Annotated in this window: 57 protein-coding genes and 1 pseudogene (1 of these 58 cut by a window edge); 41 read left to right on the top strand and 17 right to left on the bottom strand. The window is 67.6% G+C overall.

The annotated features are described in order from the left end of the window. The 10 genes from QZ546_RS14520 to QZ546_RS14475 all read left to right on the top strand — a co-directional run. Positions 1-965, top strand: partial view of a putative peptidoglycan glycosyltransferase FtsW gene (locus QZ546_RS14520; protein ID WP_294238985.1) — the 3' portion only. Its footprint begins 268 nt before the window's first position; only the last 965 of its 1,233 coding nucleotides appear in the window; its start codon lies beyond the left edge, outside the window; its stop codon occupies positions 963-965. Next, the gene (gene murG, locus QZ546_RS14515) at positions 962-2,113 is read left to right on the top strand and encodes an undecaprenyldiphospho-muramoylpentapeptide beta-N-acetylglucosaminyltransferase (protein WP_294238982.1); all 1,152 of its coding nucleotides are present in this window, start codon (positions 962-964) and stop codon (positions 2,111-2,113) included. Before QZ546_RS14520 ends, murG begins: the two co-directional genes overlap by 4 nt. Beyond that, the gene (murC, locus tag QZ546_RS14510; RefSeq protein WP_294238979.1) at positions 2,110-3,525 is read left to right on the top strand and encodes a UDP-N-acetylmuramate--L-alanine ligase; all 1,416 of its coding nucleotides are present in this window, start codon (positions 2,110-2,112) and stop codon (positions 3,523-3,525) included. The genes murG and murC overlap by 4 nt, the downstream gene beginning before the upstream one ends. Further along, positions 3,522-4,409, top strand: a complete 888-nt coding sequence (gene murB, locus QZ546_RS14505; RefSeq protein ID WP_294238977.1) for a UDP-N-acetylmuramate dehydrogenase — start codon at positions 3,522-3,524, stop codon at positions 4,407-4,409. Before murC ends, murB begins: the two co-directional genes overlap by 4 nt. 178 nt (positions 4,410-4,587) lie before the next feature. Further along, a complete protein-coding gene (locus QZ546_RS14500) occupies positions 4,588-5,538 on the top strand; it encodes a D-alanine--D-alanine ligase (protein ID WP_294239026.1) in 951 nt (316 codons plus the stop codon). Then, entirely contained in the window at positions 5,535-6,479 is a 945-nt protein-coding gene (locus QZ546_RS14495; RefSeq protein ID WP_294238974.1) for a cell division protein FtsQ/DivIB, read from the top strand. Before QZ546_RS14500 ends, QZ546_RS14495 begins: the two co-directional genes overlap by 4 nt. Before the next feature lie 7 nt (positions 6,480-6,486). Beyond that, positions 6,487-7,746 (top strand): cell division protein FtsA, encoded by a 1,260-nt coding sequence (ftsA, locus tag QZ546_RS14490; protein WP_294238971.1) that lies wholly within the window; start codon positions 6,487-6,489, stop codon positions 7,744-7,746. 118 nt (positions 7,747-7,864) lie between these two features. Further along, positions 7,865-9,397 carry a cell division protein FtsZ gene (gene ftsZ / locus QZ546_RS14485; RefSeq protein WP_294238968.1) on the top strand — a complete coding sequence of 511 codons (1,533 nt, stop codon included), beginning with the start codon at positions 7,865-7,867 and terminating at the stop codon, positions 9,395-9,397. 549 nt (positions 9,398-9,946) lie between these two features. Continuing rightward, positions 9,947-12,004, top strand: coding sequence for an SPOR domain-containing protein (locus tag QZ546_RS14480; RefSeq protein WP_294238965.1), 2,058 nt, complete (start codon positions 9,947-9,949; stop codon positions 12,002-12,004). Beyond that, positions 12,001-13,167: a deoxyguanosinetriphosphate triphosphohydrolase gene (locus QZ546_RS14475; RefSeq protein WP_294238962.1), complete on the top strand. Its 1,167-nt coding sequence runs from the start codon at positions 12,001-12,003 to the stop codon at positions 13,165-13,167. The genes QZ546_RS14480 and QZ546_RS14475 overlap by 4 nt, the downstream gene beginning before the upstream one ends. A gap of 25 nt (positions 13,168-13,192) precedes the next feature. Here QZ546_RS14475 and QZ546_RS14470 read toward each other — a convergent pair whose 3' ends face one another. Further along, complete coding sequence (locus QZ546_RS14470; protein ID WP_294238959.1) at positions 13,193-13,768, bottom strand: DUF4142 domain-containing protein; 576 nt, start codon at positions 13,766-13,768, stop codon at positions 13,193-13,195. 167 nt (positions 13,769-13,935) lie between these two features. Here QZ546_RS14470 and QZ546_RS14465 point away from each other — a divergent pair, with 167 nt between their 5' ends. After that, on the top strand, positions 13,936-14,358 hold the full coding sequence (locus tag QZ546_RS14465) for a DUF3597 family protein (RefSeq protein WP_294238956.1): 423 nt from the start codon (positions 13,936-13,938) through the stop codon (positions 14,356-14,358). A gap of 81 nt (positions 14,359-14,439) precedes the next feature. Here the strand turns inward: QZ546_RS14465 and QZ546_RS14460 are convergent, their stop codons facing one another. Then, the gene (locus QZ546_RS14460) at positions 14,440-14,739 is read right to left on the bottom strand and encodes a hypothetical protein (protein WP_294238951.1); all 300 of its coding nucleotides are present in this window, start codon (positions 14,737-14,739) and stop codon (positions 14,440-14,442) included. Between the two features lie 233 nt (positions 14,740-14,972). Here QZ546_RS14460 and argS point away from each other — a divergent pair, with 233 nt between their 5' ends. From argS to tatC, 8 genes are all read left to right on the top strand, one after another. After that, the gene (gene argS / locus QZ546_RS14455) at positions 14,973-16,703 is read left to right on the top strand and encodes an arginine--tRNA ligase (protein WP_294238949.1); all 1,731 of its coding nucleotides are present in this window, start codon (positions 14,973-14,975) and stop codon (positions 16,701-16,703) included. Continuing rightward, positions 16,703-17,446, top strand: coding sequence for an SPOR domain-containing protein (locus tag QZ546_RS14450; RefSeq protein WP_294238947.1), 744 nt, complete (start codon positions 16,703-16,705; stop codon positions 17,444-17,446). Before argS ends, QZ546_RS14450 begins: the two co-directional genes overlap by 1 nt. A 55-nt stretch (positions 17,447-17,501) precedes the next feature. Continuing rightward, positions 17,502-18,506 (top strand): glycoside hydrolase family 3 N-terminal domain-containing protein, encoded by a 1,005-nt coding sequence (locus QZ546_RS14445; protein ID WP_294238945.1) that lies wholly within the window; start codon positions 17,502-17,504, stop codon positions 18,504-18,506. Positions 18,507-18,850: 344 nt separating this feature from the next. Beyond that, entirely contained in the window at positions 18,851-19,573 is a 723-nt protein-coding gene (locus QZ546_RS14440) for a ScpA family protein (protein WP_294238943.1), read from the top strand. Next, positions 19,570-20,184, top strand: coding sequence for an SMC-Scp complex subunit ScpB (gene scpB / locus QZ546_RS14435; RefSeq protein WP_294238940.1), 615 nt, complete (start codon positions 19,570-19,572; stop codon positions 20,182-20,184). The genes QZ546_RS14440 and scpB overlap by 4 nt, the downstream gene beginning before the upstream one ends. 143 nt (positions 20,185-20,327) lie before the next feature. Beyond that, on the top strand, positions 20,328-20,564 hold the full coding sequence (locus tag QZ546_RS14430; protein WP_058715864.1) for a Sec-independent protein translocase subunit TatA: 237 nt from the start codon (positions 20,328-20,330) through the stop codon (positions 20,562-20,564). Between the two features lie 32 nt (positions 20,565-20,596). Beyond that, positions 20,597-21,058 carry a Sec-independent protein translocase protein TatB gene (gene tatB / locus QZ546_RS14425; RefSeq protein ID WP_294238939.1) on the top strand — a complete coding sequence of 154 codons (462 nt, stop codon included), beginning with the start codon at positions 20,597-20,599 and terminating at the stop codon, positions 21,056-21,058. Next, entirely contained in the window at positions 21,055-21,849 is a 795-nt protein-coding gene (gene tatC / locus QZ546_RS14420) for a twin-arginine translocase subunit TatC (protein ID WP_294238936.1), read from the top strand. Before tatB ends, tatC begins: the two co-directional genes overlap by 4 nt. Positions 21,850-22,141: 292 nt before the next feature. Here tatC and QZ546_RS14415 read toward each other — a convergent pair whose 3' ends face one another. The 3 genes from QZ546_RS14415 to QZ546_RS14405 all read right to left on the bottom strand — a co-directional run bounded on the left by QZ546_RS14415 (position 22,142) and on the right by QZ546_RS14405 (position 24,319). Next, positions 22,142-22,276, bottom strand: a complete 135-nt coding sequence (locus tag QZ546_RS14415) for an entericidin A/B family lipoprotein (protein WP_294238933.1) — start codon at positions 22,274-22,276, stop codon at positions 22,142-22,144. A gap of 292 nt (positions 22,277-22,568) precedes the next feature. Further along, the gene (locus tag QZ546_RS14410) at positions 22,569-24,158 is read right to left on the bottom strand and encodes a histidine kinase dimerization/phosphoacceptor domain -containing protein (protein WP_294238931.1); all 1,590 of its coding nucleotides are present in this window, start codon (positions 24,156-24,158) and stop codon (positions 22,569-22,571) included. Positions 24,159-24,169: 11 nt separating this feature from the next. Further along, the gene (locus QZ546_RS14405) at positions 24,170-24,319 is read right to left on the bottom strand and encodes a NepR family anti-sigma factor (protein ID WP_294238927.1); all 150 of its coding nucleotides are present in this window, start codon (positions 24,317-24,319) and stop codon (positions 24,170-24,172) included. A gap of 270 nt (positions 24,320-24,589) precedes the next feature. Here QZ546_RS14405 and QZ546_RS14400 point away from each other — a divergent pair, with 270 nt between their 5' ends. The 4 genes from QZ546_RS14400 to QZ546_RS14385 all read left to right on the top strand — a co-directional run bounded on the left by QZ546_RS14400 (position 24,590) and on the right by QZ546_RS14385 (position 27,001). Next, positions 24,590-25,390, top strand: coding sequence for a response regulator (locus tag QZ546_RS14400; protein WP_294238924.1), 801 nt, complete (start codon positions 24,590-24,592; stop codon positions 25,388-25,390). Between the two features lie 62 nt (positions 25,391-25,452). Beyond that, on the top strand, positions 25,453-25,590 hold the full coding sequence (locus QZ546_RS14395) for a hypothetical protein (protein WP_294238921.1): 138 nt from the start codon (positions 25,453-25,455) through the stop codon (positions 25,588-25,590). A gap of 106 nt (positions 25,591-25,696) precedes the next feature. Beyond that, a complete protein-coding gene (locus QZ546_RS14390; RefSeq protein WP_294238919.1) occupies positions 25,697-26,344 on the top strand; it encodes a sigma-70 family RNA polymerase sigma factor in 648 nt (215 codons plus the stop codon). 72 nt (positions 26,345-26,416) lie between these two features. After that, positions 26,417-27,001 carry a class I SAM-dependent methyltransferase gene (locus tag QZ546_RS14385; RefSeq protein WP_294238916.1) on the top strand — a complete coding sequence of 195 codons (585 nt, stop codon included), beginning with the start codon at positions 26,417-26,419 and terminating at the stop codon, positions 26,999-27,001. On the opposite strand, the gene QZ546_RS14380 is transcribed toward QZ546_RS14385, so the two are convergent. Next, positions 26,992-27,195 (bottom strand): hypothetical protein, encoded by a 204-nt coding sequence (locus tag QZ546_RS14380; protein WP_294238913.1) that lies wholly within the window; start codon positions 27,193-27,195, stop codon positions 26,992-26,994. The two genes, QZ546_RS14385 and QZ546_RS14380, sit on opposite strands and share 10 nt — an antisense overlap. Positions 27,196-27,305: 110 nt before the next feature. On the opposite strand from QZ546_RS14380, the gene QZ546_RS14375 reads away from it, so the two are divergent. The 7 genes and pseudogenes from QZ546_RS14375 (at position 27,306) to QZ546_RS14345 (ending at position 33,903) form a co-directional block, all read left to right on the top strand. After that, a complete protein-coding gene (locus tag QZ546_RS14375) occupies positions 27,306-29,978 on the top strand; it encodes a bifunctional [glutamine synthetase] adenylyltransferase/[glutamine synthetase]-adenylyl-L-tyrosine phosphorylase (protein WP_294238910.1) in 2,673 nt (890 codons plus the stop codon). Further along, positions 29,965-30,420, top strand: a complete 456-nt coding sequence (locus tag QZ546_RS14370) for a peroxiredoxin (RefSeq protein ID WP_294238907.1) — start codon at positions 29,965-29,967, stop codon at positions 30,418-30,420. Before QZ546_RS14375 ends, QZ546_RS14370 begins: the two co-directional genes overlap by 14 nt. Then, positions 30,417-31,241, top strand: coding sequence for a ferritin-like domain-containing protein (locus QZ546_RS14365; RefSeq protein WP_294238904.1), 825 nt, complete (start codon positions 30,417-30,419; stop codon positions 31,239-31,241). The genes QZ546_RS14370 and QZ546_RS14365 overlap by 4 nt, the downstream gene beginning before the upstream one ends. A gap of 220 nt (positions 31,242-31,461) precedes the next feature. Continuing rightward, a pseudogene (locus QZ546_RS14360) lies at positions 31,462-32,058 on the top strand (M23 family metallopeptidase); the annotation flags it as partial. A 159-nt stretch (positions 32,059-32,217) separates the two neighbouring features. After that, positions 32,218-32,556 carry an iron-sulfur cluster insertion protein ErpA gene (erpA, locus tag QZ546_RS14355; RefSeq protein ID WP_294238901.1) on the top strand — a complete coding sequence of 113 codons (339 nt, stop codon included), beginning with the start codon at positions 32,218-32,220 and terminating at the stop codon, positions 32,554-32,556. A gap of 1 nt (position 32,557) precedes the next feature. Continuing rightward, positions 32,558-33,331, top strand: coding sequence for an exodeoxyribonuclease III (gene xth / locus QZ546_RS14350; protein WP_294238900.1), 774 nt, complete (start codon positions 32,558-32,560; stop codon positions 33,329-33,331). Between the two features lie 155 nt (positions 33,332-33,486). Further along, positions 33,487-33,903: a hypothetical protein gene (locus QZ546_RS14345; protein WP_294238898.1), complete on the top strand. Its 417-nt coding sequence runs from the start codon at positions 33,487-33,489 to the stop codon at positions 33,901-33,903. A 58-nt stretch (positions 33,904-33,961) separates the two neighbouring features. Here the strand turns inward: QZ546_RS14345 and QZ546_RS14340 are convergent, their stop codons facing one another. Continuing rightward, a complete protein-coding gene (locus QZ546_RS14340) occupies positions 33,962-34,222 on the bottom strand; it encodes an SWIB/MDM2 domain-containing protein (protein ID WP_007405135.1) in 261 nt (86 codons plus the stop codon). A gap of 56 nt (positions 34,223-34,278) precedes the next feature. Next, positions 34,279-34,482, bottom strand: a complete 204-nt coding sequence (locus QZ546_RS14335; RefSeq protein WP_294239023.1) for a DUF2945 domain-containing protein — start codon at positions 34,480-34,482, stop codon at positions 34,279-34,281. A gap of 107 nt (positions 34,483-34,589) precedes the next feature. Between QZ546_RS14335 and QZ546_RS14330 the strand changes: the two genes are divergently transcribed. The 9 genes from QZ546_RS14330 to QZ546_RS14290 all read left to right on the top strand — a co-directional run bounded on the left by QZ546_RS14330 (position 34,590) and on the right by QZ546_RS14290 (position 41,799). After that, complete coding sequence (locus QZ546_RS14330; protein WP_294238896.1) at positions 34,590-35,702, top strand: S-(hydroxymethyl)glutathione dehydrogenase/class III alcohol dehydrogenase; 1,113 nt, start codon at positions 34,590-34,592, stop codon at positions 35,700-35,702. Beyond that, positions 35,702-36,088 (top strand): VOC family protein, encoded by a 387-nt coding sequence (locus QZ546_RS14325; protein ID WP_294238894.1) that lies wholly within the window; start codon positions 35,702-35,704, stop codon positions 36,086-36,088. Before QZ546_RS14330 ends, QZ546_RS14325 begins: the two co-directional genes overlap by 1 nt. Then, complete coding sequence (locus QZ546_RS14320; RefSeq protein WP_294238890.1) at positions 36,088-36,477, top strand: VOC family protein; 390 nt, start codon at positions 36,088-36,090, stop codon at positions 36,475-36,477. The genes QZ546_RS14325 and QZ546_RS14320 overlap by 1 nt, the downstream gene beginning before the upstream one ends. Next, a complete protein-coding gene (gene purU, locus QZ546_RS14315; protein WP_294238888.1) occupies positions 36,474-37,331 on the top strand; it encodes a formyltetrahydrofolate deformylase in 858 nt (285 codons plus the stop codon). The genes QZ546_RS14320 and purU overlap by 4 nt, the downstream gene beginning before the upstream one ends. Then, positions 37,328-38,170, top strand: a complete 843-nt coding sequence (gene fghA / locus QZ546_RS14310) for an S-formylglutathione hydrolase (protein WP_294238886.1) — start codon at positions 37,328-37,330, stop codon at positions 38,168-38,170. The genes purU and fghA overlap by 4 nt, the downstream gene beginning before the upstream one ends. A gap of 378 nt (positions 38,171-38,548) precedes the next feature. Next, positions 38,549-39,175 carry a GTP cyclohydrolase I FolE gene (folE, locus tag QZ546_RS14305; RefSeq protein ID WP_294238883.1) on the top strand — a complete coding sequence of 209 codons (627 nt, stop codon included), beginning with the start codon at positions 38,549-38,551 and terminating at the stop codon, positions 39,173-39,175. Next, the gene (locus QZ546_RS14300) at positions 39,172-39,918 is read left to right on the top strand and encodes an SDR family oxidoreductase (RefSeq protein ID WP_294238879.1); all 747 of its coding nucleotides are present in this window, start codon (positions 39,172-39,174) and stop codon (positions 39,916-39,918) included. The genes folE and QZ546_RS14300 overlap by 4 nt, the downstream gene beginning before the upstream one ends. After that, positions 39,915-40,268, top strand: coding sequence for a dihydroneopterin aldolase (locus QZ546_RS14295; protein ID WP_294238876.1), 354 nt, complete (start codon positions 39,915-39,917; stop codon positions 40,266-40,268). The genes QZ546_RS14300 and QZ546_RS14295 overlap by 4 nt, the downstream gene beginning before the upstream one ends. A 157-nt stretch (positions 40,269-40,425) precedes the next feature. Then, complete coding sequence (locus QZ546_RS14290; RefSeq protein ID WP_294238873.1) at positions 40,426-41,799, top strand: porin; 1,374 nt, start codon at positions 40,426-40,428, stop codon at positions 41,797-41,799. Between the two features lie 42 nt (positions 41,800-41,841). On the opposite strand, the gene QZ546_RS14285 is transcribed toward QZ546_RS14290, so the two are convergent. From QZ546_RS14285 to miaA, 7 genes are all read right to left on the bottom strand, one after another. Beyond that, positions 41,842-42,654, bottom strand: a complete 813-nt coding sequence (locus tag QZ546_RS14285; protein ID WP_294238870.1) for a hypothetical protein — start codon at positions 42,652-42,654, stop codon at positions 41,842-41,844. A 38-nt stretch (positions 42,655-42,692) separates the two neighbouring features. Further along, positions 42,693-44,351 carry a 2-isopropylmalate synthase gene (gene leuA, locus QZ546_RS14280; protein ID WP_294238868.1) on the bottom strand — a complete coding sequence of 553 codons (1,659 nt, stop codon included), beginning with the start codon at positions 44,349-44,351 and terminating at the stop codon, positions 42,693-42,695. Positions 44,352-44,649: 298 nt separating this feature from the next. After that, complete coding sequence (locus QZ546_RS14275; RefSeq protein WP_294238866.1) at positions 44,650-45,264, bottom strand: YceI family protein; 615 nt, start codon at positions 45,262-45,264, stop codon at positions 44,650-44,652. 364 nt (positions 45,265-45,628) lie between these two features. Next, a complete protein-coding gene (gene ilvC, locus QZ546_RS14270) occupies positions 45,629-46,648 on the bottom strand; it encodes a ketol-acid reductoisomerase (protein ID WP_294238863.1) in 1,020 nt (339 codons plus the stop codon). A gap of 69 nt (positions 46,649-46,717) precedes the next feature. Beyond that, positions 46,718-47,233: an acetolactate synthase small subunit gene (gene ilvN, locus QZ546_RS14265; protein WP_294238858.1), complete on the bottom strand. Its 516-nt coding sequence runs from the start codon at positions 47,231-47,233 to the stop codon at positions 46,718-46,720. A 149-nt stretch (positions 47,234-47,382) separates the two neighbouring features. Then, positions 47,383-49,128, bottom strand: a complete 1,746-nt coding sequence (locus tag QZ546_RS14260; RefSeq protein ID WP_294238854.1) for an acetolactate synthase 3 large subunit — start codon at positions 49,126-49,128, stop codon at positions 47,383-47,385. An 86-nt stretch (positions 49,129-49,214) separates the two neighbouring features. Next, a complete protein-coding gene (gene miaA, locus QZ546_RS14255; protein ID WP_294238849.1) occupies positions 49,215-50,147 on the bottom strand; it encodes a tRNA (adenosine(37)-N6)-dimethylallyltransferase MiaA in 933 nt (310 codons plus the stop codon). Here miaA and serB point away from each other — a divergent pair. Next, positions 50,146-51,024, top strand: coding sequence for a phosphoserine phosphatase SerB (gene serB, locus QZ546_RS14250; protein ID WP_294238847.1), 879 nt, complete (start codon positions 50,146-50,148; stop codon positions 51,022-51,024). The genes miaA and serB overlap by 2 nt on opposite strands. 25 nt (positions 51,025-51,049) lie before the next feature. Here the strand turns inward: serB and QZ546_RS14245 are convergent, their stop codons facing one another. After that, positions 51,050-52,120, bottom strand: coding sequence for an SPOR domain-containing protein (locus tag QZ546_RS14245; protein WP_294238845.1), 1,071 nt, complete (start codon positions 52,118-52,120; stop codon positions 51,050-51,052). A gap of 269 nt (positions 52,121-52,389) precedes the next feature. On the opposite strand from QZ546_RS14245, the gene QZ546_RS14240 reads away from it, so the two are divergent. Continuing rightward, positions 52,390-53,730 carry an SPOR domain-containing protein gene (locus QZ546_RS14240; protein ID WP_294238843.1) on the top strand — a complete coding sequence of 447 codons (1,341 nt, stop codon included), beginning with the start codon at positions 52,390-52,392 and terminating at the stop codon, positions 53,728-53,730. Between the two features lie 7 nt (positions 53,731-53,737). Here the strand turns inward: QZ546_RS14240 and QZ546_RS14235 are convergent, their stop codons facing one another. Beyond that, positions 53,738-54,925 carry an NAD(P)/FAD-dependent oxidoreductase gene (locus QZ546_RS14235; RefSeq protein WP_294238841.1) on the bottom strand — a complete coding sequence of 396 codons (1,188 nt, stop codon included), beginning with the start codon at positions 54,923-54,925 and terminating at the stop codon, positions 53,738-53,740. Positions 54,926-54,991 lie beyond the last annotated feature (66 nt).

The raw sequence follows: 54,991 nt of genomic DNA, 5'->3' as shown, positions 1-54,991 counted from the left end.
CGCTGCCCGTCTTGTTCATCGTCTCGATGCTGCCGGTCGTCACGGCGCGGCGCATGGCGGTGCTGGGCACGGGCGTGCTGATCGCCATCCTCGCCCTGACTCCCTTTATCGGCGTGTCGATCAACGGCGCGCGGCGCTGGGTGGGTTTCGGCATCGCGCAGTTCCAGCCGTCCGAATTCCTCAAGCCCATGTTCATCGTGACGACCGCGTGGATCCTGTCGCTGCGGGCCAAGGAAAAGGATCTGCCCGCCACGCTCATTACCATGGCGATGACCGCGTTGGTCGCCGGGCTGCTGATGCTGCAACCCGATTTCGGGCAGACCATCGTCTTCTGCCTGGTCTGGATCGCGCTGCTGATGATCTCCGGCACGCCGGTTCGCACGATGCTGGCGATCGGGTCGCTGGCGCCGGTCGGGCTGGTGATGGCCTATATGTTCTACAGCGTGGCGCGGAACCGCATCAACGCCTTCCTCTTTCCCGATGTCGATGGCGAGGGCGCGGCCGACCATTTCCAGGTGAATGCGGCGCACAACACGCTGACCGCGGGCGGTTGGACGGGCACGGGCCCGGGCGGCGGGGCGGCGAAGTTCGGCCTTCCGGAGGCGCATACCGACTATATCTTCTCGGTGATCGGCGAGGAGTTCGGGCTGATCGCCTGCGCCATCATCGCGCTCGTCTTCCTGGCGATCGTGGTTCGCGTATTCGTAAAGCTGCTTGACGAACAGGACGAGTTCAAGCTCTACGCCGCCTCCGGGCTGGCCGTGCAGTTCGGCGCGCAGGCGCTGATCTCGATGGCGGTGAATACGGGGCTCGCACCCTCCAAGGGCATGACCCTGCCGTTCATCAGCTATGGCGGCTCGTCGATGATCGCGCTGTCGATCGGGATGGGGTTGTTGCTGGCATTCACCCGCCGCAATCCGTTCCTGACGCGCAGCCCCTATGTAGTCAGGTGGAGCGGGCAATGAGCCGTAACTTCGTCCTCGCCGCCGGGGGTACCGGCGGCCACATGGTGCCCGCCGCTGCGCTCGCGGCCGAGCTGACCCGGCGCGGCCACCGCGTGGCGCTGGTGTCGGATGCACGCGGCGTGCGCTTTCCGGGGCTGTTCGAGGATATCCAGACCCATGTCCTGCCCGCCGGGCGCTTTGCGGGCGGGCCGGTCGGTTGGGCCAAGGCGCTGCGCGAGATGTGGCGCGGCCGGGCGATGGCGCGCGAGCTCTACAAGCCCTTCCGCCCGGCGGCGGTGATCGGCTTTGGCGGCTATCCGGCGATGCCCGCTTTGCTGGCGGCGTTCGCGGAGGGCATCCCGACCGCGATCCATGAACAGAATGCGGTGCTGGGCCGGGTGAACCGGCTGGTCGCGGGCAAGGTCGACGCGATCGCACTATCTTACGAAGATACGCAGCGGCTGAGCGCCAAGCACGCCGCCAAGACGCGGCTGATCGGCAATCCGGTCCGCGATCAGGTGCTGGCGCTGCGCTCGCGGCCCTATCCGCTGCTGGAGGAGGACGGCATTTTCCGCGTCCTCGTCACCGGCGGTAGCCAGGGGGCGAGCATCCTGTCCCAGGTCGTGCCCGATGGCCTCGCCATGCTGCCCGTCACCTTCCGGCGGCGTTTGCAGGTGACGCATCAGGCGCGGATCGAGGATATCGACGCGGTGCGCGCCAAATACGCCGAGCATGAGATCCCGGCCGACCTCGCCACCTATCTGCCCGACCTGCCCGAGCAGCTCGCCTGGGCGCATCTGGTGATCGCACGGGCTGGGGCCTCGACGCTGGCCGAGCTGACGGTCGCGGGGCGGCCCGCGATCCTGGTGCCGCTGCCCTCCGCGACAGACGACCACCAGACGGTGAATGCGCGCGAGATGACGAAAGCGGGCGGTGCGCGTACCATCGCGCAGGGAGATTTCACGCCGGTCGAGCTGGCCAAGCAGATGCAGAAGCTGGGCCTCGACCCGGCGGCGCTGGAGAATGCGGCCGGTCGTGCGCGGAGCTGCGGACGGCCCGACGCGGCGAGCGACCTCGCCGATCTGGTCGAAAGCCTGGATGCACCGCGCATGGTCCTGCCGGTCGGCAAATCGCAAAGGAACGGGAATTTGGCGGGAGCAGGCGCATGAAGGGCGTCGCCACGGATATCGGCACGATCCATTTCGTCGGCATCGGCGGCATCGGCATGTCGGGCATTGCCGAGGTGATGAAGAATCTCGGCTACCGCGTGCAGGGCTCCGACGTGGCGGAGGGCTATGTCGTGCAGGGCCTGCGTGAAAAGGGCATTGCGGTCGCCATCGGTCATGCCGCCGACAATCTGGGCGATGCGGCGGTGGTCGTTACCTCGACCGCGATCACCCGGTCGAACCCCGAGGTCGAAGCCGCGCTCGAACGCCGCATCCCCGTGGTGCGCCGCGCCGAGATGCTTGCCGAGCTGATGCGGCTGAAATCCACCGTCGCGGTGGCGGGCACGCATGGCAAGACGACGACGACCTCGATGGTCGCCGCGCTGCTGGATGCGGGCGGGGTGGACCCGACCGTCATCAATGGCGGCATCATCAACAGCTACGGCTCGAACGCGCGTCTGGGCGCCAGCGACTGGATGGTGGTCGAGGCCGACGAAAGCGACGGCAGTTTCCTGCGGCTGGACGGCACCATCGCGGTCGTGACCAATATCGACCCCGAACATCTCGACCATTACGGCTCGTTCGACCGGGTGAAGGATGCGTTCGTCGAGTTTGTCGAGAACGTCCCCTTCTACGGCGCGGCGTTGCTCTGCCTCGATCACCCCGAGGTGCAGAACATCCTGCCGCGCGTGCGCGACCGGCGCGTCGTGACCTATGGCTTTTCGGCGCAGGCAGACGTCCGCGGCGTCAACGTCACGCCGATCCCCGGCGGCAATCGGTTCGAGGCGATCATCCGCAACCGCGACGGCTCCAGCCGCTCGATCGAGGGGATCGAGCTGCCCATGCCCGGCCGCCACAATGTCCAGAACGCGCTGGCTGCGATTGGCGTGGCGCTGGAACTGGGCATCGCGGACGCGACCATCCAGCAGGGTTTCGGCCAGTTCGGTGGCGTGAAGCGGCGCTTCACCAAGGTCGGTGAGATCGCGGTGGACGGCGGCACGGCGACGGTCATCGACGATTACGGCCATCATCCAGTCGAGATCCGCGCGGTGCTGGCCGCTGCTCGCGAAGGCGCGCGCGGTCGCGTGATCGCGGTGGTGCAGCCGCACCGCTTCACCCGGCTCGGCAATCTGATGGAGGAGTTCCAGACCGCCTTCAACGACGCCGACCGTGTGCTGGTGACGCCGGTCTATGCGGCCGGTGAACAGCCGATCGAGGGCGTCGACGCCGATGCGCTGGTCGAGGGGCTGAAGCGGCGCGGGCATCGCTCGACCGCGACGGTGGCCGACGCCGATGCGCTGGCCGAGGAACTGGCGGGCTCGATCCAGGCCGACGACATGATCGTCTGTCTGGGGGCGGGCGACATCACGAAATGGGCGGCTGGTCTCGCGAGCGCCATCGAGGCGCGCCGATGAACCTGCCCGACACCGCCGGCCGATTGACCCCCGACGCGCCGCTGGCGCCGCTCGTGTGGTTCAAGGCGGGCGGAGCGGCCGAATATCTGCTGGAGCCCAGGGACGTCGACGACCTGTCGGCGTTCCTGCGCGGGCTCGGGCGCGACGTGCCGGTCATGGCGCTGGGGCTCGGTTCCAACCTGATCGTCCGTGACGGGGGCGTTCCGGGTGTCGTGATCCGTTTGGGCAAGCCGTTCAGCTATGCGCGGGCAGGGGAGGGGCACCGTATCACCTGTGGCGGCGGTACGTCGGGCATCCTCGTTTCGTCCAACGCGCGCGATGCCGGGATTGGCGGGCTGGAGTTCCTGCGCTCGATCCCCGGTACGGTCGGCGGGTTCGTGCGGATGAACGGCGGCGCCTATGGCCGCGAGGTGGCGGACGTGCTGGTCTCCGCCACCGTCGTCCGCCGCGACGGCACGGTCGAGACGCTGGGCGTCGCCGATCTCGAATATACCTATCGCCACTCCAATTTGACTGATGGCACGGTGGTGGTCGAGGCGGTCTTCCAGGGCCATGCCGCCGCGCCGGAGGCGATCCAGGCCGAGATGGACCGCATCGCCGCCGCGCGCGAGGCGTCGCAGCCGCTGCGCTCGAAGACCGGCGGGTCGACCTTCAAGAACCCGGACGGGCACAAGGCCTGGGCGCTGGTCGATGCGGCGGGGTGTCGCGGACTGACGCTGGGCGATGCGCAGGTGTCGGAGAAGCACTGCAATTTCCTCCTGAACCTTGGGAGTGCCACGGCGGCGGAGATCGAGGCGCTGGGCGAGGAGGTCCGGGCCAAGGTCAAGGCTCAGTCGGGCGTAACCCTCGAATGGGAAATCCAGCGCGTCGGGGTGGCGAAGTGAAGACCACCTCCCAAATCCTCCCTGCGCTTTGCGCGGGGAGGGGGGCCATCGCGAAGCGATGGTGGAGGGGCAATGGCGCTTTGCCCCTCCACCACGCCCTGCGGGCGCGGTCCCCCTCCCCAAGCATAGCTTGGGGAGGAATGGAGCGGACCACTGAACAACGAACAAGGATCGCGTGATGCATATCGTCGTACTGATGGGCGGCTGGTCGGCGGAGCGGCCGGTGTCGCTGATGTCGGGCGCGGGCGTCGCCGATGCGCTGGAGCGGAACGGCCACCGCGTCACCCGGATCGACATGGACCGGGATGTCGCGGCGAAACTGGTCGAGGCCAAGCCTGACCTGGTCTTCAACGCGCTGCACGGCTCGCCCGGCGAGGACGGCACGGTGCAGGGGATGCTCGACCTGATGGGCATCCCGTACACCCATTCGGGCCTCGCCACCTCGGTCATTGCGATCGACAAGGTGCTGACCAAGCAGGCGCTCGTGCCCCACGGCATCCCCATGCCGGGCGGCCGTATCGTCAAGTCGGCGGAACTGTTCGCCAGCGATCCGCTGCCGCGCCCCTATGTGCTGAAGCCGGTCAATGAAGGCTCGTCGGTCGGCGTCGCGATCGTCACCGACACCAGCAACCATGGCAACCCGATCGCGCGCGACGCCGCCGGGCCGTGGGGCGAGTTCGAGGAACTGCTCGCCGAGCCCTATATCCGGGGCCGCGAGCTGACCACCGCCGTGCTGGGCGGCCGCGCGCTGGGCGTGACGGAGCTGAAGCCCAAGAACGGCTGGTATGATTTCGACGCGAAATATACCGACGGCCTGACCGAACATGTCTGCCCCGCCCAGATCCCCGACGACATTGCCGAGGCGTGCAAGTCGCTCGCTTTGGAGGCGCACCGCATCCTGGGCTGTCGCGGCGCGTCGCGCTCCGACTTCCGCTGGGACGACGAGCGCGGCGTCGACGGGCTGTTTCTGCTGGAGGTCAACACCCAGCCGGGCATGACCCCGCTCAGCCTGGTGCCCGAACAGGGCCGCCATGTCGGCATGGATTATGACGCGGTGGTCCAGGCGATCGTCGACGAGGCGCTGGCGTGGTACAAGGCCAATCCGATCGAACGGGAACGCGCGGGATGAGCCGAACGATCAAGCGCGGGCCACCGCCGCGCCGCCCGGTGCCGCGCCGCCGCCAGCCGGTGAAGCGCGTGACGCTGACCGAGCGGTTGCTCGCCCGCATTCCCGTCAGCGAAGAGACGATCAAGAAGGCCGTTACCTGGACGATCCTGGGCGGTGCGGGCGCGGCGGCGTTGGCGGTCGCGACTTATATCGGGGTTCCCGGCATGATCGGCACCGCGATCGCCGAACAGGCGGGCCATGCCGGTTTCCGCGTCCAGCAGATCGAAGTGACTGGCCTGAAGCGCATGGACCGGATGACCGTCTATGCCGTCGCGCTCGATCAGCAGAGCCGGGCGATGCCGCTCGTCAATCTGGAGGATGTCCGCGCAAAGCTGCTGCGCTATGGCTGGATCAAGGACGCGCATGTCTCGCGTCGCCTGCCCGACACGCTGCTCGTCGATATCGAGGAGCGGAGCCCGGCGGCGGTGTGGCAAGACAATGGCCAGTTGACCCTGATCGACGCGGGCGGCGTGCTGCTGGAGCCGGTACGGCCCGAGGCGATGCCCGACTTGCCGCTGATCATCGGGCCGGGCGCCAATCTGCAGGAGCCCGCCTATCAGGCGCTGCTCGCCGCCGCGCCCGCGCTGAAACCGCGGGTGAAGGCGGCGACCTGGATCGGCAATCGCCGCTGGGACCTGACCTTCGACAGCGGCGAGACGCTGGCGCTGCCCGAAGAGGGGGCAGGGGCCGCGCTGATGAAATTTGCGGCGATGGACGGCTCGCGGCCGCTGCTGGGGCGCGGCTGGCTGCGGTTCGACATGCGCGACCCCACGAAGCTGGTTGCGCGAAAGCCCGGTTTGAATCAGAATCATGCGTTGGCCGAACCGGCGCAGGCCGGGGGCGCGGCCACGCCGGAGGGCCAGGCAGACACTGCCCCCGGCACCGGGGAAACACAGGGGTAGCAGGACCATGGCGAAAATTGCGCCCGAAGGGCTGATCACCGCCCTGGACATCGGATCGTCCAAGGTCTCCGCGTTGATCGCCCGCAAGGGCGATGGCGGCGAGCTGATCGTGCTGGGCACGGGCCAGCGCGAAAGCCGGGGCGTCAAGCGCGGCTATATCGCCGATATGGGCGCGACCGAGGCGGCGGTGCGCGAGGCGGTCGAACAGGCCGAACGGATCGCGGGGCTGAATATCGAGAATGTCTGGGTCGGCTTTTCGGCCGGTGGCCTGGTGTCCGATGTCGCCGAGGTCGAGTTCGAACTGGGCGGCCACCGGGTCGAGCAGGGCGATATCGACGCGCTGCTGGCGGCGGGGCGCAACTCGATCGACCCGCAGGGGCGCATGGTGCTGCATGCGCAGCCCGCGCTCTACACGCTCGACGGGCTGACCGGGGTGAAGAAGCCGCTGGGGCTCCATGCCGACCGGCTGGGCGTGCATATCCATGTCGTCGCGGCCGACGGCTCGCCGGTCCGCAATCTCGACCTGTGCGTCCGTTCGGCGCATCTGGAGGTGAAGTCGATCATCGCCGCGCCCGTCGCGACCGGGCTGGCCTGCCTGTCCGACGAGGAGCGCGAGCTGGGCGTCGCGCTGGTCGAGATGGGGGCGGGGATCACCAATGTCTCGCTGTTTGCGGGCGGGATGCTGGTCGGGCTCTGCTCGCTGCCGATGGGCGCGGCGGACATTACCGACGATGTCGCCTCGGCCTTCGGCACGCGTCGCCAGATGGCCGAGCGGATGAAGTGCTTCCACGGCTCGGCCAATGCGTCCCCGCGCGACAATCACGACATGATCCAGGTGACGCCCATTTCCGCGGAAGACGGCGGCGACACGATGCAGATCACCAAGGCGCAGCTGATCGGCGTGATCCGCCAGCGGCTGGAGCATCAGATGGGCGAGATCCGCAAGGCGCTCCAGCATCTGAAGTTCGAGGGGCCGGTCGGGCGTCAGGTGGTGCTGACCGGTGGCGGCGCCGAGCTGAAGGGCATTGCCGACTACGCGCAGCAGGCGCTGGGCCGCTCGGTCCGGATCGGGCGACCGCGCGGACTGACCGGCCTGCCCGATGCGCATGGCGGCCCGGCTTTCGCGACGCTCGCCGGTCTGGCTTTCTATGCGGCGACGGACCCCATCGACCTGCGTACGATCGCGCCGACCAACCAGGCGGTACACCGGCCGAGCGGTGTGGGGCTGTTTCGGCGGCTGATTCAGGCCGCCAAGGCAAATTATTAAGCAAATCGGCCCAAGGCTGCGCAGTTTTGGGTTGGCACCGGGCCGGTCGCTGGTGCACTAACAGTCATTCAGGGCCCGGTCTTAGCGTATCGACCGGGAACGGCGGAGTAAAATTGGGATGAGCATCGAATTCATCGCACCCGAGGTCGACGAACTGACGCCGCGCATCGCGGTGATCGGTGTCGGCGGTGCCGGCGGCAACGCGATCGCGAACATGATGCGCGCCGAGGTACAGGGCGTGGATTTCCTCGTCGCCAATACCGACGCGCAGGCGCTGAAGCAGTCGATCGCGCCGCGGCGTATCCAGCTGGGTGCGAAGATCACGCAGGGGCTGGGCGCAGGCAGCCGTCCCGAGATCGGTCGTGCGGCCGCCGAAGAGACGATCGACGATCTGTCGCGCCTGCTCGAGGGGAGCCATATGTGCTTCATCGCGGCGGGCATGGGCGGCGGCACCGGCACGGGTGCGGCACCGGTCATCGCCAAGGCGGCGCGCGACATGGGTATTCTTACGGTCGGCGTCGTGACCAAGCCCTTCGCCTTCGAGGGCAATCGTCGCGCCAAATCGGCCGATGGCGGCATCGAAGAGCTGCAGAAATATGTCGATACGCTGATCGTCATCCCCAACCAGAATCTGTTCCTGATCGCCAACGCAAACACGACCTTCAAGGAAGCGTTCGCGATGGCGGACGAGGTGCTGCAGCAGGGTGTGCGCGGCATCACCGACCTGATGGTCATGCCGGGCCTCATCAACCTCGACTTCGCCGACGTCCGTTCTGTGATGCAGGAGATGGGCAAGGCGATGATGGGCACCGGTGAAGCCACCGGCGACAATCGGGCGATCGAGGCGGCGCAGAAGGCGATTGCCAACCCGCTGCTCGACGGCGTGTCGATGCAGGGGGCCAAGGGCGTCATCATCTCGATCACCGGCGGCGACGATATGCGCCTGCTCGAGGTCGACGAAGCGGCGAACCATATCCGCGAACTGGTCGATCCCGATGCGAACATCATCTGGGGCTCGGCCTTCAATCCGGAGCTGGAAGGCCGCATCCGCGTGTCGGTCGTCGCGACCGGCATCGACGCCGACGTGAAGGCCGCGCCGTCGCCCAGCGAGGCGCAGCGCAGCAGCTTCAGCATGGGTGGCATGGCCCGCAAGAGCGACGACACCCCCAGCTATCGCCCCAGCGAGCCGGCAGCGCCCGCGCCCCAGGCGAGCGTGACGCCCGCCGCGCCGGTCGAGCAGCCCGCGCCGGTCGCGGCGCCTGCCGCGCCCGTGTCCCCGACCGTCAATGCGACGATCACGACGCCGATCGCCAAGCCTGCGCCGGCCCCCGTTGCTGCGGCGCCGGCGGTCGACGACGAACTGGTCCTCGGCGCCGACACGATCGTGCCCGCCGCACCTGCACAGCCCGCTCCCGCCGCCTCAGCCGAGCCTGCGCCGGGCAGCGAGGAAGCGCGCCGGCGCTGGCTGGCGCCCGGCAGCGAAGCCGGTGAAGCGCCCGCACAGCCCGCACCGCGCGTGAAGCTGGGCGGAACGCTGTTCGAGCGCATGTCGAATGCCGCGCGCGGCGCCTCGCGCGACGAAGCGGGCCAGGGCAGCACGGACTCGTCGCTGGACATCCCGCGCTTCCTGCATCGTCAGAACAACCAGTAATCCTCCGGCCCGATCATTCGGGCGGAAAAGGAAAGGGCTCGCGCGATCGGTTCGCGCGGGCCTTTTTTTGGCTGCATTGCCTGAGCGGTTTCTGTTCACGCGAAGCCGCGATGGCGCGAAGATTTTTTCACGCGGAGACGTGGAGATTTCAGATGCGCGGCAGCGCCTTGGAATCCTCCCGTCCGCCGAGGTGAAAGGGCCGCTGGCGCGGCAATCCAGACACCTCCGCGTCTCCGCGCGAACCAACCTTCTTCTCTTCGCGTCATCGCGGCTTCCCGTGAACATCGCCACCCCCTGACTGCCATCATGCACCACGATCAGACATGGCGTAGCGTGCCTAGGCCCCGGTCCCGCACCTGATGTCGGCAAGCAGGGCGCTTGCCCAAATGCCGACCATCTCCGCGTCCTTCGCGCCGCAAAATCCTCGCACGACCCAAGCGAACGTCCACTACCAAGCCTGTTGGTCGAACGTCCGGAGCAATCGGGCGCGCGGGATGTCAGAGGGCCATTGCCGTCCGCGTCGAAACGCGCTTTATGAGACACGGTCCCATGACGTTCGTATCCTTTCCCCGCGCCTCGCTGGCGCTCGCCCTGGCCCTTGTGGCCGCACCCGTTCCCCTGTTCGCGCAAGCGGTGGTTCAGCCGCTTCCGGGCAGTACCGACGCCGATCGGCTGGGTGAGGTGATGCGCCGGGTCGCGCAGAATCCACGCAATGTCGATGCGCTGGTCGAAGCGGCGCAACTGTCGATCCATCTCGACGATCTGTCCGGCGCGGCCTCGCTGCTGGCCCGTGCCGAAAAGGTCGATTCGCGCGATCCTCGGGTGAAGGCGGGCATGGGGTCAATCCTGGTCCGTTCGGAACGTCCGGGCGAGGCGTTGCGCTATTTCGCCCAGGCCGAGGCGGCGGGCCTCCCCGCCGCAACATTCGCGAGCGATCGGGGCCTGGCCTATGATCTGGTCGGCGACCAGGGGCGGGCGCAGCGCGATTACCGTCTGGCGCTGGCCAGCGCACCCGATGACGAGGTCGTTCGGCGTTATGCCCTGTCGCTGGGTATTTCGGGGCAGAAGGACCAGGCGCTGGACCAGCTCGACCCGCTGCTGCGCAAGACCGACCGTGCCGCCTGGCGTGCGCGCGCCTTCATCCTGGCGATGGGGGGCGACCTGCCGGAGGCGACCCGGATCGCCAGCACCATGATGCCGCCGCAACTGGCGCAGGGGCTGCAACCCTTTTTCCAGCGCTTGCCGACGCTGCCCGCCGTCGATCGCGCCTTTGCGGTGCATTTCGGCGAGACGCGCGCGACGCCCGAGCGGCTGGCCGATGCGCGGCTGGCCCCGAGCCTGCCACCGCTGACGCCCGAGGCGCCGGTCGCCTTGGCCTCGGCCCGGCCGGTCACGCCGCCCGCCGCAACGGCGCCCGCGCGCGACGACCGGCGCCGGAACGGTCGTCAGCCCTTGCGCGGTAGCCGTGGCGAGGCGCTGGCATCCGCCGCCCCTATGGCCGCAACCCCGGCACCTATGGCAACGGCCTCCGTCACGACGCCGCCAGCCACCGCTGCTCCGATGACGAGCACCCCGACGCAGATAGCAAGCGTCGCGCCCGTGGCTCCTGCACCGCAGCCGGGCTTTTCCAACGCCTTGCCCGCCGCGCCTTCGACGGAAAGCCGGCCGCCGGTGGCGCTGGCCGCCAACACGACCGGCGCGATGATCCAGCCGCTGCCCGCCGTGCCCGCGACCCGGCCGATGGCGACCGGCGGTACGATGCAAATGGTCCAGCCCTTGCCCGCCACCACGGCGCCGGTCCAGACCGCGCAGGTTCAGCCGTTGCCAGCACCGGTGGCAACTCCACCGCGCGCCGAAGCCGTCGCCATGGCCGAGGCAGTGCCGAGCAGGACGACCGAGCCCAGCCCGATTAAGCCGACACCGCGCGCGCCCCGGTCGGGCGGGCGCCGTCCGTCGCTGGCCGCGGTGCGGGCGGACCGCGAGGATTCGATCCTGGCCCGGATCGTCGCCAATCTGTCGATCCCCGCCTCCGAACTGGGCGTGGAAGGCCCCGAACGCCCGGTGACGGTCGCGGCAAGCACGCCGATCGCATCGGGTGCGCCGCGTGTTCTGGCCGAAGCCCGCGCCAAGGCCGAGCGTGATCGCGATGCGCGCGAAAAGGTCGCCGAGGCGATCGAGCCCAAGACCAAGGTCCTGACCGCCGCCGAGCGCAAGGCCGCAGCGGCCAAGCTCGCCGCCGAGAAGAAGGCGACGGCCGCGAAGAAGGCGGAGGCCGAAAAGAAGGCGCTCGCCGCCAAGGAAGCCGCCGAGGAGAAGAAGCGTACCAAGGCCAATCCGGAACGCATCTGGGTCCAGGTGGCAGGCGGCGCCAATGAGGACGACCTGCCCAAGGCCTGGGCCGCCGCCAAGGCCAAGGCGCCCGACCTCTTTGCAGGGCATAAGGGGTATAAGACCCCGATCCGCGCCAGCCACCGCGTTCTGACCGGTCCGTTCAAGACCGATGCCGAGGCAAGGGCCTTCGTCAACCAGCTCGCCAAGAAGGGCGTCTCGGCCTTTCCGGTGACCAGCGATGCCGGGCAGGCGGTGACGCGGCTCGACGCCAAGTGAGCCGCTTCGCCCCCTGGGCCTCCTATCCCGAACATAGCCGGGGGCGTCGCCATGACGAGCCGGTGTCGCTGGCGCGGGGGCCGCGCGACGCGTTCCAGCGGGATCGCGACCGGATCATCCATTCGATCAGCTTTCGGCGGCTGCGCCACAAGACCCAGGTCTTCATGGCGCCCGATGGCGATCATTTCCGCGTCCGCCTGACCCACAGCCTGGAGGTCGCGCAGATCGGCCGCACCATCGCCCGCACCTTGGGGCTGAACGAGGATCTGACGGAGGCCTTGTGCCTGGCGCACGATATCGGTCATCCGCCCTTCGGCCATGCGGGCGAGGATGCGCTGAAGACCGCGCTCGCCGATCATGGCGGGTTCGATCATAACGGCCATACGCTGCGCACGCTGACCGAGATCGAGCGGCCCTATCCCCGCTGGGACGGGCTGAACCTCAGCTGGGAGACGCTGGAGGGGCTGGCCAAGCATAACGGGCCGGTGCGCCATCCTGGCTGGGCGCTGCGGACAGCGGATGCGGACTTCCCGCTCGACCTGGACAGCCATGCCTCGCTGGAGGCGCAGGTCGCCGCGCTGGCCGACGATATCGCCTATGACAATCACGATATCGACGATGGGCTACGCGCGGGGTTGCTGACGCTCGACCAGTTGCTGGCCGTGCCGCTGGTCGCGCGCGGCTGGGATGCGGCGCGGGCACAGTTTCCCGACGTCGCGCCCAAGCGGCTGGCGAGCGAACTGATCCGCTCGCAGATCGGCGTGATGGTCAACGACCTGGTCGCCGAAACCCGCACCCGAATCGCCGAGAGCGGGGTGGGGGATGTGGCCGATGTCCGTGCAGCCGGGCGCGCGCTCGTTGGCTTTTCCGATGCGATGCGGGTCGAGGAGCGCGACCTGAAGCGCTTCATGTATGCCAATCTCTACCACCATCCGCGCCAGCTGGCGGCGGCGGATGCGGCGCATGGCATCGTAAAGGGGCTGTTCGCGGCCTATCGGGCCGACCCGATGCAGTTGCCCGAGGAATGGCGCGAGCGTCTGCCCGAGCAGGAACCCGCACGCAGTCGCCATATCGCCGACTTCATCGCGGGCATGACCGATCGCTATGCGGTGCGCTGCTATCGCGAAGTGGTTGGCGAACTGGACCTGCCGGAAGGGTTCTGACCCTCACCGGCAGGTCGGCTCCGACTCAGGCCTTCAGGCCCTTGGCCATGTTGAGATGGGCAGTCACGGTCGGGATCAGCCCGGTCGCGAAGCTCTTGAGCGGTGCGGAATCGCCGGTCGTGGCATAGGCCTTCAGCACGTCCAGCGTCTGCTGATGCCCGGCGGTCTGCTCGGCGATATAGGCCTCGTCGAACGCCTTGCCGTTCAGCGCCTTAAGCTGGTCCAGCTTCTGCTGCTGGTCGGCATTCAGCGTGGGATCGGGCGTGATCGCCGGGGTCGCCGAAGCGGCGGCGGTCTTCAGCTTCGCGGTCGAGCCGGTATGCGCCTCGATCATCCGGCGGGCAAAGGCCTTGACCGACGCCGAGGCGCCGTTGGTGAGGGCCAGCTTCGAAGTTTCGATCTCGAAGGCGTCGCTCGCGGCGGCGGCATTGGCGAAGCTCTGCGATCCGCTGATCGCGGCCGGAGTGGGGGCGGCGGTGGCCGTGTCGTTGGACGCCGCCACGGTGTCCGTGGGCGCGGCCTCGTTCGTCTTCTCGCTTCGGCCACAGCCCGCCAGGGCGAGGAGGGCGCTGGTCGCAAGGATGGTCGCTCGGATCGTCATGTCATTGAACCCCTGGCAGAAAATGCAACCCGACATAAGCGCGCCGGGTGCACGGACGTTCCCGACGATCGACTCCATTGCGGGGCGGGTTCCCGGACCCGAACGCCGATCGCATCGTTGGAGCGGCAACGCCGTCATCTGGCGTAGTCATGAGGGACGCGACGCATATGAGCATTTTCGGCAATATTCTGGGCAAGATCTTTCACCACGGCTCTGCCCAGCCCGCCCCGCAACCGGCCCCGCAACCGGCTCCGGCCAGTCCGGCGGCGCCCGCTTCACCGCCGCCCGCGCCGGTCGCTGCGCCCGCTGCCGAGCCTGCACCGACCCCACAGGCGGTCGATGTCGGCGCGGTGCTAAGCGAAATGGCCGCGATGAAGAATGGCGGCGGCAATTATCAAAGCTCGATCGTCGACCTGCTCAAGCTGCTCGACCTGGATTCCAGCTTGGCCGCGCGCAAGGAACTGGCCCAGGAATTGGGTGTCCATGTCGGCGAGGATGGCTCGGCCGAGCAGAATATCGCGCTTCACAAGGCGGTGATGGACAAGCTCGCGGAAAATGGCGGGCTCGTGCCCGACAGCCTGCGCAACTGACACGCGCGCGTCAGGCTTAACGAAAACGGCCCGCGCATCCCATCGGATACGCGGGCCGTTCCCCCGAAAATCTTGGTCGGATCAGCGAGCGCTGGTCTCGACGCCCGCACCCAGCGCACCGCGCGCTTCGTCGGTGGTGAACGAGACCTGGGTCGCGCCGGTCGTGCCGGTCACGCGGTGGCCCTTTACGACGAAACGGAACGGCTCGCCGCCCGGATAACGATGGCCCTGGATGACCGAATGGCCGTTCTCGCTCGTGCGGGTATAGACATAGGTCTGGCCCTCATGAACGAACTTCTGCTCACCCTCGGCGGCGACGGCACCGATGGTGGGAACGGCGGCGGCGATGGTGGCGGCCAGGATCAGAATGGTCTTGCGCATGATCGAAACTCCCGCTTGTTGGCGTTGAGCCGGATCAGGTCCTCTCGCGTCTTTTTCGACGCTGTAACTTTCGTATACGGATTTATTGCGGTGCAGCACGCACGGCAACTGCAAAGGGTTTTGGCATAATTGCGGAAAACGCAATCGTTCCGGGCCGTCTGCGCCCAAGCATTTGAAGCCCGCGCCCGATTTCGCTAGAGCGCAAAGCTTTGCTACCCCGATCGGACGATGTGATGACCCTCTACACCCGCTTTGCCGCGCATATCGACGCGGCGCTGGACACGCTGGTCGCCGCCGGCACGCTGCCCGGCGGGCTGGATCGCCGCAACGTGACGGTCGAGCCGCCGCGCGATGCGAGCCATGGCGACCTCGCCACCAACGCGGCCATGGTGCTGGCCAAGCCCGCCGGCACCAATCCCCGCGCGCTGGCCGAGGCGATTGCGGCCGAACTGGGCAAGCTGGACGAGGTGGACAGCGTGTCGGTCGCGGGGCCGGGCTTCCTCAACATGCGGCTGACCGATGCGGCATGGCGGGGCGAGCTGGCGGCGATCCCGCAGGCGGGGGCCGATTATGGCCGCTCGACGCGCGGGAATGGCGTGACCGTGAACATCGAATATGTCTCGGCCAACCCGACCGGCCCGATGCATATGGGCCATTGCCGCGGCGCGGTGGTGGGCGATGCGCTCGCCACGCTGCTGGAGTTCGCCGGGCACAAGGTTATCCGCGAATATTATGTCAACGATGCGGGCGGCCAGGTCGACGTCCTCGCCCGCTCGGCGCATCTGCGCTACCGCGAGGCGCTGGGCGAGACGATCGAAATCCCCGAGGGCCTCTATCCGGGCGAATATCTGAAGCCGGTGGGCGCGGCGCTCGCCGCCGAGTTCGGCAACGTTTACGTCGACGCGCCCGAGGGGGAGTGGCTGGTCCTGTTCCGCACCCGCGCGGTGGCGGCGATGATGGCGATGATCCGCGAGGATCTGGCGCTGCTGGGCATCCATCACGACCTCTTCTCGTCGGAGGCCGAGTTGCAGGCGGCTGGCAAGCCCGAAGCGGCCGAGGCCGAACTGCGTTCGCGCGGCCTGGTCTATGACGGCGTGCTGGAGGCTCCTAAGGGCGAGACGCCCGAGGATTGGGAGCCGGTCGAGCTGCCGCTGTTCCGCTCCAGCCAGTTCGGCGACGATCAGGATCGCCCGATCAAGAAGTCGAACGGCGCCTGGACCTATTTCGGTGCCGACCTCGCCTATCACTATCAGAAGGCGCAGTCCGCCGACCAGCTGATCGACATTTGGGGTGCCGACCATGCCGGCACCGTCAAGCGGATCGTCGCTGCGGTCGAGGCGCTGACCGGCGGCAAGACCAAGTTCGACGTGAAGCTGGTGCAGATGGTCCGCCTTCTGCGCGGTGGCGAGCCGGTGAAGATGTCGAAGCGCGCGGGCAATTTCGTCACGCTCGCCGATGTCGTGCGCGAAGTCGGCAAGGACGTGGTGCGCTTCACCATGCTGACCCGGCGGGCGGACGCGCAGATGGACTTCGACTTCGCCAAGGTGGTCGAGGCGTCGAAGGACAATCCGGTCTTCTATGTGCAATATGCCCATGCCCGCATCGCCTCGCTGAAGCGTCGCGCGGCCGAGGCAGGTATCGGCCTGGAGGGCGGCACCGCCGACCTGTCCCTGCTTGATACGGAAGACCTGGCGCTGGTGAAGCTGGCCGCGCAGTTCCCGCGCATCGTCGAAACCGCGGCGACGGCGCGCGAGCCGCACCGAATCGCCTTTTATCTCTATGACTTGGCGGCGGCTTTCCACGCCGCCTGGAATGTCGGCAACGATCGCCCCGATCGCCGCTTCCTGATCGCGGAGAATGCCGAGGTCACGCGTGCGCGTCTTTTCCTCAGCGACGGGATCGGGCAAATCATTCGTAACGGTTTGGCGCTCATGGGTGTCGAAGCGGTTTCGGAGATGAAGTGATGGCGAACGACATGGACCTGGGTCGTGACTATGACCGGGAAGAGGATCGGCTCCCCTGGCTGGAAACCGTCGAAGCCGACGAACCCGAAGGCGTCGGCCTGGGCAAGGTCCTCGCGCTGGTCATTCTGGGCCTGGCCGTCCTCGCGGCACTCGGCTTCGCGCTTTACAAGTGGCAGGCGCATGAAGCGGCGGCGGACGGCGACGGCGCGGTGATCGCCGCGCCCGAGGGCGATTACAAGGTGCGCCCGGCCGATCCGGGCGGCCTGAAGGTCAAGGGCGAGGGCAACACCGCCATCGCCACCAGCGCGGGCAAGCCCGGCGGCACCGGCGCGATCGACCTGCGTGCCGTGCCCGAGGCGCCGATGAACGGTACGCGCGTCGTGCAGAAGCCGACCGAGGCCGGTGGCGGCCGCAACGCCGTGGCGCAGGTTCCCGAATCGGGCGGCAAGCTGGTCGCGCCCGCCCCCGTGGCGGCGGCGCGTCCTGCGGCCGCCGCGTCGACCGGCAGCGGCGCGATGGTCCAGCTGGGCGCCTATCCCAGCGAATCCTCGGCCAATGTTGCCTGGGAACGCTATTCGAAGCGCTTTTCCTATGTCGGCGCGCTGGCCAAGGTGGTCCAGCCCGTCGCCTCGAACGGCAAGACCCTTTACCGCCTGCGCGTGAATGCCGGGTCGGCCAACCAGGCCGCCGACATTTGCGGTCGCCTGCGCGTGGCGGGCGAAAGCTGCTTCGTCGCCAGCTGATCGAACAAGCCCCTTTCCCCGCAGCAGCGGGGGAGGGGCCGGAGTGTTTCGTCCCATGATCCCCGTCATTTTCGGCCTGTCGGGCCCGGTGCTGACCTCTGACGAGCGGGCCTTCTTCGCCTCGGTCGAACCGGCGGGCTATATCCTGTTCAAGCGCAACATCGTCGACCGGGCGCAGGTCCGCGCGCTGACCGACGATCTGCGCGCGCTGGCGGGGCGGGGCGATTTGGCGATCCTGATCGACCAGGAAGGGGGCCGCGTGGCGCGGATGGGGCCGCCCGAATGGCCCGCTTTCCCCGCCGGGCCCGCCTTTGCCAAGCTCTACGAAATCGCGCCCATGTCCGCGATCCAGGCGATGCGCGCCAATGGCCAGGCGCTGGGCCTGATGCTGCGCGAAGTGGGCATCACCGTCGACTGCGCGCCGCTGCTCGACGTGGCGCAAGCCGATACGACCGAGGCGATTGCCTGTCGGGCTTACGGCGCCGAACCGATGCAGGTCGCCGCGCTGGGCCGTGCGATGCTGGAGGGACTGGCGGCGGCGGGCGTGGTCGGCGTGGTCAAGCATATGCCTGGCCATGGCCGGGCGCTGGTCGACTCGCACCATCTGCTTCCCACCGTCACCGCGAGCGAGGCGGAACTGGCGGTCGATCTGGAACCCTTCGTCACCCTGGCGCGCGCACCGATGGGCATGACCAGCCACATCGTGTTCGAAGCCTGGGACGCCGATCGCCCCGCGACCCTGTCGCCGGTCGTCATCGAGCGGATCATCCGGCAGTGGATCGGCTTCGACGGCCTGTTGATGACCGACGATATCGACATGAAGGCGCTGTCGGGCACGGCGGGCGAGAAGGGGGCGGGTGCGCTGGCGGCGGGGTGCGACCTGGTGCTCGACTGCTGGGCGCGGATGGACGAGATGGTCGAGATCGCAGGCCGCGTGCCCCCGATCACCGACGCAGCCCGCGCCCGGCTCGACCGGGCCATGGCAAGTGTCGGTGCGGGCGGGGGCGACTTCGCCGAACTGATCGCCCGGCGCGACGCGTTGCTCGCGCTGGCGGAATAGAAACACCCCATTCCTCCCCATCGAAGATGGGGAGGGGGACCGCGCCCGCAGGGCGTGGTGGAGGGGCAGGGGCGTCAGCCGCCGTCTGCGACGGCGCCCCTCCACCATCGCTGGCGCGATGGTCCCCCTCCCCAAGCGAGCTTGGGGAGGATTGAAGTGGCGATCGGCGGTTTCCCGATTCCTCCCCAAGCTCTGCTTGGGGAGGGGGACCGCCGCGAAGCGGTGGTGGACGGGCATGGGGTCGCCCTTCGCGGGGGAATGATGATCTTGCCCCCCGGCTTCTGCGGAAAGATAAACCCCACCCGGCTCGCCATGGCTTCGCATCGCCGCTAAGCTTGCCCGTGATGACAGGGGAACAGCTGACGCTCGATCTGGACGGATGGGAGGGGCCGCTCGACCTGTTGCTGTCGCTCGCGCGGTCGCAAAAGGTCGATCTGCGGCAGATTTCGATCCTGGCGCTGGTCGAGCAATATCTTCGCTTCATCGACCGGGCGGGGCGGATGCAACTGGAGCTGGCGGCCGATTATCTCGTGATGGCCGCGTGGCTCGCCTATCTCAAATCCTCGCTGCTCCTGCCGCGCCAGCCCGACGAGGACCCGGATCCGGAGGAGATGGCGCTGCGCCTGCAACTCCGGCTCGAACGGCTGGCGGCGATGCGTGAGGCGGGCGCGCGGTTGATGGCCCGCGACCGGCTGGGCCGCGACGTCTTCCCGCGTGGTGCGCCCGAAGGGCTGGCCGTCCAGCGCAAGGCGCTGTGGCAGGCGGAGCTGTACGACCTGATCGCCACCTATGGCCGGATCAATGCGCGCACCCGGCCCGTCATGCATGTCGTCGCCGACCGGCAGGTGATGACGCTGGAGGCGGCGCTGGAACGGGTGTCGATGCTGGTCGGCAGCCGCGTCGACTGGTCGGCGATCGAAACCTTCCTGCCCGACGGCACCGAGCGGCTGCGGCGTTCGGCGCTGGCGTCGAGTTTCCTCGCCGTCCTGGAGCTGGCGCGACAGGGCAAGGTCGAGCTGCGCCAGGCCGCGCCCTTCGCACCGCTGATGATCCGCCAGCCCGCATGAGCGCCCTCGACCCGACGGTCCGCGCGGTGGAGGCCGTGCTGTTCGCCTCGCCCGAACCGCTGAGCATCGATTCGATCCGCGCGCATGTGGGCGTCGAAAAGGGCGGCAGCGATATCCGCACCGCGCTGGAGACGCTGGAGGCGACCTATAGCGGACGCGGCATCGCACTCGTCCAGCGCGGCGACCGCTGGCATTTCCAGACGGCGCCCGATCTCGCCCATCTGCTCCGCCGCGACCGCGAGGAAGCACGCCGCCTGTCGCGCGCGGGCATCGAGACGCTGGCGATCATCGCCTATCACGAACCGGTCAGCCGCGCCGAGATCGAGGCGATTCGCGGCGTCGCCATCTCCAAGGGCACGCTCGACGTCCTGATGGAAGCGGGCTGGGTCCGTCCTGCCGGGCGGCGCGAGGTGCCGGGGCGGCCGCTGATCTATGCGACGACGCCCGCCTTTCTGCAGCATTTCGGGCTGACCAGTCGCCGCGATCTGCCCGGGATCGAGGATCTGCGGGCCGCCGGTCTGCTCGATCCGGTCGACCTGGCGCTGGAACGGCTGGAGGACGAGGCCGAAGCATCGTCGGGCGCGCGCGAAGAACAAGGCGATAGCGATTGAGCGCTTTCCTTTGCGTCACGGCAGCGTCACAATGGAACGCCACGGCTTCCTAAGCCCGATTGGGGGCCCGATCGCATCGCCGACACCATTGCCGCTGGCGATGCCAAGGCCTAGATAGACAGATATATTCCAGGAGACGTGCCATGGGCAGCTTCAGCCCGATCCATCTTGTCGTTCTCGCGATCGTCGCGATCCTGCTGCTGGGCGGCGGGCGTTTCTCCAGCCTGATGGGCGATGTCGCCAAAGGCGTGAAGAACTTCAAGAAGGGCATGGCCGAGGAGGACGAGACGCCCGCCAAGCCGTCGCCGCGTATCGAGGCGCAGAAGTCGGCCGAGCCCGCCTTCGACCGCGATGGCGAGCGCGTGCGCGACGATCGCTGATCCGGCCCGCCTAGACCCAGCACCGGACCTCCATGTTCAACATTGATTCCAGCGAGTTCCTGCTGGTCGCCATCGTCGCGCTCGTCGTGATCGGTCCCAAGGACTTGCCCAAGGCGATGCGTGTCGTCGGTTATTGGGTGGGCAAGGCGCGGGGCGTCACGCGCCAGTTCCGCCAGGGCTTCGACAATATGGTGCGCGAGGCCGAGCTGGAGGAAATGGAAAAGCGCTGGGCGGCGGAAAATGAGCGCATCATGCGCGAACATGCCGCCGAGACGCCGTCGGTGACGCATGTCGATGATGCGCATCCCGCACCGGCCCCTGTCACTCCCGCCGCCTTGCCGGACCCCGCCCATCCGACCATGACGGCCGATGCGCCCCATGCGAATGCGCATCCCGATCATAGCGATCGGCCGGTGATGGTCGAAAAGCCGGTCGTTGCTCCCGCGCCCGACGGCGAACATCCGTCGCGCGGGAATGAGGGGGCCGCGTCGTGAGCGACCTGGACGAAATCGACGCCAGCCGCGCCCCCCTGCTCGACCATCTGATCGAGCTGCGGCGGCGGCTGCTCTACTGCATCGTCGCGATCGCACTGGCGTTCGGCGTGTCGATGTATTTTTCCGAAGCGATCTTCGGTTTCCTCGCCAAGCCCCTGCTCAAGGCGGGGCAGGGCACGTTGGTATATACCCAGATTTTCGAGGCCTTCTTCGTCCAGGTGAAGGTGTCGTTCTTCGCCGCGATGATGATCTCCTTCCCGGTGATCGCCAACCAGCTGTGGCAGTTCGTCGCGCCGGGGCTCTATCGCAAGGAAAAGAAGGCGCTGCTGCCCTTCCTGCTGGCCACGCCCGTGCTGTTCCTGATGGGCGCGGCCATGGCCTATTACATCGCCATTCCGATGGCGCTGCACTTCCTGCTGGGCTTTGACGGCATGGTGGGCGGGGTGAAGCGTGAGGCGCTCCCCGCAATCGGCAATTATTTGTCGTTCGTCATGCAGTTCCTGTTCGCCTTCGGCCTGGCATTCCTGTTGCCGGTGCTGCTGATGCTGCTGGAGCGGGCGGGGATCGTGACCCGCAAGCAGCTGATCGCCGCGCGGCGCTATGCCATCGTCGCGGCGACCGCGGTCGCCGCGGTGCTGACCCCGCCCGACCTGATGTCGCAGGTGCTGCTCGCGGTGCCGCTCATCATCCTGTATGAGCTGGCGATCATCGGCATCTGGTTCACCGAGCGGGCACGGTCCAAGCAGGCCGCGATCGAGAGTGACGAAGAGGAAGCCGACGCGGCGGCGTGATTGGTCGGAATGGGTGGACAGGGTCCTCGGTGAAAGCCGGGGACTTTTTTTATGGGGTTTCCCTTGGCCTTCGACTTCGCTCAGGCGGAACGGGGTGAGGTAGGTTCTCGCCCGGCCGCCGTTCAGCCTGAGCGAAGTCGAAGGCCATGCCCCGAACCTCTCCAGCGGACCGCCTGAAACGCTGCCGTAAAGCCGCTGCGCCGACAAGAATGCAGCCCCCCAATGGAGCAACGAAAAAGGGGCCCCGGCGCTGTCCGCCGGGGCCCCTTTCCATTTCAGCCGGGTGCGTGGCTTACTTCGACTTGTCGGCCGTCTTGGCGACGGTATTGCCCGCCGAGCTGACGTCCTTGCCCATGCCCTCGACCGTGTTGCAGGCACTGACCAGCAACGCACCGGCGACGACTGCCAGACCCATGAGCTTACGCATTCTTAGTCTCCTTCAAGAAATCCGTGACCGCCCAATGCGCCAGCCGCACATTCGTTCCGGCGGTGTCACGGATCACAGGTGGACCGTGTTTCGGATCAAGGGATCGACGATGTGGGAAAAGATTAAGGCCTGGAAGCGTCACCGGGGGGGGGGGAGGGTGGACGCTTCCAGGCCTATGACTTGGACAGCGAGAGCGGGGGGGCATAAGTTCGCTATCCGAAGAGCATAACCCGCTGCCCGGGCAGGGGTTCCCGGCTTTTCCTGCGATCGCGAATCTTTTTTCGGAAAAAAGTTAATCGCGTCCGACGACGGGGATTGCGATCTCATAGGCGCCGGTCAGCGGATCGTGATGCAGCGCGGAACGCAGCTGGCGGGCAAGCCCTTCCATGACCCGGCCATAGCGCTTGCCGATCAGATGGCGCAGCTCGTCCGTCTCGACGAGCGCGCGCGACACGACGCGAACGACCGCGCGCCCCTCTTGTTCGGCGGGCTTGATCGCAACGCGGATCTGCGCCGCGGGATCGCAGTTCATCGCCAGCTCGATCGTCTCGGTCACGAGGAAGGCGACCGCGACCGCGACGTCCTGGTTGACGAGCAGCGGCGCCACGTCGAGCGAGATGCCGATGCCCGCCGCACTTTCGGGGGCCGTGGCGCGGATATTGGCGGCCAGTTCACCGATCATGGTGCGCAGGTTCAGCCCGCGATTTTCCTCCAGCTCGGCGAAATGGTGGCGATGGACCACCGCCAGCGCATCGACCCGCCGCTGGATCGAGGAATAGGCCGCCATCGCCTCCGGCCCCGTCGCGCCGCGCGCGTGGAAGTTGATGAGGCTGGAGATGACCTGCAGGTTGTTCTTGACCCGGTGATGGACCTCGCGGGTCAGCTTGGTCTGGCGCACCAGACCCTCGGCCAGGCCGGCTTCGTGCGTGGCGACCGTTCGGGTGATCGCCTCGAAGGTATCGGCCAGGTCGCGGATCTCCTGGGCGGGCGCAGCCTCGACCTGCGAGATGTCCAGCACTTCGCCTGGTTGATAGGCCGCAACGATGCCGCGCAGGCGGCGTAGCGGGCGGATCAGCAGGCGGTCGACGATGAACCAGCCCAGCACGACCGCCGCCAGCCACATCAACAGCGGCAGGGCGAGCGCCACGATCAGCGAGGAGGTGATGGGCGCGCTGGGCGTCGAGGTGCGCAGGACCAGCCCGGCAATGCCAAGCTCGGTCCGCATCGACTTCATCCGGTCCAGCGCACCCTGTCGCGCAAGCGAATGGAGGGGCAGCGCCTCGCCGTCCAGCTCCAGCACTGATGCGATCGGACTGGTCGGTGCGGTCTGGTCGATCAGCGACTGGAGGAAGGGCAGCGGGAAAAAGGCGCGGGCCTGGGCGCGTCCGTCCTGGCTGGCGACCGACAGGACCAGCCCCTTGCCGGGCAGGATGTCGGCGCCGATGGGCGACCCGTCGATCGGCGTCGGCAGCGCGGTGGGTAGGGGATCGCCGCACAGCGTCTTCCCCGCGCGATCGGTGATGAGGAAGCGCGCGCCGGTCAGCGACTGTTGCGCGAACACGCCCTGGGCCCGCGCGCAGCTGGGCATGTCGCGCGGATCCTGGCCCATCGCCCGCACCGCGACGCGCAGCGCGGTCATGTCGCCCATCAGCTCGGCGGCGATGGCGCGGGCATCCTCATTGGCGGCGATGCGCAGGCGGCCGCTGGCCTCGCTATCGGCCAGGCGGGTCGTCTGCAGGGTAGCGAAGATCGCAATCGCGGCCAGGATGAACAGGGTGCTGCCGAGAACGAGCACGAGTTTGGCGCCCGTCGTCAGACGCGGCGGGGCGGGACGGAGGCGTTCGAGCGCCTCGACGTCGTCGGTGGGGGAATTACTGGCCATGCGGCCCGACGTCAGCCCAGCTTGCTGAGCAGGTCAAGCATCTCGTCGGGGATCTTTTCGTCGACGGTGTTCTGATAGGCTTGGCGAAGCGCCGAGCCCGCATCTTTCTCACCACCCTTTTGGGGAGCGGCGGACGGCGTCTTCTTCGTCTTGTTGCCCAAACTCAAAATATCCCCCTGCACGACCCACTAGCGGGGCAACCGACGCAATGGCGACCCTCGGCGTCGCCGGTCGGCCTGACGCCCAGAGCCTATAGTTGATGTGGCGATGAAACCAAATTCGATCTGGTTGGTTCCCGATGCGATACGAAAAATCCGTTCGTCCTGTCACGACGGCGCGGCGAGCGGGCTTTTCGCGGAACGGCATTGAAAACAAGCGCGGCGGCCAGCACATCGGGCATTCGCGAATATCTCAGGGAGTGATCATTACCCATGTCGCTTGGACAGCAGCTTGCGCCCCATCTTCCCTTCCTGCGGCGCTATGGCCGGGCCCTGACCGGCAGCCAGATGCACGGCGACAAATATGTTCGCGCCACGCTGGAGGCGATCGTCGCGGCCCCGGACCAGTTTCCGCGCGACGTCGATCCGCGCCTGGGCCTCTACCGCATGTTCCAGGGCATCTGGTCCTCCGCCAATTATGACGAGCTGGACAATGACGGTGTCGATGCCGACGGCAACGAAGGCGTCGCCCGTGCCCGGCTCGCCCGCATGACGCCGCTGTCGCGCCAGGCACTGCTTCTGACCGCGATGGAGGGCTTCACGCCGGAGGACGCCGCCTATCTGATCGACGTGGAGCCGAGCGAGGTCGAGAATCTCGTCTCCGAAGCGCTGGTCGAGATCGAGAAGCAGACCCGCGCCCGCGTGCTGATCATCGAGGACGAGCCGATCATCGCGATGGATATCGAGACGATCGTGCGCGACCTGGGTCATGAAGTCACCGGCGTCGCCGTGACCCGTGACGAGGCCGTGGCGCTGGCCATGGAGGATCGTCCCGGCCTGGTGCTGGCGGATATCCAGCTTGCCGATGACAGCTCGGGCATCGACGCGGTCAAGGACATCCTGGCCGAGTTCGAGGTGCCGGTGATCTTCATCACCGCGTTCCCCGAGCGCCTGCTGACCGGCGAGCGGCCGGAGCCGACCTTCCTGATCACCAAGCCGTTCCAGCGCTCGACCGTGAAGGCGGCGATCAGCCAGGCGCTGTTCTTCGACCAGAGCACCGTTCCCGCGGAGTAAAGGTAGATCAACAAAGTCTATCAGTTACGGACCCAAAACGGTCGACGGGCGTTGAGGTGGACATGGCTGATCCCAATGAACCCATTCATGTCGCCAAAGAGGATGCCAGGGCAGGCTCCACTCCGCATGTGACGCGGTATGTCCTGCCCATTTCGCTGATCCTCGTGATCGTGATCTTCGCCTATCTGGTGTTGCGCTGATCCGGGTTTGGTTCATTATGGCCTTGGTACGGCTGGCAATTATGCGCCGGTCACCTTATGTTTCGAAACGGCCGCAGCTTCGGCCGTTTCCGATGATCGGATTTTCATGACGCAGCCACTGACGCGGGACGAGATCGAGGATGACGCGACCGATGCGCCCGTCGAGCACGTCGCGCTGGACGATTCCGAATTCAAGACGGAACTGGCCCGCGTGATCCCCCATCTGCGCGCCTTTGGCCGATCGCTGTCAGGTAGTCGCGATCTGGCCGACGATCTGGTGCAGGAAACGTTGCTCAAGGCCTGGGCCGCGCGCAAGCGGTTCCAGGCGGGCACGAATATGCGTGCCTGGACCTTCATCATCCTGCGCAACCTCTATCTGTCGCAGATGCGTCGCGCGCGTTTCAAGGGCGAGTGGGACGATCTGGTCGCCGACCGCATCCTGGCGGCGCCCGCCAGCCAGGATCGCCATGTCGAACTGGGCGATATGCAACGCGCGCTGATGCACCTCCCCCAGCCGCAGCGCGAGGCGCTGATCTTGGTCGGTGCGGGCGGCTTCGCCTATGAGGAAGCGGCCGAGATCTGCAACGTCGCGGTCGGCACGATCAAGAGCCGCGTGGCGCGCGGTCGTGTCGCGCTGGAGGCGATCCTGACCGAAGGCGCGTTGCCCTCGCGTCGCCTGCATGAAACCGACAGCAGCAAGACCGCGCTCGACAGCATCATGGGCGATGTCGACCAGTTGAGCGGCGGGCGGTAAACCGCCTCACGGCGTGACATGTGACCGTCTCGGCCCCCAAGGCCGGGGCGGTTTTTTTTATGGAGATGGGGCTTGGCCGATGCTTCGTCGGGTTGGGAGGCGGTGGCGGATCGCTTCGCCACGCTGCGCTCCGACGTGGGGACGGAGGTCGTCCTGCGCTGGGCCGCGCATTTGCCGCCGGGCGGGGAGATACTGGATATCGGCTGCGGTACCGGCGTGCCGATCGGGCGGGCGCTTCGGGCGGCGGGATTTGCGCTGTTCGGGGTCGACCCTTCGCCGACCATGTTGGCCGCCTATCGCCGCCATGTCCCGGATGCGATCACGGCTCGCCAAACGGCCGAAGATAGCGATTTTTTCGAGCGTCGATTTGACGGGATCGTCGCGATCGGGCTGGTCTTCCTGTTGTCGCCGGGCGATCAGCATCGCCTGTTGCTGCGTCTGGGGGCTGCGCTCCGGCCGGGCGGGCGCTTTTTATTCAGTGCGCCCCGCATGGCATGTGCGTGGAACGACAGTCTGACGGGCAGGGCATCCCAGTCGCTCGGCGAAGGCGAATATGCCCGGTTCCTGGTGGAGGCGGGGATGCGGTTGGTGGCCGATTATACCGATGAGGGCGGCAACCATTATTATCACGCGGTATCGACGGCGGGTCAGGCCTGATCGAACGGATTCGCGTCCCGGCCCCCGCGTCCCCGCAGCGGCGAACGGTCCAACCGGCTGAGCAGTCGCACCCAATGATCCGGTAGGCAAATGGGGTCGGAAAAGGCCGAGCGGAGCGCGCGGCCGATATCGTCGGTGCGCCGGGGGGCGCGGACGATGCGGATTTCGCTGTTTCCGGGTTCGGTGCTCATCATGGCAACATAACCGATGAGGTCTTGACAAGTTGCAAATAATCTGATGCGCCACCGTCAACATTGCGGAAAATCTTTGATGTGACGGGCTTGGCCAGCGTAGAAGCGCGAGCATGACCAAAGTCCCATCGTCCTTGCCCGATGCGGTCGCGCGCGCGCGCCGAAATGCGTCCTTTCTGGCGATGCTGCTCGACCGCGAGCCCGAGATCGAAGCACGGGCGCTGGAGAATGTGCTCGTCGATCCGTCACCTTTGGGTGGCGACCTGCCGGTGGGGACCGCGCTGCGCCGGGAGCGGCGGGCGCTGGCGCTGACCGTGGCGCTGGGCGATCTGGCGGGGTTGTACGACCTGACCGAGGTCACGCACCGCCTGACCGATTTTGCCGATCGCGCGCTCGACCGGGCGATCCGTGCCGCGATCGAGGAGCGGACGCCGGGCGCCGAGCCGGTCGGGTTCGCCGCCATCGCGCTCGGCAAACAGGGCAGCCGCGAGCTGAATTATTCGTCCGACATCGACCCCATATTGATCTTCGATCCGCAGACCTTGCCCCGTCGCCCGCGCGAGGAGCCCGAGGATGCGGCGGTCCGGATCGGCAAGCGGGTGATCGAACTGCTCCAGGCGCGCGACGGCGAGGGTTATGTGCTGCGCGTCGACCTGCGGCTGCGCCCCTCGCCCGAGGCGACGCCGATCGCGATTCCCGTCGAGGGCGCGATCGCCTATTATGAGAGCCAGGCGCTGACCTGGGAGCGGGCGGCGTTCATCCGCGCGCGGGCGGCGGCGGGCGATATGGCGCTGGGGCAGCGTTTCCTGGATGCGATCCGGCCCTTCGTCTGGCGGCGCGCGCTCGATTTCGGCGCGGTCGGCGAAATTCGCGACCTGACTCGCCGCATCCGCGACCATCATGCCCAGGGGCAGGCGATGGGCCCCGGCTACGATCTGAAACGCGGCCGCGGCGGCATTCGCGAGATCGAGTTCTTCGCGCAGATTCATCAGCTGATCCATGGCGGGCGCGATCCCGCCCTGCGCGCGCCTGCGACGCGCGATGCGCTGGCGCGGCTGGCCGAGGCGGGGCGGATCGACGCAGGCGAGGCGGCGGCGCTGTCCGATGCCTATGTGCTGCTGCGGACGATCGAACACCGGGTACAGATGCTGGATGATCGCCAGACGCACCAATTGCCGCTGGGCGAGGGGCTGGACCGGGTGGCGGGCCTGCACGGCCTGGCGGATGGCGCGGCGCTGGTCGCGATGCTGGCGCCCGTCACGGCGCGGGTGGGCACGCTCTACGATGCGCTGGATGCGGATGAACGGCCGCGCCTGCCGCATGATCCGGTCCTGCTGAACGCGCGGCTGGCGGCGGCGGGTCTGCGCGATGTCGAGGCGGCGGCGCGGCGGATCGCGGCGTGGCGCGGCGGCGACTATGCCGCGCTGCGCAGCCCGGCGGCGCGTGAGGCGCTGGACGCGGTGCTGCCGACATTGGTCGAGGCACTGGGCGAGGCGCCCGATCCCGATGCCGCGCTGCTCAAACTCGATTCGCTGTTCGAGCGGATGACGAGCGCGATCAACATCTTCCGCCTGCTGGAGGCGCGACCCGGTCTCGCCAGCCTGACCGTGGCGATCCTCAGCCATGCCGCGCCACTCGCCGCCGAACTGGCGCGGCGGCCCGCCTTGCTGGACGGGCTGATCGACGCCTCGGCCTTCGAGCCTTTGCCGGCGGTCCGGTTCCTCGAACGGGCGATGCGCGCCGGCGAGACGGGGCAGGATTATCAGGACCGGCTGGACCATGTTCGTCGTGTCGTCGGCGAACTGCGCTTTGCCCTGGGGGCGCAGATCGTCGCGGGGCGGGCCGATCCGCTGGCGGTGGCGGGCGGCTATGCCCGCGTCGCCGAGGCGGCGGTCGGCGTGCTGGCGCAGGCGACGGTGGACGAGTTCACCGCCGCGCATGGCCGGGTGCCGGACAGCGAGCTGGTCATCCTGGCGCTGGGGCGAATGGGTGGCGCGGCGCTGACCCATGCCTCCGACCTCGACCTCGTCTATCTCTTCACCGGCGAGTTCTCGGCCGAGTCCGATGGGCCCAAGCCGCTGGGCGCGACGCTATATTATAATCGGCTGGCGCAGCGGGTGACGGCGGCGCTGTCGGTGCCGACCCAGGCCGGGCCGCTCTATCCGGTCGATACGCGGCTGCGGCCGTCGGGTACGCAGGGGCCGCTGGTCGTGTCGGTCGAGAGTTTCGCGCGCTATCAACGCGAGGATGCCTGGACCTGGGAGCATATGGCCCTGACCCGCGCGCGGCCGATCTTCGGCTCGGCGGAGGCGCGGGCCGCGGTGTCCGCGATCGTCGCCGATGTGCTCAACGGCAATCGCCCGGCGCGTGACATCGCGGTGGAGGCGGCCGGGATGCGCGCCGATATGGCCCGGCACAAGCCGCCGCAGGGGCCGCTCGACGTCAAGCTGCTGCCCGGCGGTCTGGTCGATCTGGAGTTCGCGGTGCACCGCGCGCAGCTGATCTATCGGACCGGCTTCGACCCCGATCTGGGCGGGGCGATCGCGCGGCTGGTCGAAGCGGGCCTGATGCCGCCCGCGATGGGCCCGGCGCATGACGTGCTGACCCGCGCGCTCGTCGCCTTCCGGCTGCTGGTCCCCGATGGGCAGGCGCCGCCCGAGCCGACTTGGCCGCTGATCGCGCGGGCCATGGCACTGCCGGACTGGGACGCGGTGGTTGAAACGCTGGACGCGACGCGGCAGGAGGTGCGGGCAATCTGGCAAGGAGCGGGCGATGGAACTGGGTGACGCGATTCCGGCGGTGACGGTCAAGACCGCGAACGACGCGCCGCTGGCGCTGGGCGAATTGGCGGGGCCGCTGGTCGTCTATTTCTATCCCAAGGACGATACCAGCGGCTGCACGCGCGAGGCGCAGGACTTCACCGCGCTGGCGGGCGATTTCGCGCAGGCGGGCGTGCGGGTGATCGGCATCTCCAAGGACAGCCCGGCCAAGCACCGCAAGTTCACCGAGAAGCACACGCTGACCGTCGAACTGGTCAGCGACGAGGAGGGTGGCGCCTGCGAGGCGTTCGGCGTCTGGGGCGAGAAGCAGCTCTACGGCAAGACCTATATGGGCATCGAGCGGGCGACCTTCCTGTTCGGGCGCGACGGCACACTCGCGCAGAGCTGGCGCAAGGTGAAGGTGCCCGGCCACGCCCAGGCGGTGCTGGAGGCGGCACGCGCGCTGTGACGACGATCGCGCAAGGATGCGCGGCGGTCCTGCGCGAAGGCGATCCGCGCGCCAAGGTGCGGATCGCCCGCGCCACGGCGCGCGCGTGGCGCCGGGGGGCGTTGGAGCATCGCTTCGACGTGGCGATGCCCGATGCGCCGGGGCGGCCCGACCGGCCCGAACTCCTGCCGCCCAACCGGATGCCGAAGCGCGGGCGCGGCGGCTCGGAGAAGGGGCGGATCGCGCTGCTCCACGCGCTGGCGCATATCGAATTTTCGGCGATCGACCTGGCCTTCGACGCGGCGGGGCGGTTCGGGGCGCAGTTTCCGCGCCGCTTCGTCGATGACTGGATCTCGGTCGGCGCGGATGAGGCGATGCATTTCGCCGTGCTGAACCGCCGGTTGAAGACGCTGGGATCGGGGTACGGCGACCTGCCCGCCCATGCCGGGCTGTGGGAATCGGCGGAAGAAACCGCGCATGATGCGATGGCACGGCTGGCCGTCGTACCGATGGTGCTGGAGGCGAGGGGCCTCGACGTCACGCCGGAGACGGTCGCCCGCTTTCGCACCGGGGGCGACGAGCCGTCGGCGCGCATCCTCCAGCGCATCTATACCGACGAGATCCGCCATGTCGGATTCGGCGCGAAATGGTTCGGCTATCTGGCTGCCGGGCATGACATCGAGCCGGCCAAACATTGGCAAATGCTGGTCCGGCGGCATTTTCGCGGGGTGGTTAAGCCACCGTTCAACGTTTCGGCGCGCGAGACAGCCGGTTTGACGCGCGATTTCTACGAGCCCCTTGCGGACATGGAACCCGTGAAGGCACAAGCTGACCGTCTGTAACGCGGTGGGGCTGCGAAACAGCATTGGATGGACGAAGCCGGGCAAACCCGATCGGGGGCGCTTGGCCGCAACGTGTCGGGGTTCGATGAAGCAGCTTCAGTTTTCGGGTAAATCGATTGCTTCGCGCGTCCGATCCGTCCTTGCCACCGTCGCCGTTATCGGCCTGACCGCACCGGCCGCCATGGCCTCGTCGGCACCGGCCGCGCCCAAGGCGTCGAAGGCGGTCGGCGGCGAATATATTCCCGCCAGCAGCGCCGAAGCCTCGGCCGACCTGCGCACCGACCAGCAGTTTCGCACGATCTTCCAGGCCTGGAAGAAAATGGACGCCCGGCAGAATGGCGTGATCGCGATCCCCTCTGTCCATCCGGTCGAGAAGCTTCAGTTCACCAGCAATTTCGGCATCCGCTCCGACCCGTTCCGCGGCACCGCCGCGATGCACGCCGGGGTCGATATTCCGGGCCCGATCGGCACGCCGATCTACGCCACCGCGGACGGCATCGTCGATCATGCCAGCTGGCAGGGTGGCTATGGCAACATGGTCGAGATCAACCATGGCAAGGGCATCGCGACCCGCTATGGCCACCTGTCCAAGATCCTGGTCGCCGACGGCGCGCGCGTGACGCGCGGCCAGCTGATCGCGCTGATGGGCTCGACCGGCCGTTCGACCGGCTCGCATCTCCATTATGAAGTCCGCATGGACGGCCATGCGGTCAACCCGGTCCCCTTCCTGACCACGGGCGATTACCTGACCGCGTCGCAGGATCATGCGATCCACCAGATCCCCGTTTCGACCGACGGCCCGGCTGCACAGGACTAAAATTTGTTCCTCCCCTGCAAGGGGAGGGGGACCATGCGAAGCATGGTGGAGGGGTGTCGACACCCCTCCGTCAGTCCTGCGGACTGCCACCTCCTCTTGCAGGGGAGGAATCATGGGATCGGGATTGCCCCACTCGGCCCCCACGCCTATCTGATTGCCATGGCCACCAGCATTTCCGAAATCGCGCTGACCCCGGCCGCCGCGGCGCGTGTCGCGACGATCGCCGAGCGGCAGAACAAGCCCGCCATCCTGCGTCTGTCGGTCGAGGGCGGCGGTTGTTCGGGTTTCCAGTATAAATTCGGCCTGGCCGATGCCCCCGCCGACGACGATGCGGTCGCCCAGACGGATGGCGTCACGCTGGTCGTCGACAGCATCAGCCTGGACCTCGTTCGGGGCGCGCAGGTCGATTATGTCGAATCGCTCGGCGGCGCGGCGTTTCAGGTGAAGAACCCTAATGCCGCCTCGGGCTGCGGCTGCGGCACCAGCTTCTCGGTCTGACGTGAAGATCACCACCTACAACGTCAACGGGATCAAGGCCCGTCTGCCCCGCCTGCTCGAATATCTGGCTGAGGCGGAGGCTGATGTCGTGTGCCTTCAGGAGCTGAAGGCCAGCGACGAGACCTTTCCGATCAAGGATATCGAAGCGGCCGGGTACGGCGCGGTCTGGCATGGGCAGAAAAGCTGGAACGGCGTCGCCGTCCTCGCACGCGGTACCCAGCCGGTCGAGCGGCAGCGCGGCCTGGCGGGCGAGGATGAGGACGAGCATAGCCGCTACCTCGAATGCGAGGTGAACGGGCTGGTCGTCGCCTCGCTCTACCTGCCCAATGGCAATCCGCAGCCGGGGCCGAAATTCGATTACAAGCTGAGCTGGATGGAGCGACTGGCGGCGCGCGCGCGGGCCTTGCTGGCGGAGGAAGTCCCGGCGGTGCTGGCAGGCGACTACAATGTCATCCCGAACGACGACGACACTTTCTCCGTCCCCGCGATGGCGAGCGATGCGCTGATGCAGCCGGAGAGCCGCGCGGCCTATCGCCGGTTGCTGGCGCAAGGCTGGACGGACTCGCTGCGGACGCGCGCGCCCAAGGGCGGGGTGTGGACGTTCTGGGACTATCAGGCCGGATCGTGGCAACGCGATGCGGGGTTCCGCATCGACCATCTGCTGCTCAGCCCGCAGGCCGCCGATCGGCTGGTCGATGCAGGCGTCGACAAGAGCTATCGCGGCCGGGAAAAGGCTAGCGATCATGCCCCGACCTGGGTGAAGTTGCGGGACTGACCTATCCTCCCCGGTACGGGGAGGGGGACCGCCGCGAAGCGGTGGTGGAGGGGGATAGCCTCATAGGCTATCCTAGGACGAAGCCCCCCTCCGTCAGGCCTTCGGCCTGCCACCTCCCCGTGCCGGGGAGGAGCTTTTTTGATCCGAGACCTTCTATGCGCCGTGCCGCTAGCCTGTTGATCCTCACCCTGACCCTCACCGCCTGCGGACAACGCAGCCCCGACGCGCGCCTGGCCGATGCCGACGCGCAGGACCGCGCACGGCAGGAGAAGGTCGCCAAGGACATGGTCGCGCAGACCGAGGATCAGGTGCGGGTCAGGATGCTGGAGCAGCGGGTGGCGGCGCTGGAGGCGCAGGTCGCGGCGATGCAGGGCGATCGCAAGCTGCTGGATGCGCAATTGGTCGAACAGCGGCTCAACCAGATCGAGGCGGGGCGGGTGAGCGCGGCGGATGCGCCGGCTCCGGCACCCTCGGCTACGGCGACGCTGTCCGCGACGCGCGGCCAGGCGAAAATGCCGGCTCCGGCCGCGACACCCTCCACGCGCAAGCCGCTGGTCCTGGACCTGCGATAGCTCGCTGCGCGAAGGGCGAAAGGGGCGCCCGGCACGGTGGCCGGAGCGCCGGAGACGATTACTTCTTCAGGTGCGCCGAGATGAACTTGTTCATCTCGAACATGGTGCACTTGTCCTTGCCGAACACCTTCTTCAGCTTGTCGTCGGCCAGGATCTCCCGCTTGTTCTCGGGGTTCTGCAGGTTGTTGGCCTTGATATAGTCCCACACCTTGCTGATGACCTGGCTGCGCGGCAGCTTCTCGTTGCCGACGATCGCGCCCAGTTCCTCGGACGGCTGAACCGGTGCGTGGATGCCGGTGCCCGTGGTTGCGGTGGCCATGTTATTCCTTCCCTTAATCCTTCTGCGCCCCGGCCGTTCGGCGGGTCGCGCGTGAATCACGCCTTCTTAAGCGCGTCCGCCTTGTGCGCCGCCTTTCCGCCGTTGTCACTCTCTACTATGTATTGTGGCTCGTCCTTCGACGCGCGGACCGTGTGGCCCTTGATGGAGGTGTCGCTGGTCTGCTTCTTGACGACCTTGCCCTCGGCGGTGCCGCCATGGCTGTTCCATTCGACATGGTCGCCCTTTTTGAAGTCGGTCATCATCACTCTCCCGTTTTGCTGATCAGCGTCAATTCGCCGGGCCCATCCTTGGTTGCATGCGGCATCGCGACACGGCATCAGGACGCCCGAGCAAGGAGACCGAAACCATGAAGACCCGCGCCGCCGTCGCCTTTGAAGCGAAGAAGCCGCTCGAAATCGTCGAACTCGATCTGGAAGGGCCCAAGGCCGGTGAGGTCCTGGTCGAGATCATGGCGACCGGCATCTGCCACACCGACGCCTATACGCTCGACGGCCTGGACAGCGAGGGCATCTTCCCCAGCGTGCTGGGCCATGAAGGCGCCGGCATCGTGCGCGAAGTGGGCGCGGGCGTGACGAGCGTCGTGCCCGGCGATCACGTCATCCCGCTCTACACCCCCGAATGCCGCCAGTGTAAGTCGTGCCTGTCGGGCAAGACCAACCTGTGCACCGCGATCCGCGCCACGCAAGGCAAGGGCCTGATGCCCGACGGCACGACGCGGTTCAGCTATAAGGGCCAGCCGATCTTCCACTATATGGGCTGCTCGACCTTTTCGAACTTCACCGTCCTGCCCGAAATCGCGGTCGCCAAGATCCGCGAGGACGCGCCGTTCGACACCAGCTGCTATATCGGCTGCGGCGTGACGACGGGCGTCGGCGCGGTGGTCAACACCGCCAAGGTCCGGCCGGGCGAGAATATCGTCGTCTTCGGCCTCGGCGGCATCGGCCTGAACGTCATCCAGGGCGCCAAGCTGGCAGGCGCGGGCCGGATCATCGGTGTCGACCTCAACCCCGCGCGCGAGGAATGGGGCCGCCAGTTCGGCATGACCCACTTCCTCAACTCCAAGGGGCTGAGCCGCGAGGAGACGATCGCCAAGATCCTCGAACTCACCGATGGCGGCGCAGACTACAGCTTCGACGCGACCGGCAATACCGAGGTGATGCGCACCGCGTTGGAGGCATGCCATCGCGGCTGGGGCACCAGCATTATCATCGGCGTGGCCGAGGCGGGCAAGGAGATCAGCACCCGTCCGTTCCAGCTGGTCACGGGCCGCAACTGGCGCGGCACGGCGTTCGGCGGCGCGCGCGGGCGGACCGACACGCCCAAGATCGTCGACTGGTACATGAACGGCAAGATCCAGATCGACCCGATGATCACCCACCGGCTGACGCTGGAGGAGATCAACAAGGGCTTCGACCTGATGCATGCGGGCGAGAGCATCCGCAGCGTGGTGATCTTCTGATGTTCAGCCATGTCATGCTGGGGGCCGACGATATCGCCGCGGCCAAGCGCTTCTACGACGCGACGCTGGCCGTGCTGGGCGCGCCGGTGGGGGTGGTCGATCCGCTCGGGCGGCTGGTCTACAACCATAAGGGCGCGCGCTTCCTGATCTCCAAACCGATCAATGGCGAGCCCGCGACCTACGCCAATGGCGCGACGCTGGGTTTGGCGATGGACTCTCCCGAGCAGGCCGATGCCTGGTATGCGGCGGGTCTGGCGAATGGCGGCACCGCGATCGAGAACCCGCCGGGCATCCGCCAGGTGCCGGTCGGCAAGGTCTATCTGGCCTATTTGCGCGATCCCACGGGCAACAAGCTGTGCGCGCGTCATCTGGTGGAGGCGAACTGATGTATACCCATGTCATGGTCGGATCGAACGACATCGCGCGGTCCAAGACCTTTTATGATGCGCTGTTCGGCGCGCTTGGCGGCCAGCCGGGGCGGCAGGACCCCAAGGTCGAGCGCGTCATGTATCTGCACAATGGCGCCGTCTTTATCGTGACCCGCCCGATCGACGGCCAGTCGGCGACCCATGCTAATGGCGGCACGATCGGGCTGGGCGCGGCTGACCCTGCGCAGGTGGAGGCGGCCCATGTGGCGGGCGTCGCGAATGGCGGCACCGCCATCGAAGGGCCGGTGGGCGAGCGCGACACCGGCATGGGCAAGGCCTATCTCGGCTATCTGCGCGACCCGGACGGCAACAAGCTCTGTCTCGGCTGTCGCCTGCCCGCCGCATGACCGACCATATCCTGACGCTGGCGTGCCAGGACCGGGTCGGCATCGTCGCCGCCGTGTCCGGCGTGCTGGCGGGGATCGACGGGTTCATCCTCGACAGCCAGCAATATGCCGATCTGGAGACGGGGCGCTTCTTCCTGCGCATCGTCTTCAAGGGGCAGGGCGCGCGGTTTCCCGCCTCGGTCGAGGGGGTTCGCGCGGCGCTGGCCGAGCCTGCCGCGCGGTTCGGCTTCGACTGGCATGTCGCGCCCGCCAGCGAGCGGCCCCGGATGCTGATCGCGGTGTCGAAGGGCTCGCATTGCCTGAACGACCTGCTGCATCGCTGGCGGACCAACACGCTGCCGGTCGAGATCGTCGGCGTCGTGTCCAACCATGATAGCTTGCGCCCGCTGGTCGAGTGGCATGGCCTGCCCTGGCATCACCTGCCGGTCGGCGACGCCAATCGCGCGGAGCAGGAGGCGGCGATGCTCGCCTTGATGGAGAGTACACAGGCCGATTATCTGGTCCTCGCCCGCTATATGCAGGTACTGGGCGAGCGGCTGGTCGCCGCGCTGCCGGGGCGGTGTATCAATATCCATCACAGCTTCCTGCCCGGCTTCAAGGGCGCGCAGCCCTATCACCGGGCGCACGCGCGCGGCGTCAAGCTGATCGGTGCGACCGCGCATTTCGTGACCGCCGACCTGGACGAAGGGCCGATCATCGAACAGGCGGTCGAGCGGGTCGATCACCGCGCCAGCGTCGACGACCTGATCCGCATCGGCCGCGATATCGAGGCACAGGTGCTGGCCCGCGCGGTCGCCTGGGTGGGCGAGCGGCGCGTCTTCCTCAATGACAACCGAACGGTGGTGTTCCGATGACGATCGAGACGATGTCGACCTCCAAGGCGCATGGTGGCGTGCAGGGCGTCTATGCTCATGACAGCGAAGCGACGGGCACGCGCATGACCTTCTCGGTCTTCGTGCCCGCGCATGAGGACGGCGAAAAGCTGCCGGTCCTCTGGTATTTGTCGGGCCTGACCTGCACCCATGCCAATGTCACCGACAAGGGCGAGTTTCGAGGGCCTTGCGCCGAACACCGGGTGATCTTCATCGCGCCCGATACCTCGCCGCGTGGGGAGGGCGTCGCGAATGACGACGCCTATGACATGGGGCAGGGGGCGGGCTTCTATGTCGATGCGACGCAGGAACCCTGGGTCAAGCATTTCCAGATGCGGACCTATATCGAGCAGGAACTGCCCGCACTGATCGCCGAGCATTTCCCCATGGCGGACATAGACGCGCAAGGAATCACCGGCCATTCGATGGGCGGGCATGGCGCGCTGACCATCGGCCTTCGCAACCCCAACCGGTTCCGCAGCGTGTCGGCCTTCGCGCCCATCGTCGCCCCGAGCCAGGTGCCATGGGGCGAAAAGGCGCTGGGCGGCTATCTTGGGCCGGACCGGGCGGCATGGCGACAGGCCGATGCCGTCGCGCTGATCGAGGACGGCGCGCGTCTGCCCGACCTGCTGGTCGATCAGGGCGATGCCGACCAGTTCCTGACCGAACAGCTCCGCCCCGAACTGCTCGCGGCGGCGTGCGATGCGGCCGGGATCGCCCTGACGCTGCGGATGCAGCCGGGGTACGACCATAGCTACAACTTCATCTCGACCTTCATGGCCGACCATGTCGCCTGGGCGGCGGAGCGGTTGCGCGGGTAATCCGCCTACCGAGCCAATCGGCCCTCCCTCCGTTCGGCCTGAGCGAAGTCGAAGGCCAAGGGATTTCGCCTGGGTTCAGCCGGTGCGGCGTGGCCTTCGACTACGCTCAGGCTGAACGGGCTGGGGTATAAGGGAGGGGGGAAGAGCCAGTGCTGAGATTGGCGACGCTGGCGTTGGACCCTGTCACCATCCAGCCAAGCCTCCCAACCGCCGTTCAGCCTGAGCGAAGTCGAAGGCCACGCCACACCGCCGAGTGGCTGTCCCAGGGCTCCGACATCTTCGGGCTGAACCGAACGGGGGATCGTCTGGCGTTCCGGCGAGTTTTGCACCCCGGCAATCGTTCCGCTATCGCACCGGCTTTGACGTGAAGGACAGTATATGAGTTGCGCCCATGGCGATCCGGACGATGGCGACCTGATCGGCGAAGATGGCAAGATCGCCGTGCCGGACCATGTCGCGGACGCCATCCGTACGCTGATCGCCTGGGCCGGGGACGATCCCACGCGCGAAGGGCTGGTCGACACGCCAAAGCGCGTCGCACGGGCGTGGGCCGAATATTGCGCAGGCTATGGCGACGACCCCGCCGTTCACCTGTCGCGCGTGTTCGAGGAAGTCGGCGGCTATGACGAGATCGTGCTGCTGAAGGACATCCCCTTTCAGTCGCATTGCGAGCATCACATGGCGCCGATCATCGGCCGTGCGCATATCGCCTATCTGCCGCGCAACCATGTCGTCGGCATTTCCAAGCTCGCCCGCGTCCTGCACGGCTTTGCCCGCCGGTTGCAGGTGCAGGAGCGGCTGACCGCCGAGGTTGCCGACTGTATCTGGGAAAACCTCAAGCCGCTGGGCGTCGCGGTGGTGATCGAGGCGACCCATGCCTGCATGACCGCGCGCGGCGTCCGCACGCCCGGCGTCTCGATGGTGACGAGTCGGATGATGGGTGTGTTCCGCGATGACGATCGCAGCCGCAAGGAAGTGCTGTCTCTGATGGGCATGGCCGGATGACCAGCCGCACCGTGCTGGTCACCGGCGCGGCCAAGCGGCTGGGCGCGCATATCGCCCGGCGGCTGGCGGCGGACGGGCATCGGCCGGTGATCCATTATAACGGCTCGGGCGAAGATGCGGCGGCCCTGGCGGCCGAGTTGAACGCCCCCATGGTGCAGGGCGATCTGTCGCGGATCGACGCGATCGACGCGCTGTTTGTCCGTGCGCGGGACGCGGCGGGCGGGCCCATCGACGGGCTGGTTAATAGTGCCTCTGCGTTCGAGTTCGACCGGCCGCCGCAAACAGACGCGGCGCTGATGGCCAGGCTGTATGCGGTCAACGCCGCCGCGCCCGCGCTGCTCGCCTCGGCACTCGCCCGGCAGGACGATGTCGCGGACGGCACGGTGGTCGATATTCTCGACCAGAAGCTCGCCAATCCGAACCCCGATTTCTTCGCCTATAGCTGCGCCAAGTTCGCACTGGCCGGGGCGAACATGATGCTGGCCCAGGCGCTGGGTCCGCGCATCGCGGTCAATGCGGTCGCGCCCGGCCTGACCCTGCAAAGCGGCGACCAGAGCGACGCGGAATTCGCCGAGGCCGCGACCAAGAACCTGCTCGGCCGTCCGATCGGTGCGGCGGCGGTGGCGGAGGCGGTATCCTTCCTGCTGACGGCGCGCGGCGTTCGCGGCCAGACGCTTTATGTCGATTGCGGACAGCGCTTCTGCCGCCGCGACGGCGATGTGATGTTCGAGGGCAGGGCATGACCGCAACCTATACGATCCTGCTCGACGAGATGACGGTCGCGATGCACCTGGGCATCCACCCGCATGAGGTCGAGCCCCAGCCGGTCAGCCTGTCGGTCGCCATGACCGTCGCCTATCCCGCCGCCCCCCGCGCCGACCAGATCGAGGAGGTGCTGGATTACGACTTCCTGCGCGAAGGCATATTGGCGATGGCCCAAGGCCCCGGCTTTGCCCTGCAGGAAAGCCTGTGTGAGGCGGTGGCGGCGCTGTGCCTGGCCGATCCCCGGGTCCAGGCGGTAAAGGTCCGTTCGACCAAGACGGGCATCTATCCCGATGCCCGGATCGGCTGCGAGATCGAACGAGAGCGCTGATCGCCGTCACGGAATCGTCACGCAATCGTCATCGAATAGTTGCGAAGCGCCGCGCGGCTAGCCTAAGCGGCTGTCACCAACAGGGCGGGGCGGGCAGGTGATCAAGGCGAGATTCCATCGGGCCCGATACGCCGCGATCGCGTTCAGCCTTGTCCCCATGCCCGTCGCGGCGCAGACGGTGAAGGAACTCCAGCGCCAGATCGACGAGCTGAAGGCGCAGGTCAAGGCGCTGACCGAGGCGCGGAAGGCGGCGGCCATTCCCGCCGCGCCCCCTGTTCCGGCCGCCGCACCGGCCCCCGTCGTCGCCTCGGCGCCTCCGCCCGCGCAGAAGCCCGTGCCGGAACGGGTCGCGAGCATGTCCAAGCCAGTCTCGTCGCACACGCCCTGGCATGAACGTCTGAAACTGCGCGGCTATACCCAGCTTCGCTACAATGCGATTCTGGATGACCATGATGCGCCGGGCGCCGATGGATCGCGGTTGCGTTCGGTGCATGACGCCTCGATCAACGACGATGGTGGCTTCCTGCTGCGCCGGGTGCGGATGGTTTTGCAGGGAGATATCACCGACCGGCTGCAGCTCTATTTCCAGCATGATTTCGGCGCGGCGGTGAACAACCAATCGAGCACCGAGCGGCGCGAGAATTTCGGGCAGTTGCGCGACGTCTATGTCGACTGGTTCCTCGATCCCGAGCGTCGCCTGCGCCTGCGTTTCGGCCAGTCCAAGGTGCCGTTCGGCTGGGAGAATCTGCAATCCTCGTCCAATCGCCTGCCGCTCGACCGGTCGGATGCGATCAACAGCGGGGTACCGGGCGAGCGCGACGTCGGCGTTAACGTCTATTACACGCCCGCGCCGGTCCAGGCGATCTGGGACCGGCTGGCCAGGAACAAGCAGAAGCTGTTCGGCAATTACGGCGCCTTCGGCCTGGCGCTCTACAATGGACAGGGCACCAACCGAACCGAGCGCACCGACAGCCTGATGAAGGTCGCGATGGCGACCTGGCCCTTCGCGCTCGACGGGCTGGGGCCGATGTTCCGGGGAAAGGTGCTGGAGGTCGGCGGCTCGGCGATCTTCAATCGCTACCGCCCCGAAATCCGCAGCGGCGGCGTCAGCCCGACCGACTATCGCGACGACCGGGTGGGGTTCCACGCCATCCTCTATCCGCAGCCCTTTGGCATCCAGACCGAATGGACGACCGGCTGGGGCCCGCAATATGACCGCGCGCTGGGCATGATCCGCAGCCAGCGGCTGGGTGGCGGATACGTCCAGGTGATGACCGATATCGGCAGGACGCCGATCGGCCGCGCCATCCCCTATGTCCGCTGGCAACGCTATCGCGGCGGGTGGAAGCCCAATGTCGATGCGCCCCGCCTGGAAACCGACGAATGGGAGTTGGGCACCGAGATCCAGCTTATCGAGGCGTTGGAATTGACGCTGGCCTATGCCCGGATGGAACGGCGCGAAGCGGACGCGCGCCGCACCGGCCGCGCGACCGGCGACCTGATCCGCACCCAGTTGCAATTCACCTATTGAGGCGCGCCCGGTCCTCCCCCACGCCGGGGAAGGGGCGTCGGATCAATCCCCGCCGCCCGGCCCTGTAAAGTCGATGCGGATGCGCACCCATTCGCCGACCATCACCTTGCCGCCGATGCGCGGCGCGCGGACGCGGAATTGCCAGGCGGCCTCGCGCATCGCGCGGCCCAAGCCCGAGCCGAGCGGGGATTCGCCCAGCACCTTGCAATTCTCGACGCGGTAGTCGGGGATCGTCTTGCAGGCGATCAGTGCCCAGCTGCCCGGCGGCGGAGCGCTGTGCAGATAGCCGTTCAGCTCGGCATTGCTCGGCCGGTGCGGATACCATTCGGCATTATAGAGACGCTGGCCCCCCGGTCCCTCGCCGGGCCCATAGGCCGAGGCGCTGTCCTGCCCGCGATCGTCGCCATCGCTCGACCCCACGCCCTTGCCGGAGCCCTTGGGCATGGCGGCGATGTCGCCCGCGTCGAACAGCGACTTGTCGCCCCATTGCCATGGCGTAGGCGTGGAGGTGTCCGCCTGTTTCTCCTTGGGCGGGGTAGGGGTGTCGGGCTTCTTCTCGGTCACCGGCGCCTTCGATCCGCCCGCCGCCGCCGGCTTGCGCGTGGCGGTGCGCGTCTCGGGCACCGGCGCGCCCGCGTCCCGGTCCGAGGGCGAGATCGAGAAGGTGTTGAGCGCGGAGGATTTCTCCGGGTCCATCAGCTTGGGTGCCAGATGGAAGAGCAGCCAGGCGAGCAGCAGGTGCGCGATCACGGTCAGCGTGATCGACGCCCCCCGCTCGCGCAGCTTTTCGCGGTAGCGCTCGGGAATGAAACCCCACCGCGTGGAGGGCGATGAAGAAAGGTCGGTCGCCGCCATCGATAACGCCTTAGCGGGTGAGGGCGGCGACCATGTGGTCAGGCCCGATTGGCGGCAGAGAGCACCGCGCGGACGCTGGCCGTGGCGATGTCGGTATCCAGCCCGACGCCGAACACCGTGCGCCCATCGGCGGTCCGCGCCTCGACATAGGCGGCGGCCTGGGCATCCGCGCCGTGGCCGATGGCGTGCTCGTTATAGTCGACCACTTCCAGCGCCGGGCCGGTCGTGCCGGCCAGCGCCGCGATCACGCTGGAGATCAGCCCGTTGCCGCGCCCCGAGATCGACTTTTCCTCGCCATCCACCTGGACGCGACCGATAAAGGTCCGCTGCCCGGTCGAGCCGGTTTCCTCATAGTCGCGCAGCACGAACCGGTCGCCCTCGCGCGGCAGATAGGTCGCCTCGAACCCGCCCCAGATGTCGGCGGCGTTGAGTTCGCGGCTGGTCTCATCCGCCATCGCCTGGACATGGCGGCTGAAATCGGCCTGGAGCCGCTTGGGCAGCTTCAGCCCCTTGTCCTGCTCGATCACCCATGCGACGCCGCCCTTGCCCGACTGCGAATTGACGCGGATGACCGCTTCGTAGCTGCGACCCAGATCGGCCGGGTCGATGGGCAGGTAGGGGACTTCCCACAGATCGTCGTTGCGGGCGGCCTGCGCCGAAAAGCCCTTCTTGATCGCGTCCTGATGGCTGCCCGAAAAGGCGGTGAAGACCAGATCACCCGCATAGGGCGTGCGCGGATGGACAGGCAGGTTGGTGCAGTACTGCACCGTGTTCACCACCTCGTCGATGTCCGACAGGTTCAGGCCGGGATCGACGCCTTGCGTATACATGTTGAGCGCGACGGTCACGAGATCGCAATTGCCGGTCCGCTCGCCATTGCCCAGCAGGCAACCCTCGACCCGGTCCGCGCCCGCCATCACGCCCAGTTCGGCCGCGGCGACGCCGGTGCCCCGGTCGTTATGCGTGTGGAGCGAGATCACCACCGAATCGCGATTGGGGATGTGGCGCCCGAACCATTCGATCTGGTCAGCATAGACGTTCGGCGTCGCGCATTCGACGGTCGCGGGCAGGTTCAGGATCAGCGGATGGTCGGGCGTCGGCTTCAGCACGTCCATGACGGCGGCGCAGACCTCGACCGAGAAATCCAGCTCGGCGGTCGAGAAGGTTTCGGGGCTATATTCGAAGAACCAGTCGGTGTTCGGGCGCTTGGCGGCTTCGTCGCGCAGGATCTTGGCACCTTCGACCGCGATCTGGCGGACCTCGTCGCGGGTCATGCCGAACACGATCTTGCGCCAGGCCGGGCTGACCGCGTTGTAGAGGTGGACGATCGCGGTGCGCGCGCCCTCCAGGCTCTGGAAGCTGCGCTCGATCAGGTCGCGGCGCGACTGGGTGAGGACCTGGATCGTCACATCGTCGGGGATGCGGTCGTTCTTGATCAACCCGGAGATGAAGTCGAACTCGGTCGCGCCCGCGCTCGGGAAACCGACCTCGATCTCCTTCAGCCCGACCTTGACGAGCAGGTCGAACATCCGAGTCTTCTTCTCGGCGTCCATCGGGTCGATCAGCGCCTGGTTGCCGTCGCGAAGATCGGTCGACAGCCAGCGCGGGGCCTGGGTGATGGTGCGGTTCGGCCATTGCCGGTCGGGCAGGGCGATTGCGGGGAAGGGGCGGTATTTGGTCGAGGGATCGCGCAACATGATCGGGTCTTCCAGCATTCTCGGCCGCGTCAGGCCAGGGCGCGGCGGGGACAGGCTTATCGTTTCATTCCGCCCTTAGGGAAGTCGCGCTTGGCCACGCCGATCCTCCCCTAAGGGCGGATAAGTCGAAGCGAACGGAGCAGCGGCGCGGCGATCATGATGGCAGGGGTCATGCCGTGTCGGGCGCGCCTTGTCCATATCGAGAATGATGACGTGCGCCTGACGGGCTTGGCACAAAAGAACGAGGCCGCCCCCCGGTTGGGGAGCGGCCTCGCCGTCTTGGGACCGGATAAGGGGATTATTGCGCGGTGAAGGCCGCGTTGATCACCAGGTCGACCTCGTCACCGACGACGGGCACATAGGCGCCGACGCCGAAGTCCGAACGCTTGATCTTGCCCGTCGCGCGGAAGCCGATGTTCAGCTTCTTGGACATCGGGTTGGTGCCCGCACCGAAGAAGGTGGCGTTCAGCGTCACCGGCTTGGTCTGGTCCTTGATGGTCAGGTTGCCGGTGATGACCGCCTTGTTGCCCATGACCTTGACGCCGGTCGAGACGAAGCGCGCGGTCGGATAGGTCGCGGCGTCGAAGAAGTCCTTCGACTTCAGGTGGTTCGCGAAGGGGGCGGCGGTGACCGACAGATTGTCGATCTTGAAAGTCACGTCGACCTTGGCCGCCTGGGGCTTGGCCGGGTCGATGGTCAGCGTGCCTTCCGACGCGCCGAACTGCCCCTCGAGCACCGAGAAGCCCATATGGTTGAGCGACCAGGTCACCTGGGTGTGGAAGGGGTCGACGGCATAGGTGCCTGCGACGACGCGCGAGGCGACCGGAGCGCCGGGCGTGCCCGTCGGCGCGGTCTGGGCGATGGCGGGGGCAGCGAAGGCAAGCGCCAGGGCGGCGGGAAGGACGAAACGCATGGGTGGGTACTCCCTGTTGGACGATGGCCTTTGTGGGCCGCGCGGTTAACGCGCGTCAAAGGCGAAGGTCGCAACGATGCGTTTCCGGGGGTGGGTCTCTGCGAGGCCCCTTGCCCTCCTCCATCCCCTCCCGCTTGCGGGAGGGGAGAGGTTTGGGGCGGTCGGTTTGCAATGACCTCCGGCTATCAGCAGGCTGATGGGGTGGTCATAACGCTAGATGTTTCGGCTGGGCACGCCCCTCCCGCAGGCGAGTTTCAGGTAGGTCATGCCCCCGGCATGACCTAAACGATGCGGGGCATCGTTTACCTGAAACTGGGATGGGGGAGGGCCTGGTGTCTCACCGAGCCTACCCCCCGACGAAAAATCAGTTCTTCGCCTTGTCCACCAGCTTGTTCGCGCCGATCCACGGCATCATCGCGCGCAGTTCGCTGCCGACCTGTTCGATCTGGTGGCGCTTGGCGGCGATGCGGCTGGCCTTGAGTTCGGGCTGGCCGGCGCGGTTGTCTAGGACGAAGTCCTTCACGAAGCGGCCCGACTGGATGTCGGCCAGGACGCGCTTCATTTCCTTCTTGGTCTCTTCGGTGATGATGCGCGGGCCGGTCTTGATGTCGCCGTACTCGGCGGTGTTCGAGATCGAATAGCGCATGTTGGCGATGCCGCCCTCATACATCAGGTCGACGATCAGCTTCAGCTCGTGAAGGCACTCGAAATAGGCCATTTCGGGGGCATAGCCCGCCTCGACCAGCGTCTCGAAGCCCGCCTGGACCAGCGCGGTCGCGCCGCCGCACAGCACGGCCTGCTCGCCGAACAGGTCGGTTTCGCATTCTTCGCGGAAGTTGGTCTCGATGATGCCCGAGCGACCGCCGCCGACGCCCGACGCATAGGCCAGCGCCACGTCATGCGCATTGCCGCTGGCGTCCTGGTGGATCGCGATCAGGCAGGGCACGCCGCCGCCGCGCACATATTCGCTGCGCACCGTGTGGCCGGGGCCCTTGGGCGCGATCATGATGACGTCGATGTCCGCGGGCGGCTCGATCAGGCCGAAATGGACGTTCAGACCGTGCGCGAAGGCGAGCGCCGCGCCGGGCTTCATATTGCCCTTCAGGTCGGCGTCATAGATCGCGGCCTGATGCTCGTCGGGGGCCAGGATCATCAGGATGTCGGCCCAGGCGGCCGCTTCCTTGTTCGACAGGACCTTGAAGCCCGCAGCCTCCGCCTTCGCGGCCGAGGCCGAACCGGGGCGCAGCGCGATCGCGACATTCTTGACGCCCGAATCGCGCAGGTTCTGCGCATGGGCATGGCCCTGCGAGCCGTAACCCAAAATGGCGATGTTCTTTTCGGAGATCAGGTTCAGATCGGCGTCGCGATCGTAATAGACACGCATTTCAACTTCCCTTTCGAAATAGGCGGGCCGCATCGGGCCTCATGATAGTCTGAAAACTTGGGGCGGGGTTCAGGCCGCGTCCTTGCCGCGCGAAATGGCGGCGATGCCGGTGCGGGCGACCTCGACCAAGCCGACTTCGCCCATCAGTTCGACGAACTTGTCGATCTTGCTGATCGTGCCGGTCACCTCGAACACGAAGCTGGAGATGGTCGCATCGACCACGCGGGCGCGGTAGACCTCGGCCAGGCGGAGCGCCTCGATCCGGCGTTCGCCGGTGCCCGCCACCTTTACCAGCGCCAGCTCGCGCTCGACATGGTCGCCCAGCACCGACAGGTCGGAGACCTTGTGGACGGGGACCAGCCGGTCGAGCTGGGCGATGATCTGCTCCATCACCGGCGGCGAGGCGCTGGTGACGATGGTGATGCGGCTGACGGCCTTGTCGGCGGTGATCTCCGACACGGTCAGGCTTTCGATATTATAGCCGCGCGCGGTGAACAGACCCGCGATCCGCGCGAGGATGCCCGGTTCGTTGTCGACGATCACCGCCAGCGTGTGGCGTTCCACCTTCTCGGTCTTGATGTGCATTTCCAAATTCCTCCCCGGTACGGGGAGGGGGACCATGCGGAGCATGGTGGAGGGGGCTCTCCACTCATGCTGCCCTGCGCGGCGATCCCCCTCCACCGTGCCGCTTCGCGTCACGGTCCCCCTCCCCGCGGGCGGGGAGGAGCTAAGAGTTACACCAGCGCCTTGGCCTCGTCGTCCATGGTGCCCGATACCTCATTGGCCTGCAGGATCATGTCGGTATGCGCCGCCCCGCTCGGGATCATCGGAAAGCAGTTGGCAAGCTTGGCCACGCGGCAGTCGACGATCACCGGCCCGTCATGGTCCAGCATCGCGGCGATGCCGTCTTCCAGCTGGTCGCGATGTTCGATCAGGATGCCCTTCCAGCCATAGGCCTCGCCCAGCTTCACGAAGTCGGGCAGCGAGTCCGAATAGCTTTCGGCATAGCGGCTCTCATAGGTCAGTTCCTGCCACTGGCGGACCATGCCCATATATTCGTTGTTCAGGATGAAGATCTTGACCGGCAGGCGATATTGCGTCGCCGTCGCCAGCTCCTGGATGTTCATCTGGATCGAGGCTTCACCGGCGATGTCGATCACCAGCGCACCCGGATTGCCCAGCTGCGCACCGATCGCGGCGGGCAGGCCGTAACCCATGGTGCCCAGCCCTCCGCTCGTCAGCCACTTGTTGGGCTTTTCGAAGCCGAAATGCTGTGCGGCCCACATCTGGTGCTGGCCGACCTCGGTGGTGATGATCGGCTGGCGCGCCTTGGTGGCGTCATACAGCGCCCGGATCGCCCGCTGCGGCATGATCGCGTCGCCATTCTCCGGGAAGGAGAGACAGCCGACCGCGCGCCAGCCCGCGATGCGGCGCTGCCACTCGGTCGTGTCGGGCTTGGGATGCTGGCGCGACTTCCAGATGCGCACCGCATCCTCCAGCGCGTGGCCGACATCGGCGATGATCGCCAGGTCGACGCGAACATTCTTGTTCACGCTCGACCGGTCGATATCGACATGGACCTTGCGGCTGTTCGGGCTGAAGGCGTCCAGACGGCCCGTCACGCGGTCGTCGAACCGGCTGCCCAGCGCCACCACCAGGTCGGCCTGGTTCATCGCCATATTGGCTTCGTACGTGCCGTGCATCCCGAGCATCCCCAGCCATTGCGGATCGCTCGCCGGGAAGGCGCCCAGACCCATCAGGGTCGAGGTGACGGGCGCGCCGGTGATGCGGGCCAGTTCGCGCAGCAGCTGCGACGCGGCCGGACCCGAATTGATGATGCCGCCGCCGGTATAGAGGATCGGACGCTCGGCCGCCGCCAGCATGTCGACCAGCTGCTCGACTTGGGCTTGGTCGGCCTTCACCTGCGGGCGATAGGTCTTGTGACGGATCGGACCCGGCTTCTGATAGCGGGCGGTGGCGACCTGCACGTCCTTGGGAATGTCGATCACGACCGGGCCGGGGCGGCCCGAGGTCGCGATGTGGAACGCCTCATGCACCACCTCGCCCAGACGCGAAGGGTCCTTCACCAGATAATTATGCTTGGAGCAGTGGCGCGTGATGCCGACCGTGTCGGCTTCCTGGAACGCGTCGGTGCCGATCAGCGCGGTCGGCACCTGGCCGGTGATGACCACCATCGGGATCGAATCGAGCAGTGCGTCGGTGATGCCGGTGACCGCATTGGTCGCGCCGGGACCGGAGGTGACGAGCACCACCCCGGGCTTGCCGGTCGAGCGGGCATAGCCCTCCGCCGCATGGGTCGCCGCCTGTTCGTGGCGGACCAGGATGTGGCGGATGCGCTTCGATCGGAACATGGCGTCGTAGATCGGCAGCACCGCACCACCCGGATAGCCGAAGACGACCTCCACGCCGAGATCGCACAGCGCCTCGACCAGGATATCGGCTCCGCTTTTCTCGGTCATCGTCTTCGTCCTTCTGCGTCCGTTGCCCGCTGACGGGGCGTGTCGGGAATGGCGCGGCTACAAGTTTAAAAAGTGCGCGTCAACCGTCAACGGCGCAATAAAGTTTCTATTATGTTGCGACGCACATCGGCGTCAGGGTCCGGAATCATGGTCCAGTCGGGCCCCGGCTGGTGACGGAACCAGGTAAATTGCCTTTTGGCATAACGCCTTGTCGCCAGCGCGCCAGCCGCCTCCGCCTCGGCGCGGGTCAGGCGGCCTTCCAATAGCGCGGCGGCCTCGGGCACGCCGATCGCGCGGCGGATCGGGGCATCGGCGGGCAGGTCGGGACGGGCGAGCAGCGCGGCGGCCTCGTCCAGCCCCTCGTCCAGCATTTCCCCGAAACGCCGGTCGATGCGAGCGTTCAGCCAGTCGCGGTCGGGCAGCAGGATGACGGCGGACAGCGCGATGCGATCACCGATCCCGCCTTCCTTATGCGCCTGCCATGCGTGCAGCGGACGCCCGGTCGCGCGCACCACCTCCAGCGCGCGGGCGACGCGGGTGGTGTCTGCCGCATTGAGCCGGGCGGCGGCGGTCGGGTCCTCGCGGGACAGGGCGGCATGGGCGTCGGCGACGGGCAGCGCGCGAACCTCGGCGCGGATGGCGGGATCGATCTCGGGCACCGGCGCGATGCCGTCGAGCAGCGTGCGCATATAAAGGCCGGTGCCGCCGACCAGGATCGGCAGCGACCCCACCACCACGCTGTCTGCGATTGCCGCGCGCGCTTCCGCCGCCCAGCGCGCCGCCGAATAGCCGGTGTCCGCCCCGTCGACATGACCGAACAGGCGGTGCGGGGCCTGCGCTTCTTCTACAGGGGAGGGACGGGCGGTCAGGATGGACAGGTCGCTATACACCTGCGCCGAATCGGCATTGATGATCGTGCCGCCGGTAGCCTTCGCCAGATCGAGCGCCAATGCGGACTTGCCGCTGGCGGTCGGCCCTGCGATGAGCGCGACCCTGGGTCGGTCAGAGGAGTTCGCCATGTTCATCGCCACGCTGATAGCAGCCGAATCGATCGCCGAGCGCGATATTTCGGAGGCGGTGGCGCAGATGACGCCGCTGTGCGAGGTCGCCGACTGGAACTGGATCGACGAAGGTCGCGCTGCCGACATCGTTTTCTCGGAAGACGCCGATTGGGCGGCCAGCGTGCTGCACGGCCGGTTCGACCGCTCCGATGTGGTCATCCAGCCCGCCGCGCACCGCGCCAAGCGGCTGCTGGTCGCCGACATGGACTCCACCATGATTACGGTCGAATGCATCGACGAACTGGCGGACTATGCCGGGATCAAGGAGCAGGTCGCCGACGTGACCGAACGCGCCATGCGCGGCGAACTCGACTTCGCCGCCGCGCTGGATGCCCGCGTTGCGCTGCTCGAAGGGCTGGACGAAAGCGTCATCGAGCGCTGCCTGGCCGAGCGGGTGACGTTGATGGCGGGCGCCCGTGCACTGGTCCGCACGATGAAGGCGCGTGGCGGCCATGCAATCCTGGTGTCGGGGGGCTTCACGCGCTTCGCCGAGCCTGTCGCGGCCGAGATCGGCTTCGACCGTGCCATCGCCAATTATCTGGAGATCGCGCACGGCAAGCTGACCGGCACGGTGCGCAAGCCGATCGTGGGCTCGGATACGAAGGAAAAGACGCTGCTCGCCGCGATCGACGAACTCGGCATCGGCGTAGGCGAAAGCATGGCGGTCGGCGACGGGGCCAACGATCTGGCGATGATCCGCCGAGCAGGCCTGGGCGTCGCCTATCGCGCCAAGCCGATCGTCGCGGGCGCGGCGGCGGCGCGGATCGACCATGGCGACCTGACCGCGCTGCTCTATGCGCAGGGCATTCCCAGCGCGGAATGGGTCACCGCCTGACCCGTTCCGTGCCGGTGGCCTGGTGTCAGGGCGCGACCACGACGCAGGGCTGGCCCGAGCGGCTGCACGCCGCCTGCGCTTCGGCGCGGTTGGCGAATCCGCCCGCCTGCAACCGGGTGACACCGCCTGCCGTGACGTAGGAGGGCTGCGCACCGCCCAGGCGGTTCTTTACCCGCTGCCACAGCGCGGTCGCATTGCCCCGGTCGCGGAAGGCGCCGAGCTGGATCCGCCATGATCCGCCGCTGGCACGCGGGGCCGCCTTGGCCGCATGGGTCGGTTTCGGGCTGGCCGCCACGGTCGCTTCCTTGCGCGGCGGCGTCCGGGGTTCAGGCGTAGGTTGCGCAGGCGGAGCGCCGGGGACCGGGTAGCTGGCACCATAGCCGGTCGCCTTGGGGCGCGAGGGTGCGACCGGCACCGGCTGGACGCTCTGGCGCGGCGGCGTGGCGCTCGTCACGCTGGTTCCGTCCGCCCCCACCATGACCCGTGCGGGGCCAGCCGACGTTGATACGGGCAGCGCGGCCAGCTGCGCGCGATACTGCTGCGCCAGCCGGATGCCCGCCTCGCGATCGGGCGGGGTGATATACTGGTCCATCTGTGCCAGCGTCTGGGATGCGGCCTGCAGGCCGGACTGCGACGCCAGCGACATCAGCGCATAGGCGCGCGGAGAATCGCGCGCCACGCCGTCGCCGTTGAACAGCATCGTGCCCAGCACCAGCTGCGCGCGCGGTTCGCCGCGCGCGACCGACTTTTCCAGCCAGGGCGCGGCTTCGGCCTTCTTGCCCGCCTGGAACAACGCCAGACCGTAATTGTCGGAGGCCGGGATATGGCCCTGGAGCGCGGCCTTGCGGAACCAGCTTTCGGCCAGCGCGGGGTCGAGGGGAACGCCACGACCCAGCTTATAGGCCTGGGCCAGGTTGAACTGCGCATCGGGATCGCCCGCGACGGCGGGGCCGCGCCATTCCTCGACCGCCTTGCGATAATCGCCCTGCGCCCAGGCATCGGTACCCGTCTTCACATCGGCCATGGCCGGGCCGGCGACCAGCAGCATGGCAAGGGCGATGGCACGCCCGCCAAGGGCCGGAAATCTGCGGCTCATCTCTCGTCCTTCCCCCAACATCATCCATTCCATCCATGCCCCGCGCCCGGGCGCGGGTAAAGCGGCCATTGGTGTGGGTTAACCCTTCCTTAGACGCTGAAAGGCTAACCTTGGCGCCTATCGGGAAAAGGGGTCATGTCCGCATCGTCCTGTCCATCGCGATGTTCCGAACCGGTCGGCGCTGGCGCGACCGGGCGCATCGGCGTGCACGGACCTTGCGGCGCATCGAACGGCACCGTCTTCCCCCAGGCTGCAATCGGATGCCCCTTATGACGACCCTCCGGACACTTCTCATCTGCGGCGTCGGTGCGCTGATCGTCGGCGGAGGCCTGACCGGCTGTACCATGGCCGGGCCGCGCACCGCGCGACTGGGTGACGGCGGTGCCCGAGACGCGGAGGCGCGGGCGACCGCCGCGCTGGCCGATCAGACGAAGCGCGTGCTGGCCCAGCGCGACGGCGACGGCGCGGTGGCGCTGGCCGAGCGACTGGTCGCGGCCGATCCGCATCGCGCCGCCTATCGCGCGCTGCTGGGGCAGGGCTATCTTCAGGCGGGGCGCTTCGCCTCGGCGCGTCAGGCCTTTACCGATGCGTTGCAGCTGGATCCCGCCGATGGCCGCTCGGCGCTCAATCTCGCGCTGGCGATGATCGCGGGCGGCAATGGCGCGGGCGCTCGCTCGCTGCTGGCGCGCTATGCCGACCGGATTCCGGCGGCCGATCGCGGGCTGGCGCTGTCCCTGTCGGGCGACGCCGCCGAAGGCGTTCGCGTCCTGACGGCGGCTGCGCGCGAGGAAAGGGCGAGCGTCAAGACCCGCCAGAACCTCGCTTTGTCGTTCGCGCTGGCGGGGCAATGGGACATGGCGCGCATGGCGGCCTCGGCCGACATGGCGCCCGCCGATGTCGAGGCGCGGATGCGCGAATGGGCAGATTTCGCCGCCGCCACCAGTCCGGCCGACCAGGTCGCCTCGCTGCTCGGCGCGCGTGCCGCGGCCGACACCGGGCAGCCCGTGACGCTGGCGCTCAACGCGGCACCCTCCGCTGCAGTCGTGCAGGACATGGTCCAGGCGCTGCCGCAACCGGAGACCCCGGCGGCACCGGTGCCGGAACAGGTCGCGGCCGCACCCGTCGATCCGGCGGCGGCCCGTATTGTCTTCGCCGCGCGGCAGGCGGTGATCCAGCCTTTGCCGATGACCGTGCCGGCGGCCGACGCGTCCGCGCCGACCCAGGAGGCGCGTGTCCGCCGCATGGCCGCCGCGCTCGTCACCACGCCCGCGCTGCTGCGTCGCGCCGAGGAACGGCGCCGGACCGTCCGTGCGACGGGCGACTGGAACGTTCAGATCGGCGCGTTCGGCCAGGAGGAGGGGGCGCAAAAGGCCTGGGCCGCGCTGACCCGTCGCTTCGCCGACCTTTCCGCTTATGCGCCGCAGAGCGGCACCTTCCACCGGGATGGCCGCGATCTTCACCGCCTGTCGGTGGGCCATCTCAGCCGGGCGGATGCGGATGCGCTGTGCGGACGCTATCGCACTATGGGTGGCGAATGCTTCGTGCGGCGCCAGGCCGGCGACCAGATGGCGCATTGGGCCCGGCCCGGCATCGGGCTGGCCGCACTCTGAAGCAAGGTCAGACGGCTTCGCCCGCCGCCCGACCGCTCGCCCAGGCCCATTGGAAATTGTAACCGCCCAGCCAGCCGGTGACGTCCACCGCCTCGCCGACGACATGGAGGCCCGGCACCGCCTTGGCCTCCAAGGTGCGTGAGGAGAGCCCGGCGGTGGAGATGCCGCCGACGGTCACCTCGGCCTTGGCGTAGCCCTCGCTGCCATTGGGGTGGAAGGGCCAGTCGGCCAGCCGGGCCTGCGCCGCCGCCAGCATTTTGTCGGTCGCCGCCCCCAGTTCGCCCGGTAGCGCCAGCCGCTCGGCCAGCGTCTCGGCCAGCCGATCGGGCAGATGCTGCGCCAGGGCACGCCGGGGGCTGGTACGCGGCGCGCTACGCTTGGCGGCCACCAGCCAGTCCGGGCCGCAATCGGGCAGGAAGTCGATCCCGATCGCCTCGCCATGCCGCCAATAGGACGACACCTGCAGGATCGCCGGGCCCGACAAGCCGCGATGGGTGAACAGCGCCGCCTCGCGGAACCGGGTCTTGCCCGCGCGGGCGACGACCTCCGACGCGACGCCGGAGAGCGAGCGGAACAGCGTCTCCTCGCCGCCCAGCGTCAGGGGGACGAGGGCGGGGCGCGGCTCGACCACCTTCAACCCGAACTGGCGGGCCAGGTCATAGGCATAGCCGGTCGCGCCCATCTTCGGGATGCTGGGGCCGCCGGTCGCGACGATCAGGCGGGGGGCGGTGACGCTCTGGCCGCCGCGCGTCACGCGGAATTGCGTCCCGTCATGCGCGACCGCCGCGATGGGCTGGCCCAGCGCGATGTCCACGCTGCCGCCGGACCGCGTCGCCCGGTCGCATTCGTCGAGCAGCATCGCCACGATCTGCCGCGCCGAACCGTCGCAGAAGAGCTGGCCCAGCGTCTTCTCGTGCCAGGCGATGCCATGCGCCTCGACCAGCGCCAGGAAGTCTGCTGGCGTATAGCGGCCCAGCGCCGACTTGGCGAAATGCGGATTGGCCGACAGGAAATGATCGGGTGCGGTGCCGATATTGGTGAAATTGCACCGCCCGCCGCCCGAGATCAGGATCTTCTTGCCCGGCGTATCGGCATGGTCGACGACCAGGATGCGCCGTCCCCGCTGTCCTGCGGTCGCGGCGGCCATGAGCCCCGCCGCGCCTGCGCCGAGGATGATCGCGTCATAGTGTTGCATGGTGGGGGTTTAGGGGGATTTGGGGCTGTCTCTTATACACATCTGACGCTGCCGACGAATAGAGAG

Origin of the sequence: uncultured Sphingomonas sp. (assembly GCF_913062585.1) — a bacterium.
Classification (GTDB): domain Bacteria; phylum Pseudomonadota; class Alphaproteobacteria; order Sphingomonadales; family Sphingomonadaceae; genus Sphingomonas.
Note: the sequence above shows the minus strand (reverse complement) of the source record. Positions and strands in the feature narration are given on the sequence as shown.

Excerpts from the sequence above, each read along its gene's own strand:
- QZ546_RS14395 (WP_294238921.1), top strand. The coding sequence starts at position 25,453 with ATGGCTGATCCCAATGAACCCATTCATGTCGCCAAAGAGGATGCCAGG.
- QZ546_RS14300 (WP_294238879.1), top strand. The coding sequence starts at position 39,172 with ATGACCAGCCGCACCGTGCTGGTCACCGGCGCGGCCAAGCGGCTGGGC.
- QZ546_RS14340 (WP_007405135.1), bottom strand. The coding sequence starts at position 34,222 with ATGGCCACCGCAACCACGGGCACCGGCATCCACGCACCGGTTCAGCCG.
- QZ546_RS14295 (WP_294238876.1), top strand. The coding sequence starts at position 39,915 with ATGACCGCAACCTATACGATCCTGCTCGACGAGATGACGGTCGCGATG.
- QZ546_RS14390 (WP_294238919.1), top strand. The coding sequence starts at position 25,697 with ATGACGCAGCCACTGACGCGGGACGAGATCGAGGATGACGCGACCGAT.
- QZ546_RS14325 (WP_294238894.1), top strand. The coding sequence starts at position 35,702 with ATGTTCAGCCATGTCATGCTGGGGGCCGACGATATCGCCGCGGCCAAG.
- QZ546_RS14245 (WP_294238845.1), bottom strand. The coding sequence starts at position 52,120 with ATGAGCCGCAGATTTCCGGCCCTTGGCGGGCGTGCCATCGCCCTTGCC.
- QZ546_RS14285 (WP_294238870.1), bottom strand. The coding sequence starts at position 42,654 with ATGGCGGCGACCGACCTTTCTTCATCGCCCTCCACGCGGTGGGGTTTC.
- purU (WP_294238888.1), top strand. The coding sequence starts at position 36,474 with ATGACCGACCATATCCTGACGCTGGCGTGCCAGGACCGGGTCGGCATC.
- QZ546_RS14370 (WP_294238907.1), top strand. The coding sequence starts at position 29,965 with ATGGAACTGGGTGACGCGATTCCGGCGGTGACGGTCAAGACCGCGAAC.
- QZ546_RS14445 (WP_294238945.1), top strand. The coding sequence starts at position 17,502 with ATGATCCCCGTCATTTTCGGCCTGTCGGGCCCGGTGCTGACCTCTGAC.
- QZ546_RS14500 (WP_294239026.1), top strand. The coding sequence starts at position 4,588 with ATGCATATCGTCGTACTGATGGGCGGCTGGTCGGCGGAGCGGCCGGTG.
- QZ546_RS14375 (WP_294238910.1), top strand. The coding sequence starts at position 27,306 with ATGACCAAAGTCCCATCGTCCTTGCCCGATGCGGTCGCGCGCGCGCGC.
- QZ546_RS14235 (WP_294238841.1), bottom strand. The coding sequence starts at position 54,925 with ATGCAACACTATGACGCGATCATCCTCGGCGCAGGCGCGGCGGGGCTC.
- ilvN (WP_294238858.1), bottom strand. The coding sequence starts at position 47,233 with ATGCACATCAAGACCGAGAAGGTGGAACGCCACACGCTGGCGGTGATC.
- miaA (WP_294238849.1), bottom strand. The coding sequence starts at position 50,147 with ATGGCGAACTCCTCTGACCGACCCAGGGTCGCGCTCATCGCAGGGCCG.
- QZ546_RS14430 (WP_058715864.1), top strand. The coding sequence starts at position 20,328 with ATGGGCAGCTTCAGCCCGATCCATCTTGTCGTTCTCGCGATCGTCGCG.
- argS (WP_294238949.1), top strand. The coding sequence starts at position 14,973 with ATGACCCTCTACACCCGCTTTGCCGCGCATATCGACGCGGCGCTGGAC.
- QZ546_RS14460 (WP_294238951.1), bottom strand. The coding sequence starts at position 14,739 with ATGCGCAAGACCATTCTGATCCTGGCCGCCACCATCGCCGCCGCCGTT.
- QZ546_RS14400 (WP_294238924.1), top strand. The coding sequence starts at position 24,590 with ATGTCGCTTGGACAGCAGCTTGCGCCCCATCTTCCCTTCCTGCGGCGC.
- ftsZ (WP_294238968.1), top strand. The coding sequence starts at position 7,865 with ATGAGCATCGAATTCATCGCACCCGAGGTCGACGAACTGACGCCGCGC.
- scpB (WP_294238940.1), top strand. The coding sequence starts at position 19,570 with ATGAGCGCCCTCGACCCGACGGTCCGCGCGGTGGAGGCCGTGCTGTTC.
- fghA (WP_294238886.1), top strand. The coding sequence starts at position 37,328 with ATGACGATCGAGACGATGTCGACCTCCAAGGCGCATGGTGGCGTGCAG.
- tatB (WP_294238939.1), top strand. The coding sequence starts at position 20,597 with ATGTTCAACATTGATTCCAGCGAGTTCCTGCTGGTCGCCATCGTCGCG.
- folE (WP_294238883.1), top strand. The coding sequence starts at position 38,549 with ATGAGTTGCGCCCATGGCGATCCGGACGATGGCGACCTGATCGGCGAA.
- murC (WP_294238979.1), top strand. The coding sequence starts at position 2,110 with ATGAAGGGCGTCGCCACGGATATCGGCACGATCCATTTCGTCGGCATC.
- QZ546_RS14465 (WP_294238956.1), top strand. The coding sequence starts at position 13,936 with ATGAGCATTTTCGGCAATATTCTGGGCAAGATCTTTCACCACGGCTCT.
- murB (WP_294238977.1), top strand. The coding sequence starts at position 3,522 with ATGAACCTGCCCGACACCGCCGGCCGATTGACCCCCGACGCGCCGCTG.
- QZ546_RS14380 (WP_294238913.1), bottom strand. The coding sequence starts at position 27,195 with ATGATGAGCACCGAACCCGGAAACAGCGAAATCCGCATCGTCCGCGCC.
- leuA (WP_294238868.1), bottom strand. The coding sequence starts at position 44,351 with ATGTTGCGCGATCCCTCGACCAAATACCGCCCCTTCCCCGCAATCGCC.
- erpA (WP_294238901.1), top strand. The coding sequence starts at position 32,218 with ATGGCCACCAGCATTTCCGAAATCGCGCTGACCCCGGCCGCCGCGGCG.
- QZ546_RS14450 (WP_294238947.1), top strand. The coding sequence starts at position 16,703 with ATGGCGAACGACATGGACCTGGGTCGTGACTATGACCGGGAAGAGGAT.
- QZ546_RS14330 (WP_294238896.1), top strand. The coding sequence starts at position 34,590 with ATGAAGACCCGCGCCGCCGTCGCCTTTGAAGCGAAGAAGCCGCTCGAA.
- QZ546_RS14415 (WP_294238933.1), bottom strand. The coding sequence starts at position 22,276 with ATGCGTAAGCTCATGGGTCTGGCAGTCGTCGCCGGTGCGTTGCTGGTC.
- QZ546_RS14290 (WP_294238873.1), top strand. The coding sequence starts at position 40,426 with ATGCCCGTCGCGGCGCAGACGGTGAAGGAACTCCAGCGCCAGATCGAC.
- QZ546_RS14320 (WP_294238890.1), top strand. The coding sequence starts at position 36,088 with ATGTATACCCATGTCATGGTCGGATCGAACGACATCGCGCGGTCCAAG.
- QZ546_RS14275 (WP_294238866.1), bottom strand. The coding sequence starts at position 45,264 with ATGCGTTTCGTCCTTCCCGCCGCCCTGGCGCTTGCCTTCGCTGCCCCC.
- serB (WP_294238847.1), top strand. The coding sequence starts at position 50,146 with ATGTTCATCGCCACGCTGATAGCAGCCGAATCGATCGCCGAGCGCGAT.
- QZ546_RS14345 (WP_294238898.1), top strand. The coding sequence starts at position 33,487 with ATGCGCCGTGCCGCTAGCCTGTTGATCCTCACCCTGACCCTCACCGCC.
- QZ546_RS14495 (WP_294238974.1), top strand. The coding sequence starts at position 5,535 with ATGAGCCGAACGATCAAGCGCGGGCCACCGCCGCGCCGCCCGGTGCCG.
- ftsA (WP_294238971.1), top strand. The coding sequence starts at position 6,487 with ATGGCGAAAATTGCGCCCGAAGGGCTGATCACCGCCCTGGACATCGGA.
- ilvC (WP_294238863.1), bottom strand. The coding sequence starts at position 46,648 with ATGCGTGTCTATTACGATCGCGACGCCGATCTGAACCTGATCTCCGAA.
- QZ546_RS14260 (WP_294238854.1), bottom strand. The coding sequence starts at position 49,128 with ATGACCGAGAAAAGCGGAGCCGATATCCTGGTCGAGGCGCTGTGCGAT.
- QZ546_RS14410 (WP_294238931.1), bottom strand. The coding sequence starts at position 24,158 with ATGGCCAGTAATTCCCCCACCGACGACGTCGAGGCGCTCGAACGCCTC.
- QZ546_RS14470 (WP_294238959.1), bottom strand. The coding sequence starts at position 13,768 with ATGACGATCCGAGCGACCATCCTTGCGACCAGCGCCCTCCTCGCCCTG.
- QZ546_RS14440 (WP_294238943.1), top strand. The coding sequence starts at position 18,851 with ATGACAGGGGAACAGCTGACGCTCGATCTGGACGGATGGGAGGGGCCG.
- QZ546_RS14480 (WP_294238965.1), top strand. The coding sequence starts at position 9,947 with ATGACGTTCGTATCCTTTCCCCGCGCCTCGCTGGCGCTCGCCCTGGCC.
- QZ546_RS14335 (WP_294239023.1), bottom strand. The coding sequence starts at position 34,482 with ATGACCGACTTCAAAAAGGGCGACCATGTCGAATGGAACAGCCATGGC.
- QZ546_RS14240 (WP_294238843.1), top strand. The coding sequence starts at position 52,390 with ATGACGACCCTCCGGACACTTCTCATCTGCGGCGTCGGTGCGCTGATC.
- murG (WP_294238982.1), top strand. The coding sequence starts at position 962 with ATGAGCCGTAACTTCGTCCTCGCCGCCGGGGGTACCGGCGGCCACATG.